We start from the raw sequence: 57671 nt of genomic DNA on the forward strand, positions 1-57671 counted from the left end.
AGTTCCAGGAGTTTGGCACATTTCATCCCACAAATCTTGACGTTCATGACAGGAATATTTTTGCACATCAATAGAAAATTGCAGAATATTTCTAATTTGCATTAAACTGAATATTAGATCAATATTCTTTTGACGTTTATTGTCTTTTGGATCTTTAGTGTATTCATCATACACTATGCAAGCAGTCTGAACTAATCCATTTACAATACCTGGAAGACGGCTGTTATATTCACGTAAAGCTTCAGATTGCAATAATTTGTTTTCCTTTTCCAGATCTTCTATGCGCTTTTCTATGCTAGATTTAAAAATCTTACACTCCTCTTGAAAAATTACGTTAATTGCACCCTCTTCTGTGTATAAGTAACATACTTCCTTGACTAAGGAGTAATCTTCTTGGCCTATTGAGTAGTGTGTTGCATTTTTCAGTATATTCTGTATGACCGGCCTAATCACTTGCTCATTATGTGATACGTTTTGATGGATTTCTTTAGTGTAAAAAAGCACCTCGACTATAACGTCTGTGTTTGTGTATTCAACATTAGACAATGCAATGAGGATTGATTCGTGTATGTTATCAAATTCGTTATTTTTAAATTTTTGATTGAGATAGCCGATAACATCATTGCTGCATTTAGCACATTTTTCACACAAGTGCTCGATAAATGCAATATTACCAGCATCCAATGCAGTTTTCAGAATTAAATCATAAATTTCTTTTCTGCCACGAGCTCCTATGTTTTTCAGGATTTGTTGCCCTAGTATTGTAATAACTTTATCATCCGCAAATGCTTGTTCATATACATCGTAAATGGCATGATCTGCACTATTAGTGTATCGTTTGCACAGGTATTCAATGACAGATGTGTGTTCCTGGCTTATCGCAGTTTCTAATAAAGTAACAAAACTCTTTTTTAATAACTCTTCTGTTGAGGCTTTTTTAGTTAGCTTATTAATATATCTTTCAAATGCACCCAGCACTATCGTGATGAATTCTTCATTTTTGATCAGAGACGCTGTTTCAAGCACACCATACAAAGAATCAGGATTACTTGTTTTTAACACCTGTCCAAAATCTCTTAAAACGTATTCGACAAAAACTGCATTTAATAATTCTTGCTCTTTTCTTAATGCTATAACTGAGAAAAAACCAATCTTATTAGGTTCGACAAGTTGTATAGTTTGATCTTTTAATCTTCCATAAACTCCATCGGTACCATGGAATTTTTCTATAAAAGCTTCAATATATTTTTGACCACCAACAAGGAGAGGTAAAAGACTTAAATTTCCTTCAGCAAAAAGAAAATCCTGATATTGCTCTACTAGCTTGTCATTAGCTGCAATTGCCAATAGTACCAATTCTTTTACTGAATAATCATACTTGAAACCCTCTTGATCAAATTTATATTGTGATAGTACATTTGAATATATATGTTGATGGTTGCTTCCGTTTTGTAACTCCAAATTAAGTTGATTTGAACAGAAATCTTTGAGATTTTCATTATCCAGCGTAATAGACCTGCCTTCATAATCTTCAATATTTTGTACAACCTTGTCTAATTCTTCACAATTATCTTCTTGTATAGCTTGATTTAAGATATTTATAATCTCAGCAAAAGTTAAGTTTTTAGGAATGATACCATATGAATCTTCATCTTTTAATTCTACAGTAAACGACCTATCACAACCATCAGGAAAGTTTGCAAGTATTGCATTCTCTAAACTTAGATCTTCAGGGGGTGTGCTACATGGAGTAGCTGGTATCTCTTGACTTTCGCTATCTAAAACTTCAAACTCTTCTTCAATACCTGAATCTTCAGAATCTGGTTTTTCAAAACCATGCCAACTTTTGATTAATCTTTCAGAATTTGATTGGCCCTGTGAAGTTGTATCTTGTGATACAAAGTCTCTAAAATTGGAACCAAACATGTTTTACCTCCTAACTAGCAGCTAAGCTAAGTATAGCATTAAACAGAAATCTTGCCAAGCAAATTATTCAGTCTCTTAGCAAAGCTGCTCGCGTCATCCATCTCTTCGCCTTCCACGACGCAAGCTTGGTAAAACAATAAGTGAACCATGTCCTCCAATGTTGGGTTTTCACCACTTTCAGCATAAGATTTCATTATACTCTTTATTACAGGATGCTTAGTGTTAATTTCAAGCACCTTTGGCGTGCGGTAATTTAGCTGCTTTTGTTCACGCAAAAAACGCTCCATGCGAAGATCCATAGCACCTTCATCAACCGCTAGGCATACGGGACTATCAGTCAATTTTTTGGAAATTTTTACGCTTTTTACTGAATCTCCAAGCACTGTGGTAAAATATTGCAATATAGTTTCCTCAGTTTTTTCTTCATTCGATTTGTTTTCTTCATTTTTCTTATCTTCTTCTGAAGAGAATTTTTCCAAATCAACATCAGCGCGAGTCACAGACTTAAACTTTTGATCTTTATATTCATGAATTACACTAGTCCAGAAATCATCCACTGGATCAACGAACAGAAGAACCTCCAGCCCTTTACTGACGAACCCCTCAAGTTGCGGACTGTTTTTCACTGAATCGAGGCTATTTCCGGTGAGATAATAGATATGTTCCTGCTCAGGCTTCATTCTGCTTATATAGTCATCAATGCTGACTAATTTCTCATCACCAGTACTATGAAATCTGCAAATTGAGAGTAGTGCTTCTCTCTCATCAGTTGGCATAGCTTCACAAAGACCTTCCTTTAAAACTGCACCAAAATTGGTCCAGAATTTTGTATATTCCTCTAAATTCTCTTTTGCTTTTTTACCGAGCTCTGATATCACACGCTTAGTGAGAGATTTTCTGATCTGCTCAACAACACGATTATTCTGCAGCGTTTCTCTGCTGATATTAAGAGGCAAGTCCGGTGAATCAACCACGCCTTTCAGAAAACGCAAGTATTGTGGTATAATCTGTACGTTATCTTCAGTGATAAATACTTTATTTACATATAACTTCACAGAGCAACGTCTATCTGGATGGAATAAATCAAAAGGTTTTATAGAAGGAACATAAAGCAAATTTGTATATTCTATTGCACCTTCATTTTTATTATGCAATATCATCCAGGGCTCCCCGCCAACGTGAGCAACACTGCGGAAAAAATCGTTGTGCTCCTCTTGAGTAACGTCATTTTTTGGCTTAGTCCAAATTGCAGCCTTACTGTTTAACTTTTCACTTTTTCCTTCTTCGTCTATAAATTCAACAGGAAAATTTATGTGATCAGAGTAAGTAGTGACAATACTTTCAACACGAAATTTATCTAAAAACTCGTTTTCTTCAGGATGCATAATGAGCGTAATTTTGGTTCCGCGAGGGACTTGATTATCTGACTTGCTGATTGAATATTCCCCATCTCCTTTGGATTGCCAGATCCAAGACTCCTCTTCTCCAGCTTTTCTCGATTCTACTATTACTTCTGATGCAACCATAAAGCTTGAGTAAAAACCAACACCAAACTTCCCAATCAGCTCCACAGTTTGGCTTGAATCCTTGCTATTCTTAATCGCATCCAAGAACTTTTGCGTACCAGAGCTTGCAATTGTACCAAGATTGTCTATTAAATCCTGTCTATTCATTCCAATGCCATTATCAGTGATATATAGCTCGTTCTTATCTTTATTGGAGCTGATAGTGATTTTTAATTCGTCACTCAAATCTAGCAAATTAGGGTTTAGTTGAGATTCATAGCGCAACTTATCACATGCATCTGATGCATTTGATATTAATTCACGCAGAAAAATGTCTTTATTGGTGTAAAGTGAATGAATCACTATATTCAGTACTTTCCCTACCTCAGCGTCAAATTTTAAATTTTCAGTTTCTTGTACATTATGCATTTTGAGCTCCATTATTTGCCTACTACCCTAATAATTTAAGTATTGAATCACGATCTTTCAAGGTCACGTACACCAAAATTAATGTGGGTGTAGTTATTATGACACCCAATTTATGGGATCTCTTGCATAACAAACTTTTGGCAGCGCATTGGATGAAACGAAAAACTTCCTTGACACCCTTCGCCAGCCCCCTTATCATGACGTCCAGTACAATGTTGCAAATTAAAAATCTCTCCATCCTGTGCTGGTTCTTCGATTCTAAACGCCACTTCTACCTGGTCATAACCAATCTGAATTCGTTCTACTAATGCTTTAATGATGCCACGCTTAGTTTGCCAATCTAGCTGTTCCAAATTAGATTTTACACTGGAATAAAGACTCTTTATACTGTTGATGATAAGGTTCATTCCCTTCTCTATTGCTTTTTGATCAACTACCTTTTTCTTCTCTTCTTCTATCCCTCTTAAGCGTTCCCTCATTCCTTTCATCGTCTGTTTAAATTCTTCCTCACTTATATATCCTTTATCTCCTACATTTTCTTGACTATAATAGTCTTCCATTAACTTTTCGATGCCTTGTTTTATTTGATTTTCCCTTCTTGCAAACTTCTTATCTGATGATTCATCATTTTTATTTTCTGCAATTCTACGGTGATACTCATTTTTTATTATCTCTGGGTTTTTTAGTAAATTTTTCACCTTTTCCCATATAGCTGTTTCTAACATATCTGTACGGACCAATTTATTAGTACACTTCTCCCTACCATCAGTAATACGTATAGTACTACCACAGCGATAATAGCTAAACTTTTTTCCTTCAACTCCACATTGTGCACCACTATACGCATATCCACAGTTTTGACACACAACTAGACCTTGTAATAGATATTTCTTTTTTCCTATTTGGCAGTAGATAGAACCAACTTTTTCTTCAACACATTCATCAGCAGAGAGACCTATTGTTTTTGCAACAATATCAACAGAAATTCCTTCTTTAACCAAACCCTTTGCAATTTTTATTCTCTCCGTTTTTTTACTACTTTTCTCACTAATTTGAACAAACTTGGTTAGTAAACAAAATATCTTACGTAACTCTTGATCATTAATCTTTTTATATTCTCTTACTAAATTTAATATTTCTTCCCCCTCATCTTCAAGACAGATTTTTTCATTTGATACAGGAATAAGATCCTTAATATTAATTGATAATATCTCTGCCATAGCGTATAACTTCTCAATCGAAATTTTACGTGTTCCTTTTTCATATTGTAGTACTATTTGATACGTTACGCCGATTTTCTCCGCTAAATCTTTTTGAGTATAACCTCGCTTTAACCTCCAGCTCCTTACTTTTTGCGCTATTTGGTACCTTATCGAGATATTTGCCATAAATATTATATAGGTTAATACTACAAAATAAAGATATACAAAATGTTTGCATTTTAGTTGAATATTTCTTCATAATTGTGTATAATTATCAATGCTTTTTAACTTACTTTCTCATGGCTCTTTCTAAGTTTCTTGATCCAAAATTCGACCTGTCCTTTAAACGAGTGTTTGGCACTGAGAAAAATAAGAATATCCTTATTCACTTCTTAAATGACATCTTAGGTTTTACTGGGGTTAACGCTATTCAAGATGTTGAGTTCCTTAGCACTATTATGGATCCTGAGATTGCTTCTGATAAACAAAGCATTGTTGATGTTCTTTGTAAGGATTCATATGGAAATAGGTATATTGCGGAAATGCAACTCGCTCGTGATAAAGGCTTTGAAAAACAGGCTCAATTATATGCTGCTAAGGCTTACTCAAGGCAGGCTGATAAAGGTGGTAAGTACATTGATTTAAAGAAGGTTTTCTTTATTGCTATTTCCAATTGTAATTTATTTCCTGATAAGCTTGATTATATATCTAGCCATACCATAAGAGATGAAAAAACTAACGAGCATGACTTAAAAGATTTTCAATTTATCTTTATTGAGCTGCCAAAGTTTCCTAAGAGTAAAGAAGAGCAGCTAGAAAATGTAGTAGATCGTTGGCTATTTTTCTTTAAATATGCAGAAGAAACAACTGATGAAGATTTAAGGAAAATAGCAGAAAAATCACCAATAATAAAGCTAGCATATGATGAGTTAGGTAAGTTCCATTGGAATGAGAAGGACCTATTAGCTTATGAAGAAAGGGTAATGGATCTACAGAAAGAAGCTGCTATCTTGGAACAAAAACTCGATGATGCTACTGAAAAAGGTAGAGAAGAAGGCATCCTTATCGGACATAAAAAAGGCAGAAAAGCAGAGAAAATTGAGGTCGCAAAGAATCTACTAAAAGCAGTTGTTTCCATTGATATTATAGCTCAAACTACTGGTCTTACAGTTAACGAAGTCAAAGACTTAATTTGATTTTATCTTTTGACACCTAGATGAACATCTTTGTACTAGATGAAAACCCAGTAATTGCAGCACGAATGTTATGCGATAAGCATATAGTGAAAATGCCATTAGAAACTGCTCAATTACTCAGTAATGTTTTTTCAACAGCGTTAAAAGCACCAAACCCTTTTGTCAGTATCACAAACCAAAATATAGAAGTTCCATATAAACTTACTCACAAAAACCATCCTTGCTCTTTATGGGCTAGACAGTCAAAAGGGAACTTTTTCTGGTTAATAAAATACGGAAGGGAGCTGTGCAAAGAGTATACTTGGCGATATAAAAGAAAACATAAATCAGAAGAAGTTATAGATTGGTGTGATAGTAATAAGAATTTGCTTGTTTTTCAATCAACCGATATAAAGCCTTTTGTACAGGCGTTACCAGATCAATATAAGTCTAGTCATTCAGTAAAAGCTTACAGAGAGTACTACCTAAAAGAAAAGATGAGGTTTGCTAAGTGGGAAAAGGGTAGAGAAGTACCGGATTGGTTGCTAAGAAGAATAGTACGGCTGAAAAGCCGCAAATAAAAAGAACGCCTTAATTAGTAGAGAGGAAGGTGCATAAAAACTAAAACATCTTCTCACTTTAACTCTTAATTAGATTTGAGGTATAGCACTTCTCGCAATAGTCCGAATAGGATAAGATATGTGCTTATGGCTATGGTAGAGCAGTAGCATATTATGATCTGTTCGGATTATTGTAAAAAGAGCTATAAATTATTAAAATCCCCACTCTTTCAACTAAGCTTGATCAAATTTAAAGATGGGAGTTTATTGAATACCTTACATGGCCAAGCCATTTAAAACTCTCCAATTTTACCCAATTGATAGTAATTTCAAGTTTATGTCTGCTGCTCAAATCTAGGCACATGCTGATTGCTCTTTTTTTATCCTAGTCCATAATTCTGGTTATCAGTACTGCGACCCAGAGGTACTCCAACATCACTAACTTCAGAAGAGCAAAGTACTCTGATAATCTGGAACTTCAAAGGAAGGTCTCGATATTACCTCTTTTATAACCTACCGAAAAGCTTAGTTCAGAACATAAACTAATCCCTTGATACGACTACTTTGCTGTTCTCTCACTATCATGCACAAAGAAATCTTGCTAATTTTTCTACTAAATTTGGTCTTTTCTTCATCTATATCTCCTTCTACACCTAGAATTTATTCACTAATCCCCTATTCTCTAGAGAAATAAGTAATGTTCTATATCACCGTCAGAGATTAATCTGCCGCACCGATAACTGATAGACCTTTTTATCTTCCCCCTTATCTCTTTTCTTGAGGTGAGTAAAACAATATATTTTTCCACATAGTTATAAGCTGGGAAACATAAAAACAGCTTCATGATCAGCCATTTTAAAAGTTTGATCAAGTTGAATATTCCTAAGCGTCGTACTTGCCTTATACGAACAATAACATCCCAATGTAAGGAGAGTCAATGCAGTAAAAGCAAGTGTAATAGATACTCCTAAATGAGACGTTGTTAAACTTATACCAACAGCAAATGCTCCAGATAATATAAAAGAAGAAGCAGCATAAATTATTTGCTTTCTACTCTGAGCTCTTGCTTCTGAGAATTGAGATTTTACTGCTGAACTTTGTTCAGAGACTCGAGATAGGTTACTAGTCCTTTTACTATAACCTTGTTTTACATTAACACCCACAGACTCAGTGACAACTTTTGAATCCATCTCATCCCGGATTAATATATCAGGATTTTCCTGCTGTTCATTAGTTAGAATAAGCTCATTATACAAATTTTCTCCAGAGCAAAAATGTGAGGGATCGATACTCAAGCATTCTTCAATGACTTCTAATCGTTCTATATTTCTTCGTAATATACTATTTGCTAATAGCAATCCCTTACATTGTGTCCCTTTTGCATCTATCTCTTGTTGCAGCTTTAATATTTTAATTTCATAGTCTTCACGTAACTCAGCTTTTCCTTCCGGTATATCTGCATTCTCCACTTGTATACACGAATCTTTGGTTTCTCCTTTTGTCTTTTCCGCTCTGAGCACATACTCATAATCATCTTCTAACCCATTTATTTTTTGCCTTAATCGTTGATTGTTCTCATTCAGACCATTTATAACTTCCTGCATCTTTTCTTTTTCATCAAATAGCAATTGCTTTTCTTCTTTCGCTGTAGCAAGTTTTTCCTTAAGTTTATCATTTTTGTCTAGAAAACCCTTATTCTCCTCTTCAAGCTCATCTACTTTTTTCTGTAACTCTTGAACCTTTTCATCTAAAGATTCATTCATCTGCTCCAATACCTTCAATCCTGATTCAATAGGCATGTTTTTAGGATAATTTTGTGCTGATCCGTTATTACAATCTCTGAAAACTCCTTCTACAACATCTATCAAAACTCGCATATTTATTTCAAGATCTATTGCTTCTTTACTTAGTGAAGTATTACTCTGCTGTTCTGCGATTTCTTTGATTTTTACCAAATTACTTACTACTACCTCCATAGGCGCAACAATTTTACTCATGCCACTTACGCCGAACTCATTACTCAGATCTGCATTACTAGTATAATCCTCACCAGTGGTAACTAGGTTAGATGGATTGGCAGGGGGTTTAATCGGGGTACTCGTATCAACAGAAGCTCCAAATGGCATGAACAGGCGACTTCGGCTGCTCTCAATCGATCTACCTAGTGAAGGTATATCACTATTATAAAGTGTTCTATCATCACTAGAGGCAACTTGCTCTTGTCTATAATTTGTAGAAGTTTCTGTTGAACTAGTACCATTTTTCTGATCTTTTCTACTGCTTTCATTCATAAAGCGATTCACCTCCATTACTGTTCTAACGTTCTTTCCAAGTTCTTCCCTTTCGGTTATAACATGAGATTCATTTTTTGCATAGTTCGTTTCGTCATATATTTGTTTATATCCTCCGTAAGATAATATCGGTTGTAGCACCTTATTCTCTACTGCCTCATCGTAGAAAATCCTCAGCTTATCACTTGATAGTATTGCCGTAGCTTCTTCTACCCCAGAATGCAATTGAGAACTTTTATTCTTGCATGAATTAACATGGTTCAGTAGAAAAATCTTAACAGAGTTTTGTTTGTATTCACTAAGCTCCTCTAATGTAATCCCCATAACTTCTTCTTTTGATTTTATGTACCCTAGAGCGTTTTCAAAGTCTTGCCTGTTAGAGGTGAGAGGTTGAGCTTTTTTTAACTTTTTAATCTTACTCCATTTTGGATTTATACCATTAACTTCAACAACTGGGGCAACACTTACAGAGTCAATCTCATTAAACACAATACCGTGATTATCTTGATCCTTCAGGAAAGCTTCTAGCTGTTTTTTAAATTCCAGTAAATTACTTAATTTACTTTCAGTAGTTTTAGACTTTGTGATTTGATCATTAACGTTCTTAGCTGCCTGGTTGTTCTTTTCATCAGTCATTATTTTCTTTTTTAATTTACCAAAGAGTTTGTCCCGTAGTTTTTTAAGTTCCTTATTATCATTACTAAATATATTGTTCATCTTGTCTTGAAAATCTCCTTTTCCTTTAAACCCCAAAACAGTATATAGATCTTCTTCACCACTCTGCTGATCGGATTTTGTATTTACAACCATAACCTTACCTAACATTAACGTAACAGAGCAGATACTGCTGAACAGAACTTAAGAGCGAGGTTAAAACCCACTTAGTTAAAGCCACCAGCACTTCTCCGGTTAATTGTATCAATATACTTCTGAAAACAACATATCTATTGACCTTATTCTTGGGAATATAAATAGCGCAATGTCAAAAAGTGCATCACCTATGGTCTCCAAAAAAAACTTAGTGGTAGCTGTTAAATCAAGATTTCCAGAAGATACCCAATAATTCCAGACATATCTCTCCAGGCCTATTTGTATATAAAATAGGTCTTTTTGGAGTAGTTAGGTATTGTAACTTAGTTACAAATTTAGTACCATAGCGTTGTTTTCATGATATAGGGAGGTTTAAATGCCAATAGAAACAGAGCGTCACGCTGCGGTACTTAAAAAACTACAAGATGTGATAAAACACGAAAATCCTGACATTGTGGCTGGAAGGAAGTTAGCTATTAAAAGGTGGGTCGAGACCTATGTAGATCACATAAAATGCTTGAAGGATGATAAGCTGGAGTTTTTGTGCCTCATATTCAAAGATGAAGGTTGCTGGGTAAAGTTAGATAAAGACAAGCCAGGTACAAGGTTAAATAATACTTTTTTGCGTGAAAGGGTTACTGAAGAAAAAATAGATGAAAGAGATAATTCGCTTCGCATAAGAATAGATAATCCACTCCGCAGATACGAGATGGCTTGTAGTTACTGTGTGGTAGATAAAATCCATCAGCTCTTTGAAGAAAGATTTAAAGCTTATAAAAAAAGGGTTCCTTCTGGTGCATTTAAAGGCAAAACTGAAACTGAAATTAACGAATACGTACGAAAATCCCTGTTAGGTAGTATGAAGAGAAATGGTGATGTATTTAACTTCTGGATCGATAAAGAATCTGGGGAATTAAAGCAACCTAGTAATGCAGAAGAGGGTTTTGACAGTGCTGTAAAACTTAAGTGGAGTGAAGGAGTAGAGTATTTTTATAATCTGTTGAAAGAAGAAGATAAAGAAAAGAAGCTCACAGAAGCTATTCTTGCTCTGTCCCGCGTTCAATCTGTTGAGAAAGATGCTCCTATTTTAGATTTTTGTGTAAATAACATAACTGATAAAGGCGTTCTTTTACAAAGATTGCTACGAAAAGATAAGGGAGTGTATGCTCTTCTTGCTGAATTAATAGACTCATGTTTTTTTGATACAGTTCATGATTTGATGCAGTGCTGGTGTTATAGAGGACTTTTAGAACAAGGAGATCATTCGGACAAGATATTCTCACAGCGAGAATATGAAGTTCTTCTTTCATCAATTTCAAATGTAATGTTGAAAAATCCTGAGTCAAGTGTTCAAGCAAGATCTCTTATTATGAAGATTTGGGAGTGTGATAGACTGAGTGAATACAAAAAGGCTGCTGTTAATACTTCTAATTATACAGTTCACATAAGTGGTATGCTTGCAGGATTAATAGTCAATTGGAAACGAGAAGATGTTTGTAAGCCTGATGGGAAAGAAGAAATAGAGAAAGAAGAAATAAAAAATATAATCTTATTTGCTCGAGATTCCTTTCCTGAAAAGTTTTCACTTTTTAAAGAAGTCATGATAGAAAATCTTAGATTATGTGGCAGAGAAGGAAAGAAGGAAGGTATGGACTACGTCAAGTTAGCAGAAGAGTTATTGTTTTCTAAGTTAGAGAGAGAACCCTTACCTGCTAGGAATGGTGGTTCCAGAGTAATAGTAGAAGCTGAAGATCCCAGTTTTTCTCGTTCTCCCATAAGACATGATGCTTCTGGTGATGGGCCAGGGTCCGAGCTTGAATCTCCTGATGTGAGTCCTTCTGGTTCTCCTGAGAGGAAAAAGCCCTTTACGCCTAGTGGTAATAAGTAGTCTTTCATCAATGTAAGTGGTTTTTCTGGTCCTAGTAAATAGAGAGGTGTTTTGCGTCTTTAGTGAGAAGTTTAGTAGATAGAGATCTTGAGGGTTTTAGACGAGAATTTGAGTCTTTTCTAGATCGTTGTCCATTTTTCTTGCATCATGTGGGTGTAGGTCGTTTCCTTCCTATATTCTTTTTTAGTATGTTTGCTACTGCACATGATGCTGGAATTTTAAGAACAGATGAAAAAGTATATTTTCGTTTTGATAATCATGGTGTTAATCCGCGTACAGGCAGAAATAGAAATACAGGAAACCTAAAAGTTGCTGTTTTGACTCGTAATCTTGACGGACAGCAGGTTGTAAGATGTTACAGCATTTCTGACGTCCCTAATAGTGATGGGTTAAGGTTCAGTACAAGGGAAAGAGATGCTCTAGTGCGAGAGATTAGACGGCAAAATCCAAATTTAATGGAAGAACACCTAAGCTTTGAGCAATACAAAGTATGCATGCATGGAAAGGGCAAGGGTCAGGGAGAGAGAATTTCAACAGTATTTGAAGTGATTCGTGAAGAAGATCATGAAGGTAGAAGTGAATTTGGCGAATATTCAGCATCTGAGGTTAATTATATTAGACGAGAAATTTTACATGATCATAGAGTGAACATTCGTCACTTAAGACGAGAAATAAGAAGACTTGATAGACATGACAGAGTTGCGGCAGGACTTAGACGCGCCAGAATAAGGCAAGGACTTGATAGAATCATTACTTTTGCACAAGTAGCACCAGGTCAACAACGAATTGACAATTTTATAGAGATGATAGCAGGAAACGAAAGGCAAGATGTAAGAGATAGAATGTACGAAGAAATTTTGCCATACATAACTCGAATCTATCGTCGTTACGCAGACAGACTAGAAAGTGATATTAGAAATCGCAATCAAGAATTTGAGGGTCACGGATTTTTATTAGGGTTTTTAGCAAATTTTAGTCATCTCCACACGATAGATATTGACCTTGACTTGTCTACTGAAAATTCATGTGTTGTTTTCCTTGTACATCGTCAAGAAGAGAGAGAAAACATTCCTATCGTTATTAATGTTATTGGATGGAGGACGCCTTCTGGTGCTGCATTAAATCGCGCTAGAGGTAATGCTAAGAGATTACATACTTCTTCATTTGTACCTGTTCATACTGAATCAGGATATGCTGTTTGTGTTGGATTAAATTTTAATCCATATATAGATCTAGATCCTTTTAGTGTTGATACAGTAGAACTTCAACAGGATAGATTTCCTTTAGTAGAAAAATTATTTGAGCGTGTACGAAATAGACAAGACAGACAAATTCAAGAGGAAACTAGAAATTTTTTACTACATCATCTTCCACGCGAAATACCAATAGATGAAGGTAATCGCGATAGGAGATTTGATTATATGACTGGTTTTGCTTTTGGGAGTAGTGCTTTTGATATACACCCTGTACGACTAGAAGAAGATGATGAAGCATATGTAACAAAATACATATTTAGATACAATAATCAGAATTTAAGAAGAAGCGTTTTAACTATGGTCTTGCATGCTCAAGATTCTGATGTAGTTATACTTCATATTAGAGCCAGCAATGATATACAACTAGAGGCAATCCGTTTACCACAAGATAATATTGCTGCTGTGGGTGTAGTGACATACACACTTAATGATCGATCTGGAATAAATTCTAATGCAGTTAGATTTAATACACCGGAAGATTACCTGCTGGGGAATAGAGGTGATTTGCTTGGTGATCAGCTTGTAGAAATTCCCAATGCTGAAAATGTACATGGTATTTTAGAGGGAGTTATGAATGATGACTGGCAAGATGGTGCTCAGCACGGAGAACTATTTACGGCTATTTCCAGAGTATTAATGCCAGAAGATATGAATGGTAATGCAATAATAGATGTAGATAGCGAGGACAAGTTTCGGTCTATATTGCATGGTGTATTTTATACTTGTGACAATCCTGATAAAGTGATTGCTGGGTACAAGGTAGGTCAAACATATAGTTCCGATATAAGAATGGTAGGAGGAATAGTGGAGCGAGCAAATACAAGAGTTGCAGAGCATAGATTAGATCTCCTATTATTAAGGCAACCTACAGAGAATGATTCAGATACTCACCCAATTGTATATGTATTAGGATTTGCTGATAATGAAGAAGAAGTAGAACAGGAGCAAAACGAGGCAAGGTACAGAATAACAGAATTGATGAGCAAACAAAGAGGATATTTGCCTATTACTTCTGAAGATGAGATAGTTTTCTGTCCTGTTGTACTTAATTTAGCTGCACAGAGAGCGGAAGAACTTATAACTATTCCAGAAAATCTTTATATACATAAAATTAATCGTCATTATGAACCAAGAAGAGCTGCTCGTAATCAAGAACAAGTATTACAACTAATAAATGCGTATATTCAAAATAATCCAAATGGTAATTTTGATCAGCTAGAAAATGTACATGATATACTTACATTAGATTTTGCAACAGATAATCTTAATTATCATTATTGGCTTCAACACCGTGATGTATTTGATGCTGCAAGAAGGTATGGCTTTAATGTTGAAAATGATCAATTGTTTGCAATAACTTCAGAAGCACAGATAACAGAGCCAGAGCGACGTGATGATGATGGGCAAGTAGTACGTCAAGAGTATCAATGGGTACGTGAAAATCTGCAAAGGCTTCGTGGTGGAGAAAATGGTGAAAGAAGGATATTAACTTTAATTGTTAATTTAGGTAACGTTCATTGGGTTACATTAACTATTGTTTACCAAAATGAGAATTATTATTGTTATTATGCTAACTCAGCTGGTGGCGGTATTCCAAATGATGTTAGACTAGCTTTAGAAGATAGTGGTATTAATAATGCTAATATCCATAACATTCTTGCTGATCAGCAAGGTAATTTGTTAGTACAACAAAGAGATAATCACAATTGTGGCTTGTGGGCTTTGGAAAATGCCAGAGATATCAATCAAGTTTTACAAGGAAATAATAACCTTGGAGAAAGGGGTCTAGGTATGTTGGATGAGATGCGTCGCCGTCTTACGTTAAATGTTCCAGGCTTGAATAATCAGGATGATCAAAATCCTCCTAGAAATGAACAGTACTTTCAAGATCTGAGAAGAGAAATCTCAAGAGAATTTCGAAACACTGGTACTAATGCTGGACAAAGTCGTGACAATGATCCATTGATTAGAGGCACTATACGACTTCAAAATCAAAATGGAATACGTGAACTACTATTAGAGTACTTAGAATTAACATTATCTCATGTACAGTCATTACATTTTGATAAAGAGCAACAGGCAGCGCTTTTGCAGTTTGTATCTAGCAGCTTTCCAAATGTATCTATTGAATTAGTGAAACAAGGCCTTTATTTGCCTTCTTTTGAAAAGCGAGGAGTTAATGTTAATGGTAAATGCGTAGCAACTACCCGTGGTTTATCTCAAGCTTTATCTTTACACGAAAACAAATCACTTTTAAATAATCTAAAAACTTCATCTGAAATTTATGAGCGTATAGCTCAAGGTAAGCAGATATCGAAAAGGGAAGAAAAAGAGGCTTTTACTTTTAGTAAGTTGCTTAGTAATTTTGAAGAGCAGGCAGATTGTGTTACAAGTACTTTGCCTTCAAGCTTAACTCATAGTAGGGGTTGTAAAGTGCTTAGTGATTTATCAAATTATATAGCTAAAATTAATGGTGATTTTGCTCTTCACTTAGTAACAAGTAATCATGTTGTAGCCATTTACAGAATGAGTGATAATTACGCGTATTTTGATAGCAATACAGCATTTGTTTCTGAACTAAAAAGCGTTGATCAGCTTATACAAGTTGTGGAAAAAGGAATGGGGTTTGCCAGCTATGAAATAGGAGAAAAAGGCTTTCTCCTTGAACACTTTGATATTAATCAAGCTAATGATCTATTAGATGATGAAGATAAGCAAACCCTAACAAGAGAAATTAAAACAGAACGAGAACTTCTTGCGGAACAGGATAAAGAGCTTGGTCTTATTAAAATTGATGGTCAAGAAGTATCCAGAGTGCAATTATATGACTTTGGGACTAAAATTAATGTAAAAGGTAGCGTGCCATTGCTCATTAATGCTGATATGAAGTTAAATAGCGAAAAATTTCTGGATTATTTAGATAAAAAAGAAGTAAGCATAACAGCTAGAGAATACCTTGATAACTTGCAAAATAGCAAAAATGTGAAAGAGGTAGTACAAGCAACCAAAGCAATTCCTTTTGAAGGTTCAAATCGAGAAGTTAAGGAAGCAGAACACCAACGTAGCCAAGAACTTAAGTTTTCTATGAAGCAATTAATAAAATATCTTTTGACTGCTGTCATTAGGCAGAAAAGCCAACTGTCAGAGGATAATAGCAAAGCAGATGATAATCCTAATCATTATTTGAGTAGTGTAACAATAAGTAGTCAACCGAAGGAGTCACAAAGATATTAATCTGTTTATCTCTGAAGTTGTGAAATTTTATCTACAGAAAGATGGCGTCTTGTAATTCAACAAGAAGATTATAAAAATTGAATCTTAAGTTGTGTTGTGAAATAAAAAATATTTTCTATTCGCGACCTGTGTAGAGGTGTACAAATTATAGTAAGTGTGTATGTTGATAAGTATAGCCTTTCTTATAATAGTCCGAATGCGATAAGATATGTGTTTATGGCTATAGCAGGCCAGTAGCATATTACCATACGCGTCAAGTTAAGAGATTGTGAGCAAATTTAGAGAGGTTAAAGTGGATACTCTAGCCCTTCTACGTTTGTCTTTTAATGAAAATCGCGACCAAGTTATAGTGAGTTTTTTAAGAAATGCTTTTAAACTATTAATTTTGGTTAATACTAAAAATAACTCTCTAACCCGCCTTTTTAGCTCAATAAATGCCTTTGTTAAGCTAAGTTCTGTATTCTTTTTCACTTCTGTGCAACCAACTATGCCGTGAAATATAAGAATTGCGCACAATTTAGCATATAGTTCACATAATACTCTGCATGGCTTTCCTTTTAGCTTATCAAGCCTGATATGGCTTTTATACAATTTAAATAATAACTCAATTTGCCACCTTACTCTGTAAATCGTTAATACTTGCTCAGCACTAATTTTATTTTCTGGAACATTAGTTATAAATATTGACCAGTTCAACAATTTTTGATTTCTTTTAGAGGATGTATATCCCTGCGATCTTGCTAATCTATTAGCTTTCCTTCTTCTGGCCATAGACTGTTCTTCAGTTAGTTTCTGACATATAATTCTTACTCTAATTTTTGCTTCTTTTCCTAACAATACCTCGTTTTCTAAAAATAACTTATCCTCTAAACATTCTAATAACTCCATTTTTTGATTTGTTTCTACATCATATATGTTGGTATCGGATTTATAACGACTTATGAAATAAGCTCCTATTTCATTGATTTGTTTAAAAGAACTTGGCACAAAATAACCGAGATCAGATATTAGCAAATCATTGCTTAATATATTACTTAAATGTTTCCTATATCCCTGGTCTGATCTTACCCCCTCCGTTAAATTAAGTTGGTCTATTATCTGATTCATGTAGTCGAAAACTAATTGTAACTTTATTCCAGACTTAGTATTGCTTTCATAGCCACTGTAGCTAGTACCATAACCTTTATACATCTCTTCCATACTGTTAGGTAGAGTAATATAGCTACTGTCCAATAATTTAACACTATTAAATTGCTGTAAGATTTTGCAATCAACTTGCAAGATATTTTTAAAGAGAATCACAGATTCATTATACATCCTTTTCATAAATTCCACTGCTTCTTCAGTAAATCTAAAATCCAAACCTTGTTTTGTTATATCTATCGAGTCCTCGTTTAGTAATTGACACATTGTTTCTACGCTACAATTATCAACTCCTATATTACCCAAGACCATGGCTTTTACGAATGATGAACCTTTTAGCTTTCTCTTTCTTTTTATAAACCTTGTTGTAATTGAGATTTTCTCTGCTTTTTCATTAAAAAATTCTTTGAGCTTTTTTGATAAGCAAGTTATTTTATTCATTGGTTCTCTCACTAAAAGTATATCTGGGAGAACTTATACCTTATTATTCTATCTCTTTCATACCTTTATTTCCTTAACTTGACGCGTATGGTAGCATATTACGGTCTGTTCGGATTATTGTAAAAAGAGCTATAAACTGGTTTTATACATACTTAGAAATTTACTTATCAATATATATATTACATTCAATAAATTTATATAAAATACTATTTTACATAAGATCGGATGGTAGAATTTTTTGATTTTAAATTACTAAAACCTTCACTCAGTCTCCTAGTCCTGTAATTTTTAATGTGGTCAGGATTAAAAGCAATCTTGAATCTAAGAACATGTCTGCAAAGGAAGTAGAAAGAAATCAAGAAATAATCTTAGCCAGAAAAAGTGGTAGAGAAGTTAAGAATATTTTTCACAAAAAGGACGATACCAATAAAAAGGATTTCATTCTATTGGGGATAAAAACTGTTATGAATTTTCCTGTTATTTCCGAGTTAGATAATATTAATTTAGCAATATTTTATTAAGATCTTAAGCAATATAACCATGTTTAGCAACCCAAAACAGGTAAGTGTGTTATCTAAGTGGAGAAAGTCACCTCTCCCCACTCGACTTCAAAACCTTACTATTACCCATAAATCTATAAATGATGAAAAGCTGCTATTTTACTAATTTAACTTTCTACTATAAATAGATCTATGGTCTAAAAATGGAATATATTATGAAAGGAAATATAAGTACCTCAACTGGTGAATGGGCAGAAAGTGAATTGGGAATTGTTGATTTTGGTGATATAAGATTAAGTAGGAGGCTTTTAAAAATAGTTAATAGTCTTGCTGAATCGCCTGAACGTTCAATAAATCAAGCTTGTGAAGATTGGCATCAAAGTAAAGCAGCTTATAGATTTTTCCAAAATGATGCCGTTTCTGAAAGAAAGATATTATACAGTCATATAATTAAAACTGTTGAAAGAGATAAAGAATATTCAACTATTTTAGCTATCCAAGATACGAGTTATATTTCATATAAAAATCATAAAAAGACTAAAGGATTAGGGATTATAGCAGCAAGGTTAAAATCTGAAACAACTAATTTTAAAACCCATGGATTAGTGACGCATACAACATTTGCAGTTACAACAGAAGGACTACCTATAGGGTTATTGGGTCAAAAAATTAGTACTAGACCTCCCTTAGCTGAAGATCTAAAAGAGTTGAAAAAAAGATGCCATAATACCGCTCTTCCCATAGAAGAGAAAGAAAGCATACGGTGGATAGAATCACTTAAAGACTCTACTCACTATCCTGGATTAAAGAATGTTAAGGTAGTTACCGTTTGTGATAGAGAAGCAGATATTTATGATTTATTTGAAGTTGCTTCCACTAATCAATCTCTTTTTGTAGTAAGAGGAAATCAAAACAGAACAGTAAACAAGAAATCGACTTATTCTGAAAAAGGTGGTGAAAGATTGTGGGATTTGATGAATCGCCTGTCTTGTCAAGGAGAAATTCAAGTGAATATTCCTGCTCGCAATGATAAACCTCAAAGAACAGCAGTTTTAGAAGTAAAGTTTAGTAACTTTGTGATGAATGCATCAAAAAATAACGCTAGACGTAAAATCCAAAAACTTCCTAATTTAAATTTACATGCTGTCTATGTTATAGAAAAATACCCACCATTTGGTGAAGAGCCTATGAACTGGGTTTTGTTGACAAATATAAATATTAATAATTTTGAAGAAGCAGTAGAAAAAATACAATGGTATTGCTTAAGATGGAGAATAGAGGTTTTTCATAAAATTTTGAAATCTGGTCTTAAAGTTGAAGAATGCAGGCTCCAAACAGCAGATAGATTGATCCGCTTTCTTACAATTATGAGTATAATTGCATGGAGGATATTTTTTATCACATTGGTAGCTAGAACAAATCCAAATCTTCCTTGCACTACCATACTAACTGATGATGAATGGAAGGTTTTGTATACCAAAATGCTTAAGACAAAAAACTATCCTGAGACCCACCACCTATAGGAGAAATCGTGAGGTGGGTAGCAAAATTAGGAGGGTTTTTAGTTCGCAAAAATGACTTAGAACCAGGCCCTATAGCTTTATGGAAGGGATGGAAACGTCTCTTTGATTTAGCAGAAGGATGGAGACTTGCTCACGAACTTTATATTTGTGGGTAATAGTAAGCTTCAAAACCGGACTTGATAGTTTCCCATCATCCGGCTTCTCTCTAATTTGGTGCTTGTCATGCACACTTCCATGTAATTGATCATGGCAATGCTTGTGCAATAGGAGCAGATTTTTGCTATTATAGCTCTTTCCATAAAAGTCCGGATGTGATAGGATAAGGGTAGATGATGATAAGGAGGTTGAATGCCAGCAGCATATAGTTATGATTTAAGAAAAAAAGCAATGGAAGCGCTAGACGAAGGAGAAAGCAGAGAAACAGTGGCAGCAAGATTTAAGATTGGAAGAACTACTTTATGGGAGTGGCAGCAAAGAAGAAAAGAAACAGGAGACTTTCAATCAAAAAAACTTGGAAATGGGGGTTACAATCACAAAATTACCGACTGGGATACCTTTGCCAAATTTGCCAGAGAACACGGAGGAAAGACTCTATCGGAAATGGCTAAACTTTGGAACAACGTTAGTATCCAAACGATCTATCGAGCCCTTAAAAAAATTGGATTTACGCGCAAAAAAAGACATATGGATACAAGGAAAGAAACGAAGAAAAACGTGCTGAATTTTTGAAAATTATAGCGACAAAAGAACCTAAAAACTTAGTGTATATAGATGAGTCTGGCATTGATAACACCGAAGACTACCCCTACGGATATTGCCAGAAAGGACAGCGGTTTTATGCCTTAAAATCTGGAAAGAAAACTCAACGAATCAGTATGGTTGCAGCCTTAAGTGGAAGAAAGATAGTTGTTCCGTTAACCTTTGAAGGCCACTGTAATATGGATGTTTTTAATGGATGGTTTGAGCAATTTTTGACACCGATCTTGGAACCTGGACAGACTGTCATTCTTGACAATGCTACTTTTCATAAGTCTGATAAGATTATCGAGCTTGCTAAAGGGGTTGGTGCAGAAATTTTGTATCTGCCGCCTTATTCTCCAGATTTCAACAAAATTGAGCATCATTGGTTTGCTATAAAAAACAGAGCCAGGAAAAACATTCCTCTATTCGAATCCTTTCGTCGTGCTGTTGATTCTGCCTTCCTATGACCTGTTCGGACTATTATGAGAAATGCTATATTACCTCTATTTCGATCCTGATGATGTATATGTACAAAATCATCAAACCTAAACCAGAGGTTACAATAGCCACATCTGCCTTGTTGCCTCTTCATCATTCTTATTACTTGAGATGATTTTCCAGGTACTTTACTTATACGACTTCCCCAATATACCCAATCCCCATCATATGGAGATTTGCTTCCTTTCACTTTGGTATGCCGTTTGATGGCATTATCACTGTATCTCGTAAGAATGACGTTATTATTTGTCATAAATCGCCAATTATCGTTATCGTACTTTTTGAAGTACTATAGTGCACCCATTTGTCTAGACCATTTTTTTCAAAGTAATCCGATTTTTAAAATGAATATGTTGATAAATACGTCGACACACATTTAAAGTATTTATCAATATATTCATTATATTCATTTACTGTTTATGATAATAAAGATCAGCAGGAACTTTATAATGTAGAGTCTGATGTCGCCTTCTATAGTTATACCGACCAACAAAATCATTTATTATAAGATTCAAATCTCTGATACTATTTGGTTTATAATAATATATAGCTTCTTGCTTTAAAGTTCTCCATAAGCGTTCAACAAATATATTGTCGAAGCAACGTCCTTTATGGTCCATACTGATTTTAACATTAGCACGCTCTAATTCCATAATAAAGTTATAGCTAGTAAACTGCACTCCTTGATCGCTATTAAAAATCTCAGGTTTACCTTGTTTTAGAGCTTCTTTGAGAGTATAAAGGCAAAATCCAGCATCAAAATATGGTGATAATGAATGAGCAATAATATAGCGACTATACAAGTCCATTATTGCCACAAAATAGACAAACTTACCTTCTACCATAATATATGTTATATCAGTAGCCCATACCTGATTAACTCTACAAATAATCAAATCTTTGAGTAAATAAGGATATATTTTATGCTTTTTTTCTTTAATACTTGTATTACATTTTTTTCTACAATATAGCCCACTGATCTTCATTTTTTTCATAATTCTTAAGATTTTCTTGTGATTGACTACTACTCCACTCGCTATGATTTCAGCAGTAATTTTGCGATATCCATAACGGCAATCAGAAGCCAAATATACTTTTTGAATCAAATTTGCTACTTCACTTTCGTTATTAATTATAGGCCTATAATATAGGCTAGACCTGCAAATCCCAAGTAAATCAGCCTGTTTCCTAATTGATAGATCAGAATCTTTTTCTATAAACCTTACTCTATCTTTTTTGCTTATTTCAGTAATTTTTTTTCAAATAACTATTTTCCACTGTCAGTTCTCCTATTACTTTATGTAAGCTTTCTATTTCTTGCGCTAAGATTCTTTGTTTTCTCGCACTTTCACTTTCTTCAGCAAATAGGTCTTTTAACCTTGCCAATACTCTATCACGCCAATCATATAGATTTGTTGATGGTATTTTATATTCACTACATATCTCAGCTGTGCTTTTTTGATTTTTTATTGCTTCTAAAGCTATCTTTGCTTTTAACTCTGGTTCATATTTTTTTGTTGCCATACTTTTACCCCTTTACCTTCCTACTCGGATCAACCAATTTTTTTGGTCTAGTTTAGGGGGTGCATTATAGCTCTTTCTATATCTTCGGAAACTCTGTTTGCAAATAGCGGTTTTTTCTTGCTGATTTCATGTAACGCCTCTTCTCCTCCATTTTCGTATAACTCCTTGAATCTATAAAACGTATCTCTTGAATATACCATTACCTTGCACGCTTGAGATACCATACGCGTCAAGTTAAGGAAATATCGTGAAATATAGCAACATTTGAGATGGGCATTTTATTTGTTACATTTATTTTTTTAGGGAGTTCTTATCTAGAAGAAGATAATTTTTTCAGAAGAATCTATAAATTAATAACTTTATTACTTAATATATAAAATAGTTTTTTCGTTTCCTTTCTTCCTTATACCACTTTTCCTTAACTTGACGCGTATGGCTTGAGATACATTCCCGAGCTGTTTTGCTAGCTCTAATAAACCTAGTTTTGGTTTTAATATTTTTGTTTGTATTGTATTCATTTCTAACACTCCTTTCTTTTATTATTTTATAACTTACTTTTTTAAAGTGTCAGATTAAATCTTGTTTAATACATCTTAGCAGCGTGTGGTAGTTTATGCTTGTTTTGTCTACTAAGTCTTTCAGAGTATATTTTCTCTTTAACCTCCAGCTCCTTACTTTTTGTGCTATTTTGTACCTTATCGAGATATTTGCCATAAATATTATACAGGTTAATATAGCACTTCTCGCAATAGTCCGAATAGGATAAGATATGTGCTTATGGCTATGGTAGAGCAGTAGCATATTATGATCTGTTCGGATTATTGTAAAAAGAGCTATACTACCAAATAAAGATATACAAGAGGGATGCTTCTTTCTATGTTTGAATTTTAGTTGAATATTTCTTCATAATTGTGTATAATTATTAATGCTTTTTAGTTTTTTTTCTCATGGCTCTTTCGAAATTTCTTGATGCACGCAATGATTATGCTTTTAAAAGAATATTTGGCACTGAAAAGAATAAAGATATCCTCATTCATTTCTTGAACGATATTTTAGGCTTTACTGGTTTAGCTGCTATTCACGATGTTGAATTCTTAGCTACCATTTTGGACCCTGAAATTGCCGCTAAAAAGCAGAGTATTGTTGATGTTCTTTGTAAAGACTCTCAAGGTTCCAGATATATTATAGAAATGCAGTTCACTAGGACCAAAGGCTTCGAAAAACGTGCTCAATATTATGCTGCTAAAGCCTACTCAAGTCAAGCTGATCAAGGTGATAATTATCATAATCTCAAGGAAATTATCTTCATAGCTGTTGCTGATTGTATTATTTTTCCAGATAAGACTGAGTACAAATCTAATCATGTCATTTTAGATCAAAATAGCTTTGAACATGACTTAAAGGATTTTTACTTCGTATTCATAGAACTACCTAAATTTATAAAGACAAAAGAAGACCAACTAGAAAATATAGTAGAAAAATGGTGTTATTTTTTCCGATATGCAGCAGAAACAAGGGAAGAGGATCTAGATAAGATAGTTGGTAGTGACGTAATAATAAAACGAGCTTATGAAGAAATGAATAAGTTTAATTGGTCAGAAGAAGAGTTACTAGCATATGAACAAATGAAAAAACGTATAATGGATGAGGTAGCTGCTTTAGCTCAAAAATTTGATGAGGGTCTTAGGTTAGGTCAAGAAAAAGGTAGACAAGAAGAAAAAATCGAAGTTGCAAAAAACTCACTCAAGGCCGGTGTCTCTATTGATGTTATCGCTGAAATCACTGGCCTCTCTTTAGATGAGATCCGAAAATTAAAGGATTAATACGAAAATGTTCAAAAAAGCATATACATCAAGTTAAGGGAAAGTGGCATAAAGAAAAAAAGGGGATGGAAAAAACCACTTTAGATAGTAATTAATAAGGTTAGTGGTTTATACGATTACTCTAGATAAAAATGCTCTAAAAAATAAATGTAACAAATAAAACACCTACTTTAAATTTTGCTATACTAGACAATCTTTCCTTAACTTAACGCCATTGCTTGAACGGATACCTTTTGATTGAATAAGATAATACGATAGTAAATAAAAGGTTGTATTAGAGCTGAATTTTACATCAAAAAATATTTTTCATGATATAAAAAATTATTATTGACTTTTATGCAATTAGAGAACTTATATACAATTACACTTTCATAGAAGATATAAACCTAAATAAAATTTTTATCCTTATTTTAGTCAAATAATTTTTGACAATAAAAGCATAGTTGATATCGTAGTCTTATAAGTAAGTGGCTTGCAGTATTGTAGGCAATTAATTAATCGTGGTGTTGATTGTATGATAGTGATTTCGTTGTTGTATTGGTTGAAGTAAGTTTTTGTATGTTTATTTGTGAGGGTGTTTATGCAAGAAAATGAGCCAGTTTTGCCTCCCATACGCGTCAAGTTAAGAGATTGTGAGCAAATTTAGAGAGGTTAAAGTGGATACTCTAGCCCTTCTACGTTTGTCTTTTAATGAAAATCGCGACCAAGTTATAGTGAGTTTTTTAAGAAATGCTTTTAAACTATTAATTTTGGTTAATACTAAAAATAACTCTCTAACCCGCCTTTTTAGCTCAATAAATGCCTTTGTTAAGCTAAGTTCTGTATTCTTTTTCACTTCTGTGCAACCAACTATGCCGTGAAATATAAGAATTGCGCACAATTTAGCATATAGTTCACATAATACTCTGCATGGCTTTCCTTTTAGCTTATCAAGCCTGATATGGCTTTTATACAATTTAAATAATAACTCAATTTGCCACCTTACTCTGTAAATCGTTAATACTTGCTCAGCACTAATTTTATTTTCTGGAACATTAGTTATAAATATTGACCAGTTCAACAATTTTTGATTTCTTTTAGAGGATGTATATCCCTGCGATCTTGCTAATCTATTAGCTTTCCTTCTTCTGGCCATAGACTGTTCTTCAGTTAGTTTCTGACATATAATTCTTACTCTAATTTTTGCTTCTTTTCCTAACAATACCTCGTTTTCTAAAAATAACTTATCCTCTAAACATTCTAATAACTCCATTTTTTGATTTGTTTCTACATCATATATGTTGGTATCGGATTTATAACGACTTATGAAATAAGCTCCTATTTCATTGATTTGTTTAAAAGAACTTGGCACAAAATAACCGAGATCAGATATTAGCAAATCATTGCTTAATATATTACTTAAATGTTTCCTATATCCCTGGTCTGATCTTACCCCCTCCGTTAAATTAAGTTGGTCTATTATCTGATTCATGTAGTCGAAAACTAATTGTAACTTTATTCCAGACTTAGTATTGCTTTCATAGCCACTGTAGCTAGTACCATAACCTTTATACATCTCTTCCATACTGTTAGGTAGAGTAATATAGCTACTGTCCAATAATTTAACACTATTAAATTGCTGTAAGATTTTGCAATCAACTTGCAAGATATTTTTAAAGAGAATCACAGATTCATTATACATCCTTTTCATAAATTCCACTGCTTCTTCAGTAAATCTAAAATCCAAACCTTGTTTTGTTATATCTATCGAGTCCTCGTTTAGTAATTGACACATTGTTTCTACGCTACAATTATCAACTCCTATATTACCCAAGACCATGGCTTTTACGAATGATGAACCTTTTAGCTTTCTCTTTCTTTTTATAAACCTTGTTGTAATTGAGATTTTCTCTGCTTTTTCATTAAAAAATTCTTTGAGCTTTTTTGATAAGCAAGTTATTTTATTCATTGGTTCTCTCACTAAAAGTATATCTGGGAGAACTTATACCTTATTATTCTATCTCTTTCATACCTTTATTTCCTTAACTTGACGCGTATGAATATAGCTACTGTCCAATAATTTAACACTATTAAATTGCTGTAAGATTTTGCAATCAACTTGCAAGATATTTTTAAAGAGAATCACAGATTCATTATACATCCTTTTCATAAATTCCACTGCTTCTTCAGTAAATCTAAAATCCAAACCTTGTTTTGTTATATCTATCGAGTCCTCGTTTAGTAATTGACACATTGTTTCTACGCTACAATTATCAACTCCTATATTACCCAAGACCATGGCTTTTACGAATGATGAACCTTTTAGCTTTCTCTTTCTTTTTATAAACCTTGTTGTAATTGAGATTTTCTCTGCTTTTTCATTAAAAAATTCTTTGAGCTTTTTTGATAAGCAAGTTATTTTATTCATTGGTTCTCTCACTAAAAGTATATCTGGGAGAACTTATACCTTATTATTCTATCTCTTTCATACCTTTATTTCCTTAACTTGACGCGTATGGTCAAGAATGACAGTCTGTCCAGGTTCCAAGATCGGTGTCAAAAATTGCTCAAACCATCCATTAAAAACATCCATATTACAGTGGCCTTCAAAGGTTAACGGAACAACTATCTTTCTTCCACTTAAGGCTGCAACCATACTGATTCGTTGAGTTTTCTTTCCAGATTTTAAGGCATAAAACCGCTGTCCTTTCTGGCAATATCCGTAGGGGTAGTCTTCGGTGTTATCAATGCCAGACTCATCTATATACACTAAGTTTTTAGGTTCTTTTGTCGCTATAATTTTCAAAAATTCAGCACGTTTTTCTTCGTTTCTTTCCTTGTATCCATATGTCTTTTTTTGCGCGTAAATCCAATTTTTTTAAGGGCTCGATAGATCGTTTGGATACTAACGTTGTTCCAAAGTTTAGCCATTTCCGATAGAGTCTTTCCTCCGTGTTCTCTGGCAAATTTGGCAAAGGTATCCCAGTCGGTAATTTTGTGATTGTAACCCCCATTTCCAAGTTTTTTTGATTGAAAGTCTCCTGTTTCTTTTCTTCTTTGCTGCCACTCCCATAAAGTAGTTCTTCCAATCTTAAATCTTGCTGCCACTGTTTCTCTGCTTTCTCCTTCGTCTAGCGCTTCCATTGCTTTTTTTCTTAAATCATAACTATATGCTGCTGGCATTCAACCTCCTTATCATCATCTACCCTTATCCTATCACATCCGGACTTTTATGGAAAGAGCTATACCTATTCCAGGAACTGTTTTAAGAATTTTTTGGCGTTGTTGTAATTCGCGGCTTTCATCAATAATCTTTTGTATAGTATCATTGAGTTCGTTTATTTGACTATCGAAAAACTCAATGGTCTTTTGACAGCTTTCTTTTATATGATCATTTTCCGGTGCTTCAAGTCTGCATTTTTCTTGAGTTCTCATTTGCGTAATATCATCACGACGTTGACAAAGTGCAGCCAAAGTTGATTGTTCTGTAGAGGTAGGTACAAATAGAGAGATAGTTCTATGGCGTTCAAATCCATATTGAGCAAGAGCTCTTGCATCTGATCTATCAGACTTTGCTAAAGTTCCGTGAGATAAAATAAAGCTTTTTACTTTACGAGTATTAGCTCGATGCACGGCAATATTTTTGTCGGTAAGAAAATGTGATAAGCCAAGCTCATATTTCCCTGTATTTTCTAAAGTCACTAAAGCATTAGGTAGAATATCTGAAAACTCTTGAAATAATTGTTGCCAACCAGAAGCATTATTATCAAATTCGACAGCATTCTTCTGTTTGTGAATTGCAACGACATTTTTAAATTTTCCGATGTCAATGCCAATAAAATTTTGATAAGATGTAACCATAATAAACCTCGATAGTTTTAGTTAATTTAAGATTGTAAACGGGTGCATATATATGTCCCAAGCAACTATTCAAACGTATCGAGAGATAGGGCTAGCGTACCTTGATACCAACGGTTGTAATACCAATTTCCTTTCGGTCGCGCACGCCCGCTATTCCTAGTGAGCAGGGTTATCTTTCTCTCTTATCTCTTTTATATCACGTTTTTAACTTACAATTTCTTCTAATGTACCAATAGCAGTAGGTTTTCTTGCTCCCTTGTTAGCAGGATCTATTTTGAGTCTAGCTGTTAAGAGCATTTATACTAGAAATGGGAAAGAGTTTAATCATCAGACTAATATTTTATTATTGTTTAACTTTGACCAAGAATGCGAAAATTTTTCAAAGAGTGATAGGACTAAATTAAAGTGGCTAAAAAATTCAGTTATTTTGAGCAACACAATCTGTACATCTTTAATGTTTTTCGGTGTGGGATTAGATTTAGTTGCCAACGGCTTTGGTATAACTAACTCTATGATGTTATCCGGCTTATTACTTTCATTACCATTCACGCTTTTAATTGTTACTTCACCTATTTTAAATGCTGCAAGTAATTATATTCTCAAAAAGACAGCTATAAATTCAATTGAGGAGCAATTTAAAGGTGATGATCAGTTTATAGAAGTCGATAACGAAAAGCCAAGCAGTACTATGAGCAATCAAAGTTATTTCCCCATCGGTCAGTTAATATCATCAAAGTTAGCTATTCTCCATAGCGAAGTCTCTAGCTAGGAACAATGAGCCACAGATTAGTATGGTTTTGACGTTTTGGGTAGAGGCTTTTAATATGTGATTTGATATTGCATCGCCAATTGATTCACATTCAACTGCTTTTATTCCTATGTTATTGGCTTTTTCCCTAATCAAATTTGTATTTGTTGCTTTAGGTTCAGACTTAACACAAACCGCACATAGTAGCTTGATATATGGCTTTAAGTGCTCTAAGAACTCTTCCACATTTCTGTTACTAGTAACACCAAAAACCATATAAATACCTTCAGCAAAATTATCTTTTACCCACTGAGATAGTACTCTAGCACCATCATTATTGTGTGCACCATCTAAAAATAATTGCCAATCTTTCGGTAGTAGGAAAATTAAATTACCTTCTTTTATAGACTCTAGCCGTGCAGGCCAATAAGTGCACTGTAAACCTGAAGTGATATCCTCTTCTCCAATATCAAATTCATACTTTCCACTTAAAATACTACATGCTGCAATAGCATTGCCTGCATTAATCACCTGATGATCACCCTTTAAAGATGGCAAAGGAAATTCTATTGATTGAATAGCTGATTGAAAAACCATTTTGTTGTTCTTTTTTTTGCAATTCCATTCAAGACCTCCTCTATACAAGGGAGATTTCTTATTTATTGCGTGGTGTTCTAGCGTGTTCACTATAGATTTTTCTTGCGGTGCTATTACGCAAGGAACATTAGGTTTCATTATTCCAGCCTTTTCACCTGCTATAATTTCTACAGTAGGGCCAAGATATTCCGTATGATCAAGTGCAATGGAAGTAATTATTGTTAAAATCGGATTATCTATAACATTTGTTGCATCAAGCCTTCCACCCATACCCACTTCAACTAAAGTTATATCGGCTTTATGACGAGAAAAAGCTAAAAAAGCTGCAATAGTTGCAGCTTCAAACAGAGTGATAGGTTGTTCTGCAATTACTGCACGACATTCTTCTAATAAGCTATATAATTCATTATCGTCGATATAGCTGCCGGCTATCACTATCCTCTCATTAAAACTCACTAAATGTGGAGAAGTGTATGCGTGTACCTTATACCCTGCTGCTTGCATTATATATCTTATAAATGCTAGTGTTGAGCCTTTCCCATTAGTTCCAGCTATATGAATTACGGGAGGCACTTTTTTCTCGGGGTTATCTAGTTTGCTAAGAAAGCCTTTTATGCGATCAAGAGAAAAATCATTCGGCCTGCTACCAAGTGGCTTAGGCCAATGAGGCATATATATCATGGATTGTTATTGCATTTTAATTCAGCTATAACGCTTGCTATGCCATGCGTGTCGATTTTTTCACTAAATTGATAACGTTGATTAATAGCAATACTTATTCCACTCATTACAACATCACTTATCAAGAAAGAACTGTTATTTTTAGTAACTTTAAAATCAATATTTGTAAATTCTTCATCACCGTAAGAAAATCTTGTACCAATTAAGCAAGTTTCATCGTCAACTGCTTTTGTACTCATTATGATCATTTCACTATCATGCATGTATTTATATAAAATTTTAACGCACAAACGCGTAAGATACACTTCATACTCTCTTAAAAAATCTTCTTTTTCTTTTTGTTTAACTAAAGCCCAATGTTTTCCTATGACGAATTGCGATATTCCTTTGAGGTTAACATTGTTTTGAATGACCTCCTGAAGCTTTTTTTGCACACATTCCCGGTTTTTTTTATTCTCCTTTGTAGATATACCATCCACTTGTTGCTTCATAGTATGCACAAAAATTTTGTGATCTGTACAATTAGTGTAAGCACTTGAAGAAATTACAATAAAAACAATGATAGTTAAAACTTTAGTAATGTTCATAAGATATATTTATTAGCTATGATACTTAGAATGCAAAGTTTAATAAAGATTAAATAATAATCGCTAGCTTTAATATATCTATAGACACACCTTGTATAAATCATCTACAATTAATTAAGGGTCTGTTCTATGCGTTATGAGTTAAGTTAAATTTCCCGAGCGATAATTTCTAGTCAAGGGAATTGCCTCTGTTAATTTCGTTGAAATTGATACGCGATGCCCACCTTAACTTTAGTCTCAGGAATCTACTAAGGCTGACGGTAGATACGGATCCTATTTTGATTGGTTTAACATTTATGCTTCATCAATACAAAGAACAGGGTGTTTTCCTATGTTTGCCTAATGAAGTATTCCAAATTGTAATTGATGTTGAAAGGTATCCTGATTTTGTTCCTTGGTGCAAAGCCGTTTATATAAAAGAAAAAATTAACAACCAAATGGTTGTGGATCTCCTCGCAGCTTTTCATGGAATTAAAGGTAGATATACATCAGAAGTTACTTCTCTTTCTCCAAGTGGAACAAATGAAGGTTGGATAAAAGCTGTATCATCAAATGGAATATTTAAACATCTATACAATGAATGGCAATTCATTCCCATAGATGAAAATAAAACTATGGTAAAGTTTTATATAGAGTTTAAGTTTAAGTCCAACTCATTTTCCACTTTATTAAACTCAGTATATAAGTATACACAAAGTAAAATAATTGCTGCATTTAAAGATAGGGCTGAAAGCCTTGCTAAACAAAAGTTATCTTGACATTATTAATATAAATGTATAATTTTTTTTAGTAAGTTAAGTGTTTATATTGTAATGATTTTTAGACTATTGTTTTTATTAATTTTCATAAGTGTTAATTCTTATGCAGTTGTTAAGCAAGATTTATCCGATAACCAATACATTCAAAAAAAACCCAATGAAATAACATCAAATGAGCTATTATCGCCATTACCTAATGATAAATTATTAGGAGATCCAAAAGCACCAATTCTAATGATAGAATATGCTTCATTAACTTGTTATCACTGCTCTCTTTTTCATAGGAATGTTTTTCCTAAAATTAAAGAGAAATATATAGACACAGGTAAGATGTTATATATATTTCGTCATTTTCCTTTGGATTACAGAGGGCTAAAGGCTGCAATGCTAAGTCATTGCTACGAAAAACAAGAAGACTACTTTAATTTTAACAAAGCTGTTTTTAACTCAATAGATTCGTGGAATTACTACAATTTAAGTGATTTGACTTTACTACAAAGAATTGCTGCACTAAGCAACTTAAAGCAAGATGCATTTAACCAATGCATTAATGATAAGAAAATAATGGATAAAATCGTAAATGATAAATCACTGGCAATTAATAAACTTGGTATCACAGCCACTCCAATATTTTTCATCAAGCTTAACGATGATAAATCATATATAAAGCATAATAAAGTTAAACATGGAGGGTATAAAGAGCTGAAATATTTCACTAATGTGATAGATAAATTATATGGAAAAGCTATAGTGAAGTAATACCACTGTAGCTTACCATATAAAAGACTCTATGCTGAGTCATTGTTTTTCACTACTGTTTGTTGTTTTTTACGCTCAAACTCTCTTTTTTTACTGTGCCAAGTGTAGTAATACATAGTGATTTTATTCTCTATTAATACTATTGTCCCATCATAAAACTGAACCATATCCATAACTTTTCTCTGAGCTTCATCAAAACGTTCTTTATACTTTTCACGATAAGCTGGATTATGTAGTAACATAACCCCTTCATTCTTGTTAGATTTTTTGTTTAACGTTTCAACTTCACCAGCAATAGTATAAGACATATAACCCCTCTAATTGATTATAAAAATTATATTTTAAAAAGAGAAATGCGCATAAACAATCCCTTTAATTCTAGCATAATAATCGACTGTTTATTATACTAGTTAACTATAGTACGATATATAATAATTTTTGTCACTTAAAATTTTATACTATGAAATAATAACTTAAAATAAATGTTTTTATTATTTTAAACTATATTATTATATTTATAAATTGTGTATGAATTAAGTCTCCCTAATTTATAATATATGCGTAATAATTTTAGTATAAAATTGTCATACATAAGAAATCTATTTGCAAAAGAATATAAAAAAATAGAAGAATATTGTATTCTTGAAAAAAAGCAACATATTCAAATTGGCCCTGAAGAAGGAAAGCTATTAAGTTTATTTATAAAAATCCATAAAATCAAAAGTATTGTTGAGATTGGCACGTTATACGGTTATTCGTCGATTTGCATGGCAAAAGCTCTACTGGAAGATGGTCACATATATACAATAGAAAATAACCCTCAATACTCAAGAATAGCAAAAAAAAATTTTAGTGCTTTTAATCTGAGTGATAAAATTACTCTAATAGAAGGCAATGCATTGGAAAAACTTAATGAATTATCAGCAAAAGCACCATTTGACATGATATTTATCGATGCTGATAAAGGTGGTTATCCTAAATATTTAGATTGGGCAGAGTCATACATTAAACAAGATGGGCTAATCGTTGCAGATAACACTCTATTGTTTAACACAGTATTTTTAGAATCGCCTCCAAAAGAAGTATCAGAAAAATCATGGCATGCTATGAGGGAGTTTAATAATAGATTATCAGATGAAAAAAAATATTTCTCTATATTGATTCCAACTGATGAAGGAATGACTGTAGCTTTAAAGCTAACATAAGTTAAAAATCAAGGTCAGCATAATGTTTAGGAGGGATTAAACCGGAAACTCTCTCTAATAATATCTCACGAAAACAAGGCTTTGATTTAACAATGGAGTACCATTCTTTTAAAATTTTACTTTTTTCCCATGGAAAACTACTTACATAATCCATTACGGAAATATGCGATGCTAAAGCAATATCAGCTAAAGTGAACTTATCAGTTGCAAGCCAAACGTTCTTGTTAATTAAGTGTTCGATGTATTCCATATGGCAAGGCAGGTTATGCTGAGCTGCATGAAGAAATCTAGAGTCAGGGCTGCGGTTAGTAATTACTTTTTCATTCATAATATACTTAGTAACTTCATTGTAAAATTTGTTATCGAACCAATTGATTAGAGCGCGTATTTTAGACTTAATAATAGTGGATGAACCAAATAATTTGACGTCGCTATTGTAAGTTTCTTCTATATATTCACAAATGGCATTACTATCCGCTATTACAAAGTTATTATCTATTAATACTGGTACTTGCCCGGTTGGATTGATCTCCATAAATTCATTCCGTTTTTCCCACGGATTTTCATGCACTAGATCACAGCTCAACTTTTTTTCTTTGAGAAGAGCTCTAACTTTTCGTGAAAATGGACAAAGAGGAAAATGATATAAAATCATAATATTCCTCTTTTGTTATCCCAATATCCTTTTTTTGTTACTCTATGGCTTGACCTACAACTGTACGAACTTTCTTTGTAGTCCACAGAAGTTTGCGTAGCAGGTGGTGTCATGCAAGTAGCTGACACTGGAATCCAGTTCTTATTATACAACAGCCTGATGTATTCATTTAAAATTAAGTTTTCTGGATCCAAGTAGTCAAGCACTGGGATGACAGAAGAAGAGTATTTTAGGTAACAGTTGTTTACTCCAAAGTAATGTTGCAAGAGATCTAACATATAAATTATTAAGGTTAATATAGGATATACCTTGCTAAATAAAAAAAAAAGTATAATATTTTATAAGGTATGCAGGCAAAAACTCTGTAATTTGGTCAGATCAGAAATGAGGCAGCCATATCGGAACCTTTTTGGGTTGCATACCTACTTCATTATTTGTTTTATCCGAAGCTGTGAATATAGCATTAAAACATCGTCCTAGTAGCTTTAAAGATCTAGTAGGTCAAGATATATTAGTGCGTGTATTAGAAAATGCTTTTACTTTAAACAAAATTCCACAATCTATACTGCTCTCTGGTAGTAGTGGAGTTGGTAAAACCACCACTGCAAGGATAATAGCTTTATGTTTGAATTGTTCCCTGGGGCCAATTTTTGAACCTTGCGGATTGTGTGAAAATTGTCTAGCAATAAAAAATTCAAGCCATCCAGATGTGATTGAAATCGATGCAGCAAGTCACACTAGCATTGACGATATTAAAGTAATCCTGGGAGATATTTGCTATTCACCTATAAGCTCTAAATTCAAAGTCTACATTATAGATGAAGTACATATGTTATCCAGCAGCGCATTTAACGCATTACTTAAAACCCTAGAAGAGCCACCATCTAGTGTAAAGTTCATTTTAGCAACTACGGAAATAAAAAAGATACCGATAACTATTATTGCACGTTGTCAAAGATTTGATTTACACAACATTCCTGTAGCTAAAATAGTGGAACGTTTAAATGATGTTGCACAAAAAGAGAGTTATTCCATTGAAAAGGGAGCATTGGAATTAATTGCACGACATTCTGGAAATTCAATGCGTAACGCCTTGTTTTTGATGAATCAAGCAGTGCTATATAGCAGAGATGGTGCAATATCCACTAAAAATGTGACAGACATACTTGGCCTAGTGGATAAAGATATTATATTTGATCTATTAGGGGCAATATTAGAAGGTGATTTACAGAAAGCTCTATCAGTGTTTGACAAGGCGATAAAAACAGCAAACCCACTTAGTATTTTTGAAGGTCTATTGCAAACAATTCAGTTAGTATGCCGTTTTTTAATTACGAAAGAGATTGATAGTGCAGTTACAGAGCATGAAAAGAATAGGATAAAAGATTTAAGTATAAAGAGATCTTTAATATTTTTTTCGAGATTGTGGAAGGTGTTGCTTAAAGGTATTCAAGATATAAAAACTTCAACATGCAACGATGTTGCTGCTGAAATGATGTTAATTAGTCTTTGCTATCTCTCTGATCTACCTTCTCCAGAACAGGTGATCAAAAAAATTCTTTCACAGAATGTAGAGCAAGGAAATAGACAGGGCAGACCTGTTGCACCTTCCCCCTCTGTCATCCAAGTAGCTGACTACTCGGATCCAAAAAAATATGTGGAAAGTAAACAACAACCCCACTCTGTCATCCCAGTGCGTGACACTGGGATACATGTGGAAAATAAACAACAAAATTACGATTTTGATAAGATTTTGCAACTATTAAGGCGAAGTAACCAAATTTATCTTTACAAACAACTGTGTAATAATCTACAATTAATAGATTGTAAACCTGGATATTTAAAATTAAAAGCTGTATCTAAGTTGGATAGTGATTTTTGCAATGATTTAAAAAATTACTTAAACCAGGTGACTCAGCAAGAGTGGGTTATTGCAGTTGATACAGGTTATATAAACAGGGAAGTGAGTAATTTAAATTATGCACCTGCAGTTAAGGATATCCTTGACACGTTTAAAGGTGCAAAAGTAGTTAATATAGAAAATAAGGAGTAAGTTGTGGATTTTAGTCAAATAATGAAACAAGCGCAAGAGATGCAAAAAAAGCTTGCAGAAGCTCAAGAAAAATATGTTGGAAAAGAGTTTCAAGGTATTTCTGGTGGTGGCAAAGTTTCTGTATTAGTGGAAGTCATAAAAATAGGTAGCTATAAAGCTAAAAAGGTGAACATAGACTTAGAACTTATGAGAAATGAGGAAAAAGATATAGTAGAGGATTTAGTAACAGCAGCGTTTAATGATGCCGTTAAAAAAGCAGAAGAAGATATGGCGAATGCAACTTCTGATCTTGCAGGTATGATGGGTTTACCATCCGGGTTTAAACTTCCTTTTTGAATTTACTACTGAAGTTTCTTTTAGTGTAAGTATTTTTTTTCTAATATTCCCAACGCTAGTACTTCTTCATATAATGTACCTATACTAGCATAGCCCTACGTCATACCGTGATTCATTCCACAACTGTACAAACATTGCAATATGGCACATAGTAAACGATGTCATTCCAGTCTGGAATGGCTTTGTTGCATAGCAACTGAAAAAATCTGGTGGCTACTGACAAAATTCATTATAAAATAGCCATTTAACCTTGAAAGAAAAAATATGCCACAAAAAATGAGGGTCAGTAACCATAGCGAATATAACAAATTTCTAGAAAAAAGAGGAAATATTTTTCATTATATCAACGAAGCCATAGAAAAGTGGTACGAGAATGGTCCAAAAATACCAGGTGGCAACAATATTTATAGCGATAAAGTTGTAATTTTGGTGCACATAATAACTTGTTTATTTAGAATAGGCCTGAGGCAAACAGTTGGGTTTATAGCAGGATACCTTGAGCAAATTGGGAAAAATTTGCAAGTTATCAGCTATTCACAATCATCAAGAAGGTTTAAGAAACTCAATATTAAGATCAATGATTGCAGAAAATAATATGGAAGATATCGAAATTGCTATAGACAGTACAGGAATTAGTATATACAACAACACTCCTGGTCATAGCAAAGAAAATAGCGAAGATAGAAAGTATCGCAGCTATGAACAGACAAGAAAATTGCATGTAATGTTGAATACAAACAGCAAAAAAGCCATAGCTGTAAAATACAGTAACGGCTGATCACTATGGAGCTTGTGATTTGCTAAAAGAAGTCGATTTTCAGTATGTCATAAAAGTACTATATGCAGATAGGGCATATGACAGAGAAAAGCTCTATAAGCTGTGTAATCAATATGGTATAAAAACGAAAATTCCTCCGAAAAACAACGCAGCAGAGCATCCAAAGTTAGACTATATGGCTGAGAGAAATTCTGCAGTCAAGCTCATAAAGTCATATGATGAAGATGGTATAAAGAAGTGGAAAAAAGAGATGAGTTATGGAAAAAGATCTTATATAGAAAGTTTTTTCTCGCGACTGAAACAAACATTCGGGTTTAGTTTTAGGAATAAATCTGAGACAAATAGAGAGAAGGAACTACTTGTTAAATGCTATTTGCTCAATAAGTTCACTGATATTGGTATGGCTAAATTTGAGATAGCTTCATAAATTTATTGTGCGTTACCTACTATCCGAAGAGCGATGCAACAAAGCCATCCCAGTGTCAAGCACTGGGATGACACCCTCCTTGGCAAACAATGTTCGTACAGCTATGTGCGTGACGCTGGCGCTGGAATCTAGAAAAAAATAGATCCAAGTAGTCAAGCTACTTGGATGATACTGACTGCTAATTTTTTATGCAAGAGGTCCAATCATTCACCGTTCTTGCAAGTGATAGCACTCTCACTTCTTTTGCACCGGAGTTTAAAATTTCCTGAGAGCAAGATCTTACAGTTGCTCCGGTTGTTACCACATCATCAACTAATATCACGATTTTATTTTCGATAATTTTCTTGTTGCTTGTTTTAAAAGCCTTCTTTAAATTTTTTTCACGCTGTTTAAGTGAAAGACCAGCTTGAGGCGCAGTATGGCGAAGGCGTTTTATTGCAAATGGCGTATAGGATAAATTGGACAACTTACTCAATTCTTTTGCAAGCAGTGCTGCTTGATTATATTTACGTTTAAACAAGCGCATTTTATGTAACGGTATAGGAATTATGATCTCTGCGTTCTGAAATGTATCCTGATTAGCTTGGTGTATCCACTTTGCATAGATTTTTACGTAATTCAAATTATCAAAAAATTTGAAATTTATAATCATGTTTCTACTATGTTGATCATAAGCAAAAACTGATCTTAATACTTTAAACGGTGGAGGATTGATGATGCACTTACCACACGTATAAATATTGTCTGAGATTACTACGCCACAAACATTGCAGTAATGCTTAGTTAGAAAATTGATTTTTTTGTTGCATTCACTACACAGATTAAGATTTTCATCAATGATACATTCGCAACTTACGCATACGCTTGGAAATATGAGATTTGTAGCTTTTTTTAGTAAGAGAAGGTTCACAACTCATTAAATATATTATAAAATAATTTATATAGTATAGCTAAAGTAACTTAAGCTTACACTCTTTCACTTTTTATTCCATTTCAATATAGTTCATGCTGCTGAAAAGCAGAACTTATAACTCAGTTTGTGGTATACCATTGACTGAAGTAGTCTTTGAATTATCCTTAGATAAAAATTGATGTTTTTCTGGCTTCTGTACTTCACTCAACTTACTTTGCACTTTGTCACAAGCCCACACAAGTGGCGTTATGATTGACGCGGCAGCCCAAATGATAGCAGCGCAAGCATAACTTACAATCTTGTTAAATACTCTAGCTACTGCATTAGCACAATCTTGCCCCATTTCTAAAAATATGTTTGAATAATTAACGAATGATTTTGTATCTGTTTTAAAACAATAGTCCCCTGTTATTTTTGACAATAACTTGACTGGAAAGTGTGACAAACATGCCACTATCAAAAATAAAGGTTGCAATATTATGTTGGCTGCTAAAACAGCACCCAGTGTACACAATGAATACACTCCCTCTGCTCTGTGGCCCACGTATTCACATTTATCATTATCTTGATAATACTTGTTATAATTGTCTTTACTCTCAACTCCACAAATTACATCTTTCACAGGTCCTAGCACATTATCAACGTAACGTACAGATTTATAGAAACTATTTTCTGGAACTAGTGTGTTATCTTCTGCTTTCTTAGCAGGTACAACTCCATATTCAACGTACCTTCTAAAGTATCGATATACTGACATTCTTATCTCCAAATCATAAATATGCAACCTAGCCTAATATAATTAAGAAATAGTTTATAATAAATACGTTTTAAGATACCTGCCTGTAACACTTTCTGGAATTTTTACCACTTCTTCTGGAGTTCCAGTAGCAATCACTTCTCCGCCTTTTATTCCGCCCTCTGGTCCGATGTCTATTATATAATCTGCAGTTTTTATAACGTGCAAATTGTGCTCGATAACTATAACAGTGTTTCCCAGATCGACTAATCTATGGAGTATTTTTAGTAAGTTATTTATATCTTCAAAGTGTAATCCAGTTGTTGGCTCATCAAGAATATACAATGTTCTTCCGGTAAATCGTTTTGATAGCTCCTTGGACAGCTTTATTCGTTGTGCTTCACCCCCAGACAACGTTGTTGACGACTGTCCGAGTTTTATATAGCCAAGCCCCACTTCCTGCAAAGAAATCAACTTTTCTTTTACCATTGGAAGGTTTTCAAAAAAATCACAAGCTTGATCTATCGTCATATCAAGGACATCAGAGATTGATTTTTCTTTATAAGTAACTTCCAATGTTTCCCGATTATACCTTCGCCCTTTACATTGCTCACACTTCACATAAACGTCCGGTAGAAAATGCATCTCTATCTTTAAGTGCCCATCACCCTTACAAGCCTCACACCTTCCCCCTCTGGTATTAAATGAAAACCGGCCTATATTATATCCCCTTGCTTTTGACTCCGAAAGACCTGCAAACCAATTTCTTATATGAGTGAACATACCAACATATGTTGCTGGATTTGACGCAGGAGTTCTACCAATTGGCGACTGATCAACTTCTATAACTTTATCTATATATTCAAGGCCTTCTATTCTATCACACTGACCATACCTTGCAGACGAATGATGTATCTTATGTGCTGAATATTTATATAACGTTTCTATGACTAAACTTGATTTTCCCCCTCCTGATATTCCAGTAACACAAATAAGATTCCCTATAGGAAATTTAACGTTCACATTTTTTAAGTTATTTTCACATGCATTTATTACTTTTATGAACTGAGTTGCTTGCTTTCTTCTCCTTGGAATTAAAATTTTTTTCTCTCCACTCAAATATTGCCCTGTTATGCTCCCCGAATTTCTTTGCACCTGGTCTGGTGTTCCTTCTGCAACAACTTTTCCACCATTTACGCCAGCTCCAGGACCAATATCAATCGCATAATCAGCAGCCATTATTGTATCTTCATCATGCTCAACAACGATTACAGTGTTACCCATGTCTCTTAAGTTTTTTAGTGTGGCAATTAACCGATCATTATCACATTGATGAAGGCCTATCGAGGGTTCATCAAGCACGTACAGCACTCCTGTTAAACCAGAGCCAATTTGTGAAGCAAGTCTGATCCTCTGACTCTCACCGCCAGAGAGAGTGCTAGATTCTCGATCAAGCGTTAGGTAATTCAACCCTACATTCTTTAAAAATGCTAGCCTCTTGATTATTTCATTTAATATTTTACTTGAGATTTGCTTCTGTTGTTCTGTGAGCTTGTCTGGCAAATTTTCAAACCATTTAAGGGATTCATCGATGCTGAGCCCTGATATTTCACCTATATGTTTGCTATCAATTTTTACTGTAAGCGCTTCTTTTCTCAATCTATAGCCAGTGCATTCTCTGCAGTGAGTAACAGAGCAATATCGCTCAACAAGCGTTTCATCATAATCCATCTGGTTTTCTAAGATACTGACCAAACCTTGAAATTTACCGAAGCCAAAGAGTATCATATCTTTTACTTCTTGATCTATGTTCTTCCACGGAACATCAAGGCTAAATTTACAATTTTCAGCCAGTGATAGAATTGCACTTTTTAAAAATCCATAACCTGTGTGCACTTGACGGAACATTGATCCCACTGGCTTTAAAGCGCCTTCAGATATTGAAAGAGTTTCATCTGGCACTATCAGCTTCACATCAATAGCCAGCTTTTTACCAAGCCCATTACACGAACCACATGCACCGTAAGGGCTGTTAAAAGAAAATAATCTTGGTTCTATTTCCTCAAGAGTGAAACCAGACTCGGGGCATGCAAAATTCTCTGAAAAAGTCAGAATTTGACCATTTTTATACTCGGAATTATGGTTGTCAGGTAGGTTTACTATTTCTACATACATTAGACCATTACCAAGTTTTAGTGCGGATTCTATACTACTTGGCAGTCGATTTCCTATATCGCCCAATATTGATATTCTATCTGCAACCACAAAAATGTCGTGTTTCTTGTTCTTATCGAGTTTAGGCAAGTCATCTACATTGTACACTTCACCATCTATTTTGAACCTTACGTAACCTTGTCTTTTAATTTCCAATATCTCTTTAAGATGTTCTCCCTTTCTACCACGCACAACAGGGGCAAGTATATATATCTTAGTTTCTAAAGGTAACGCAATTATAGTATCTACAATTTGAGACACCGTTTGTTTTGTTATTGGTAATCCAGTTGCAGGTGAATAAGGAACTCCTATTCGTGCATATACTAAGCGCAAGTAATCGTAAATTTCGGTAACAGTTCCAACTGTTGACCTTGGATTTTTTGAGATCGATTTCTGGTTGATAGATATTGCAGGAGAGAGACCTGTAATCGACTCAACATCTGGTTTATCCTGAATGTTGAGAAATTGACGCGCGTAAGCTGACAGGCTTTCAACGTACCGGCGTTGGCCCTCTGCATAAATCGTATCAAATGCAAGGCTAGACTTGCCAGAACCACTTAGCCCAGTTATAACAACTAGCTTATTTTTCGGTATATTGACGTCTACACCTTGCAGATTATGTTCCCTTGCGCCCTTAACTCTGATAAAATCGTCCATATTATACCATATAGCGTATTAACCATTATAGCCTCAAAATACGTGAATTTATAGTGATATATTGATTTTCTATTGATTTTTTCAACTGTTACGGAAAATTAAGCAGCGTTTGATAAATCGTCATTCCGCTACTTGTTAGCGGCTGAGATACCGCGACGGTATGACGGTTAAGTAGGCCAGTGCCCCTATGATGTCATCCCAGTGTCAAGCACATAGCTGTACGAACGTTGTAGTTTAGGAGCAATTCCCACCAGTGGACCAGTGCCCAGACACTGGTTCTATGCAACTTAATTAAAAACGTTTGTTTTAGCGTAAGACAACTACCTTTAGCTCATCAGCTCAGTTATAAGCAAAATTTCTGGATTCCAGACTGGAATGACACCATTTGCTGTGCAATTTACCTTCAAAAATGAATGTTCGTACAGCTATGTGTCAAGCACTGGGATGACACCATTCTTTTTTCTGGATTCCAGTGTCTGGGCACTGGAATGACACCCCCCTGATAGGCTCAAATCATAGTGTTTGTACAGTTGTGGGTTTAGGCTACCTATAAATTCTAAACTGTTGTTACGTATTAGGACCACCAAATACACCCCCAGGACCCAAAGTCAGTTTAGCTATATCAGAAAACAGGTTATGTGGAAATCTTAAAATACTTCTTGTTCGCCAAGCAAAATAAATACATTCCTACAAACAAGCAGATGCTCAATACTGACACATAAGAAAACTTAAAAATTAAATCTCTAATGTATATTGATAAGCATTTACCTGCAGAAAATTTGTATAGTAATCCAACACATACAACGGCACTATCAACCACTGATGCTATAATTAAAGTAATGAAATTTGCCATATGAAAATTCAACTTGGACTTCAATTTTTCAAAAATAATTATGCTTGAGAGAAGAGATACTAAAATTGCAGTATATGAAATCAATATCATCAAATTAAAACTTTGCCATTTAAAAACACAACATAGCGCTGTACACACTATTAAGTTGTACGTAGCTTTGCTTCTGCCATAAAATTCAACCATTGAATTTACAACTAAAGCAGCTCCCACAAATAAGGCAGCACATATCATCAATTTATTTGAAGTGTTGAGTAAAGAAAGACTGATAAACAGGAGTATCGATAAAATAGACATAATTACCTACCCAAAATTAATAACATACATTCATTCTAAATAAACATTACATATAGTAAAAGAGTTATTTAGCATAATAAGAAAAATATTTTATATTAGCATGCCACATCTTTCAGATCTACTTTTAAAACATCCTTTATGTTTAGCACCTTTTTCTCTGTTACTTTGCCAATACATGAATAAACTGCACCTTCAAACAATTCTTCAAACCTCTTCTGATTGTGTGGTGCAATAGTAACCAAAATTCTACTTTGCGATTCAGAAAACATTATTATCTTGTTTATTATGTCTGTATTTTGTATTTTTCCTATTGGCACTAGTGAAAGATCGATTTCAGCACCGAGATCTCCTGCAATTAGCGATTTTGCCAGAGCAATAACTAATCCGCCTAAGTTTGGTGCAATTGCAGAGGCAATTATGCCATCTTTTATTGCCTGGTTGTAACGCTCATACAACTTCCTAGCGCTCTTTGCATCAACTTTTGGTACGTTGTTATTACCTATTCCACTATATAACTGATATTCAGATCTACCAAGTTCATCAAGTGTTTCTCCAAGCACGTATATTAAGTCTCCTGGCATTTTTACATCAAGCGATACCGCATTTTCAATATCTTCTATAATTCCAATTGCTGAGATGAGTAATGAAGGTGGTGCAGATATCATCACTTTCTCGCCATTTTCATCATATCCCTTAAAGTCGTTAAACATACTATCTTTTCCGGATATGAATGGTGTTTTAAATGCAGTTGCAAAGTCGTAACAAGCCTCTGCAGCTCTCTTTAGTTGCCACAACCTTTCTGGATTATAAGCATCACACCAACAAAAATTGTCGAGCAACGCTAGATGATTTATATTTCCTCCTGCGGCTACATAGTTGCGTATCGCGGTGTCAATTGCACATGCTGCCATGTGGTAGGTGTCAATTTCTCCATAACTTGAGCCAAATCCTTGCGATTTTACAACACCTTTATTTGAAGAAAGGATTGGTCTTGAAACAATAGCTTCACTGCACACTCTTCCCTTGCCCTGCAGTGGTTTCAGCACTGACGACCCTTGAACCTCATGATCATATTGCACCACTATGAACTCTTTACTGCAAATGTTTGGTCTGCTTAACATTTCTTTTAATTCAATTTCTAAAGAAGGCGAACTTGTTGTCATTCCAGCGCGTGGCGCTGGAAGCCCCTTAGACCACGGCTTTGTCTGTAAATGCATTTTAGGATTACCATCATGCAGAAATTCAGTTCCGATATCCATTATTACTGTCCCTTTAGGACATTTAACAACGGCTTTACCACTCTCATTAAACTCTCCAATCACACAAACCTCCACATCATGTTTTTTCATGATTTGCTTAAACATAGGGAGATTTTCTTCTGGCACTGCTAAGGTCATTCTCTCTTGTGATTCTGATATCCATATTTCCCACGGAGCCATACCATCGTTTTTAAGGAGAACCTTGCTCAAATCAACTTCAAATCCGTCTTTTCCCATTTCACCAATAGACGACGACAGCCCACCTGCTCCATTGTCCGTTATTGCATTATAAAGACCAAGATCTCTTGCTTTTATGACGGCATTGGATAGTTTTTTTTGTGTTATAGGGTCACCAATTTGCACAATCGTTGAAGGGCTGTTTCCCGACAAAGCCTCTGAAGAAAACGTTGCACCGTGAGTTCCTTCTCTTCCAACTCTTCCGCCAATAATTACGATTTTATCGCTGTTTTTAGGCCCTTTGATGTGTGAAGGTGCGTTATTTATGTTGCGCGGAATAATTCCGACACTGCCAACAAAAACTAACGGCTTGCCACAAAATCTATCGTCAAAATATACCGATCCAAGTTGCGTTGGAATACCAGAGCAATTACCAGCAACATTAACACCGTGGATCACTTCTTTCATTATATATTTTGGCGGTAAGATCTCATCAGTGCGCTCTTTGTCCCTATAAAACTTGCCTTTTGCTTCTTTGGCAAAGCAAAAGTAATAGGTATTCATTATAGGCTCCGCGCCTTTCCCGAAACCCACTATATCGCGATTAACTCCAAGCACTCCGGTCATTGCTCCACCAAACGGATCAAGCGCCGAAGGGCTATTGTGAGTTTCAACTTTATCTACGATTAAGTAATCGTCATTAAAAATTATTCCTCCGGCATTGTCGGAGAAAACTGACACACATATGTCAGAATTTATCTCACGCGTTGCACGCTTAATATAATGTGCGTATAGGCCATCTTTTATTTCATCAATAGGAGAGCAAAAGATATTGTGCTTACAATGTTCAGACCAAGTTTGTGCTAGGGACTCAAGTTCAATATCATATGGATTTCTATTAAGTTTTTTAAAGTAATCCTTTATAGCTTTCATTGCTGCCAGAGAGAGCCCTAAAGTGCCGTTACCATTGATTCCATCTCTGCTGATCTTTTCAAGCTCTTGGTCACTTACATTTAGGTTAACAGGCTTAGCATCCTTTTTCACGGACTGATACTGAGTAAACTTTTTATATTTACCGTAATGCCTCCAATAGCAATTGCCGTTTTTTTTATAAACAAGCGTGCAATACTCAGTGATAGGGTTGAATTCTTGCTTTATATAATCTTCGGTTGGCATGCTTCCTTTACCCAAAATAAGTTTTGAACTTCTTGCTTTGATATGAACGCCTTCATCAATGTGGCCCTTGCTAATTAAATACTCTCTAACAATTTGTTTTGCTGTGTTGCCTACATTATCGGTCATGCCAGGTAAGAAGCTTATCTCCAAGCCCCACTCAGCTTGTGGTTCTATGAAGTCATATTGAACTTCTTCAAGGTTTTCGTTGTAGGAATAATAACGGCAGTCTTGTATGACTTTATTATAAAATAGCCCACAAATTTCTTCATATAATTTTGGTGGTAATTCTTTGTGTATATAAATCGAGTAAACGTTGACTAACCATCTGCGGCCAACTTGCTCACATTTATTTAAAATTTCTATTCTGATGTTTGTCATGTAATGTTATAAAAGATTTTAATATATAATAGCATACAAGCACGTTTATATTTTGAATAATTTCTATACAATAAAAGTATTGTATTAATTGTTACTGTTAGTGGGAAGAGTTTTTACCGTTAATGTGGATGAATCTCTTTTTGATGTGCTGGTTCAGCATATATTTTCTGAATATGAAAGAGAAAAAATCCCTGAAGTAAAGATCATACTTCCTTGCAAGAGGGATGTGATAGCGCTGCTGAGTGCATTCAAGAATTATAACGCTAAAAAATGCATAATTTTGCCAGAGATAGTTTCGCTAGAGAACATCGATGAGGAGGATTTAATATTAAATCTTGATAGAGTCAAAGTTATCAAGCCAACAAAAAGGACGCTGCTACTCATTCAATTCATATTGGAGTGGAATAGAAAAAATAATGATAATTTTCCAATTGATTTAGCTTATAGCCTGCCATCATTGCTTGATAAAATTCAGTATACCCAAATGGCAGAGTTCGATGAACATTCAAAAAAAATAGAAAGTTTCATAAATTTACTTATTGAAACATGGAATAAAATTTTAAAAGATTTAGGAGTAGTAGATATATTAGAACATAAGAGTGATTACATAAACAGTATGATAACCTCTTTACAAAAAGACCAATATATAATCTTTGTTGGAATTGGAAAGGATAAGTCGTTAATTAAGGCTATATATGATCTGCCATTTGGAAAAATAATTTTGCCTAACCTGAATTTGAAAATTAAAGAGAAAGACTGGAAATTGCTTGATAAAAAACACTATCAATATTGTCTGAAAGATCTGCTAGGTTATTTAAGTATAGGCAGAGAGGATGTAAGTTTTCTGCCAGAAGCGTGTTCTCCAGTGCCCAGACACTGGGATCCAGAAAACTTAACTTTAAATGAGCGCACCAGGTGGCTGTATAATGAAAACTGGATCCCAGTGTCAAGCACTGGGATGACAGAAGAAAGGGCTGGGATAACAGGAAGTCCTGAGGAATATCTAGATTACGTCTTTGATACAACTGCCGATCTAAGCAAAGTTAGTAGTGGACATGTTGGCAATATTGAAGTCATCACTTGTGATTCCAGAGAGGAAGAAGCACAAGTGACATCATTAATTATAGAAAATGAAGGTTATGAAAACATTTCTTTGGTCGTCTTTGATAAATTACTTGCAGCTCGTATAGCATGTTTATCAAGGCAACACAGTGCCATACCGGAAAATTACCCTTATATAACGCTTCTGCTTTATAGTATCGAAGTTTTGACCTCAAATTGGAGCAGTGTGTCATTACTTTCGCTCCTTAAACATAGGCTAGTGACTTTTGGTTACACTCAAGAAGAGTACACTCGGATTTTATCTGAATTTGAAATAGAGATATTACGCAACTTTAGTACAAATGGCCTGAGCGATATTATAAATGCTATCAATGCCCATAAAAAGCTAAAATACAAAGAAGATATATTACTTATTATCAGTAAGTTAGAGGTTATATTTAATCCTTTACTTCGTTCTATAAATTGCTCTATTTTTGATGTGGTAGCAACTCATTTGCAGTGTATTAATATATTATCTGGTATAAATTTTTCAGAGCTAAATAGTGAAATAGGTAATTTTACCTGTAATTTCTCAAATGCATGTGAGGGTGTAGGAATTAAATGCTCCTTAGAGTTATATAGCCAAATTCTGACCTTATTTTTAGAGGAAGAGTTTTTCTCTGTAGCAAGTGACTTGAATAAATTCAGCTTATATCACAACAAAGTTGTAATACTTGCTGGATTTAATGAAGCGCCAAGCTTTCAAAATCCGCTTTTGAATGCATTTACGAGAGAAAAATTTAATCTTCCTTCCGTGCAAGAAGAGCAGGGGTATTTTTTTTATACTTTACACAATTTGTTTTGTGCAAGTAAGGTTTATATTACAAGATCGCTAAGCCATAGAAAACCAATTCTATTGCAGCGTTTGGAAATTCTACTCAAGGAGGGGAAGCAGCCGTATCGTGATTGGCTAAGGATATTAAATACGCCTGAATGTACTGTTCCATGTACTCAGCCTATGCCAAAACCTCAAACCGAAGTTAGAAAAGAAAAAATGCAGGTGATGTCTTGCAGTGCAATAGAAAAGCTAATTCGTAATCCTTATTCATTTTACGTTGAATATATACTGGGCCTTAAACAATTAAGAGACTTGAATTTTAAGCCATCGATATTGGAATTTGGCACTATGGTACACAACATTCTTGCAAGATATTTACGCAACAAAAAATCTCCAATGAGCATTGCACGAGAAGCATTCTCGACTAGTCAGTTTAATTTTTCAAATATGTGGTGGGTAAGACTACAAAAGATAATTCAATCTTTTGTCGAATTTGATGAAACTCGAAGCAATTATGTTGAGTTGGAAAAGAACTTTTCCTGTCCGATATTTCATATTCCAGCGCGTGACACTGGTTCTTGTGATCAGTATGAAACTGCTTGGATGACAAATAAGCCACAAGAAATTTCACTGATAGCAAGATGTGATAGAGTTGAGTATCTACCAAGTGGGCAAGTGGCAATTATAGACTATAAGCTTGGTACACCACCTTCCAATGAAGAAGTAATGTCGGGATTTTTTCCGCAATTAATTTTACAAGCCTTAGCGGTAGAACATATAACAAAAAGAGAAGTCTCAGAACTTGCTTATTGGAAACTTGATTATGATAAAATAAAAGTTATTTCTATACAAAATTATAGATACAAAATGCAAGAATTAAAAAATGATCTGCCTGGTTTTTTATCTAACTATTTAAGTAATTCCACACCCTTTATTGCCTCTCCATATTTTGATAAATTCCTGAGATTTAACAGCTATAAACAGCTAGAAAGGGTAGGAGAGTGGTTGTAAATGGTGTCATCCGAGTACCTGACACTGGTTTCCATCCAAAAGGGTGTCATCCCAGTGCCCAGACACTGGGATGGCTTTGTTGCATCACACTTTATGAGATGGTGATTTATGGTAAATTCATGTATAGCATTTCTCATAATAGTCCGAACAGGTCATAGGAAGGCAGAATCAACAGCACGACGAAAGGATTCGAATAGAGGAATGTTTTTCCTGGCTCTGTTTTTTATAGCAAACCAATGATGCTCAATTTTGTTGAAATCTGGAGAATAAGGCGGCAGATACAAAATTTCTGCACCAACCCCTTTAGCAAGCTCGATAATCTTATCAGACTTATGAAAAGTAGCATTGTCAAGAATGACCATACGCGTCAAGTTAAGAGATTGTGAGCAAATTTAGAGAGGTTAAAGTGGATACTCTAGCCCTTCTACGTTTGTCTTTTAATGAAAATCGCGACCAAGTTATAGTGAGTTTTTTAAGAAATGCTTTTAAACTATTAGTTTTGGTTAATACTAAAAATAACTCTCTAACCCGCCTTTTTAGCTCAATAAATGCCTTTGTTAAGCTAAGTTCTGTATTCTTTTTCACTTCTGTGCAACCAACTATGCCGTGAAATATAAGAATTGCGCACAATTTAGCATATAGTTCACATAATACTCTGCATGGCTTTCCTTTTAGCTTATCAAGCCTGATATGGCTTTTATACAATTTAAATAATAACTCAATTTGCCACCTTACTCTGTAAATCGTTAATACTTGCTCAGCACTAATTTTATTTTCTGGAACATTAGTTATAAATATTGACCAGTTCAACAATTTTTGATTTCTTTTAGAGGATGTATATCCCTGCGATCTTGCTAATCTATTAGCTTTCCTTCTTCTGGCCATAGACTGTTCTTCAGTTAGTTTCTGACATATAATTCTTACTCTAATTTTTGCTTCTTTTCCTAACAATACCTCGTTTTCTAAAAATAACTTATCCTCTAAACATTCTAATAACTCCATTTTTTGATTTGTTTCTACATCATATATGTTGGTATCGGATTTATAACGACTTATGAAATAAGCTCCTATTTCATTGATTTGTTTAAAAGAACTTGGCACAAAATAACCGAGATCAGATATTAGCAAATCATTGCTTAATATATTACTTAAATGTTTCCTATATCCCTGGTCTGATCTTACCCCCTCCGTTAAATTAAGTTGGTCTATTATCTGATTCATGTAGTCGAAAACTAATTGTAACTTTATTCCAGACTTAGTATTGCTTTCATAGCCACTGTAGCTAGTACCATAACCTTTATACATCTCTTCCATACTGTTAGGTAGAGTAATATAGCTACTGTCCAATAATTTAACACTATTAAATTGCTGTAAGATTTTGCAATCAACTTGCAAGATATTTTTAAAGAGAATCACAGATTCATTATACATCCTTTTCATAAATTCCACTGCTTCTTCAGTAAATCTAAAATCCAAACCTTGTTTTGTTATATCTATCGAGTCCTCGTTTAGTAATTGACACATTGTTTCTACGCTACAATTATCAACTCCTATATTACCCAAGACCATGGCTTTTACGAATGATGAACCTTTTAGCTTTCTCTTTCTTTTTATAAACCTTGTTGTAATTGAGATTTTCTCTGCTTTTTCATTAAAAAATTCTTTGAGCTTTTTTGATAAGCAAGTTATTTTATTCATTGGTTCTCTCACTAAAAGTATATCTGGGAGAACTTATACCTTATTATTCTATCTCTTTCATACCTTTATTTCCTTAACTTGACGCGTATGGTCAAGAATGACAGTCTGTCCAGGTTCCAAGATCGGTGTCAAAAATTGCTCAAACCATCCATTAAAAACATCCATATTACAGTGGCCTTCAAAGGTTAACGGAACAACTATCTTTCTTCCACTTAAGGCTGCAACCATACTGATTCGTTGAGTTTTCTTTCCAGATTTTAAGGCATAAAACCGCTGTCCTTTCTGGCAATATCCGTAGGGGTAGTCTTCGGTGTTATCAATGCCAGACTCATCTATATACACTAAGTTTTTAGGTTCTTTTGTCGCTATAATTTTCAAAAATTCAGCACGTTTTTCTTCGTTTCTTTCCTTGTATCCATATGTCTTTTTTTGCGCGTAAATCCAATTTTTTTAAGGGCTCGATAGATCGTTTGGATACTAACGTTGTTCCAAAGTTTAGCCATTTCCGATAGAGTCTTTCCTCCGTGTTCTCTGGCAAATTTGGCAAAGGTATCCCAGTCGGTAATTTTGTGATTGTAACCCCCATTTCCAAGTTTTTTTGATTGAAAGTCTCCTGTTTCTTTTCTTCTTTGCTGCCACTCCCATAAAGTAGTTCTTCCAATCTTAAATCTTGCTGCCACTGTTTCTCTGCTTTCTCCTTCGTCTAGCGCTTCCATTGCTTTTTTTCTTAAATCATAACTATATGCTGCTGGCATTCAACCTCCTTATCATCATCTACCCTTATCCTATCACATCCGGACTTTTATGGAAAGAGCTATAACTATCTCAAATTTAGCCATACCAATATCAGTGAATTTATTAAGCAAATAGCATTTAGTTCTTTTTCTCGATTTATCTCAGATTTATTCCTAAAACTAAATCCGAATATTTGCTTTAATCTTGAGAAAAACCCTTCAATATAAGATCTTTTCCCATAATTTACTTCTTTTTTCCATTCTTTCATGCCATCTTCACCGTATAATTTTATTAACCTAATAGCAGCATTCCTGTCAGACATATAATCTATTTCTGGATGTTCTGCCGCATTGTTTATTGGTGGAATTTTTGTCTTTATATCATATTCGTTACACAACTTATAAAACTTGTGCCTATCACATGCTCCATACGCGTCAAGTTAAGAGATTGTGAGCAAATTTAGAGAGGTTAAAGTGGATACTCTAGCCCTTCTACGTTTGTCTTTTAATGAAAATCGCGACCAAGTTATAGTGAGTTTTTTAAGAAATGCTTTTAAACTATTAATTTTGGTTAATACTAAAAATAACTCTCTAACCCGCCTTTTTAGCTCAATAAATGCCTTTGTTAAGCTAAGTTCTGTATTCTTTTTCACTTCTGTGCAACCAACTATGCCGTGAAATATAAGAATTGCGCACAATTTAGCATATAGTTCACATAATACTCTGCATGGCTTTCCTTTTAGCTTATCAAGCCTGATATGGCTTTTATACAATTTAAATAATAACTCAATTTGCCACCTTACTCTGTAAATCGTTAATACTTGCTCAGCACTAATTTTATTTTCTGGAACATTAGTTATAAATATTGACCAGTTCAACAATTTTTGATTTCTTTTAGAGGATGTATATCCCTGCGATCTTGCTAATCTATTAGCTTTCCTTCTTCTGGCCATAGACTGTTCTTCAGTTAGTTTCTGACATATAATTCTTACTCTAATTTTTGCTTCTTTTCCTAACAATACCTCGTTTTCTAAAAATAACTTATCCTCTAAACATTCTAATAACTCCATTTTTTGATTTGTTTCTACATCATATATGTTGGTATCGGATTTATAACGACTTATGAAATAAGCTCCTATTTCATTGATTTGTTTAAAAGAACTTGGCACAAAATAACCGAGATCAGATATTAGCAAATCATTGCTTAATATATTACTTAAATGTTTCCTATATCCCTGGTCTGATCTTACCCCCTCCGTTAAATTAAGTTGGTCTATTATCTGATTCATGTAGTCGAAAACTAATTGTAACTTTATTCCAGACTTAGTATTGCTTTCATAGCCACTGTAGCTAGTACCATAACCTTTATACATCTCTTCCATACTGTTAGGTAGAGTAATATAGCTACCATACGCGTCAAGTTAAGGAAAAGTGTAAGTAAAGTTGATAGAGTGAAGGAAAATAATAAGGTATAAATTCTCTTGGATATATGAATGAGAGAACTTACAATGGACAGAATAGCTTGCTTATCAAAAGACCTCAATGAATTCTTTAATGAAAAAGCAGACGAAATATCAATTGCAGTAGGTTTTATAAAAAGAAAGAGAAAACTTAATGGCTCATCATTCATAAAAGCTATGGTTTTTGGTAACATAGGAGTTGATGATTGCAGCATAGAAACAATGTGCCAATTGCTAAATGAAGACTCGATAGAAATTACAAAACAGGGTTTAGATTTTAGGTTTAGTGAAGAAGCAGTTGAGTTCATGAAAAAAATGTATAACGAAGCTTTGTGTTTATTTAAAAAAAGTCTACAGATTGATTGCAAAATTTTACAGCAATTTGGAAGCGTTAAATTATTGGATAGCAGCTACATTAGCCTGCCCAGTAGCATGGAAGATATGTACAAAGGATATGGCAGTAGCTATAGAGATTGTGAGAATAATACCAAATCAGGAATAAAGCTACAGTTAGTCTTTGATTACCTGAATCAAGCGCTAGATAAGTTAAATTTTATGGAAGGAATAAGGTCGGATCAAGGTTATAGGGATTATCTGAACGGTTTATCAGCCAATGATTTGCTAATATTTGACTTGGGCTACTTTGTGCCTAGTTCTTTTAAACAGATTGATGAAGCAGGTGCATATTTTGTTAGTCGTTATAAGTCTGATACCAATATATATGATATAGAAACAAATCAAAAAATAGAGCTATTGGAGTATTTAGAAGGTCAATTATCTTCAGAAAAAGAAGTATTATTAGGAAAGGAAGTAAAAATTAAGGTAAGAATTATATGTCAAAAGCTAACTGAAGAACAGTCTATGGCTAGAAGAAGAAAGGCTAATAAATTAGCAAAGTCACATGGATATACATCTTCTCAAAAGAATCAAAAGTTATTAGATTGGTCAATATTTATAACTAATGTTCCAGAGAGTAAAATTAATGCTGAACAAATATTGACGGTTTATAGAGTAAGATGGCAAATCGAATTACTATTTAAACTATATAAAAGTCATATCAATCTTGATAAACTAAAAGGAAAGACAAATCCATTTAGAGTATTGTGCGAGCTATACGCAAAATTATGTGCTATTCTCGTATTTCACGAAATGGTTGGCTGTGTAAAACTAAAAAAGAACACGGAGCTCAGTTTAACAAAGGCATTTATTGAATTGAAAAGGCGGGTTAGAGAGCTCTTTTTGATATTAAACAATATTGTCAATAATTTAAAAATTTTTCTAAAAAAGCTTACTATAATCTGGTCAAAGTTTTCTTTGAAAGACAGATATAGGAAGACCAGGGTATCTACTTTAAGCTCTCTACATTCCTTAACTTGACGCGTATGATCACATGCTCTATCTGCATATAGTGCTTTTATGGAATGCTGAAAATCAACTTCTTTTAGCAAATCACAAGCTCCATAGTGATCAGAGTAGACACCGTTACTGTATTTTACAGCTATGGCTTTTTTGTTGTTTATATTCAACATTACGTGCAATTTTCTCGTTTGCTCATAGCCACGATATTTTCTGTCAGTGCTATTTTCCTTGCTGTGTGTTGTTGTATATACTAATTCCTGTACTGTCTATAGCAATTTCGATATCTTCCATATTATTTTCTGCAATCATTTATCTTAATATTAAGTTTCTTAAACCTTCTTGATGCTTGTGAATAGCTGATAACTGCCAAATCTCTTCCTATTTGTTACAAATACCCTTTTATAAACCCGACTGTTTGTCTTAAACCAATTCTAAAGAAACTGACGATTATATGCACCAAAATCACAACTTTATCACTATAAATATAGTTGCCGCCCTGCATTTTTGGACAATTCTCGTACCAATTTTCTATGGCGTCATTGATATAACAAAAAATGCGTCCTCTTTCTTGGAGAAATTTGTTATATTCATGGCAGTTACTGACTCTCATTTTTTGTGGCATATTTTTTCTTCAACAGTTAAATGGCTATTTATAATGAATTTTGTCAGTAACTGCCAGTTCTTTTCACTTGAGCGATGCAACAAAGCCCACTGGGATCCAGCTTTTGATCGAAAATGTTGTATAGTGCACAATCAATTTTTCTGGATTCCAGTGGGCTTTGTTGCATCGCTCTTCGGATAGTAGGTAACGCACAATAAATTTATGAAGCTATCTCAAATTTAGCCATACCAATATCAGTGAACTTATTGAGCAAATAGCATTTAACAAGTAGTTCCTTCTCTCTATTTGTCTCAGATTTATTCCTAAAACTAAACCCGAATGTTTGTTTCAGTCGCGAGAAAAAACTTTCTATATAAGATCTTTTTCCGTAGTTTGTTTGCCTTTTCCACCTCTTCATTCCATCTTCGCTGCATGATTTTATTAGTCTAATTGCAGCATTTCTCTCAGCCATATAGTCTAACTTTGGATGCTCTGCTGCGTTGTTTTTCGGAGGAATTTTCGTTTTTATACCATATTGATTACACAGCTTATAGAGCTTTTCTCTGTCATATGCCCTATCTGCATATAGTACTTTTATGACATACTGAAAATCGACTTCTTTTAGCAAATCACAAGCTCCATAGTGATCAGCCGTTACTGTATTTTACAGCTATGGCTTTTTTGCTGTTTGTATTCAACATTACATGCAATTTTCTTGTCTGTTCATAGCTGCGATACTTTCTATCTTCGCTATTTTCTTTGCTATGACCAGGAGTGTTGTTGTATATACTAATTCCTGTACTGTCTATAGCAATTTCGATATCTTCCATATTATTTTCTGCAACCATTGATCTTAATATTGAGTTTCTTAAACCTTCTTGATGATTGTGAATAGCTGATAACTTGCAAATTTTTCCCAATTTGCTCAAGGTATCCTGCTATAAACCCAACTGTTTGCCTCAGGCCTATTCTAAATAAACAAGTTATTATGTGCACCAAAATTACAACTTTATCGCTATAAATATTGTTGCCACCTGGTATTTTTGGACCATTCTCGTACCACTTTTCTATGGCTTCGTTGATATAATGAAAAATATTTCCTCTTTTTTCTAGAAATTTGTTATATTCGCTATGGTTACTGACCCTCATTTTTTGTGGCATATTTTTTCTTTCAAGGTTAAATGGCTATTTTATAATGAATTTTGTCAGTAGCCACCAGATTTTTTCAGTTGCTATGCAACAAAGCCATTCCAGTGTCAAGAACTGGGATCTGGTAGACAATGTTCATACAGCAGCTACTCGGATGACACCTTGTGCTTGCTGGCTATAATTGCTAAGGATTTTTATTTAATTTAACTGCATCTTTTGCCTTATCCAATAACCCATTAATAAAACCTATTTCGCTTGGTTTATCAAGTAAATCAGATGCAATGTTAGTATATTCATTAATGACAACTGGAACTGGCGTATCACAATTAGCTAACTCACATATTGCAACACGCAAAATAGATAAGCTTATAAGATTTAACCGTGAAAGGGACCAACTTGGGTGTAAATAAGACTCTATTATTTTATCATATTCTTCACTGCTTTTTATAACCTTATATAACAAGTTTTCTAAGAACTGATGTTCAAATTCTTCACATTCAAATATATCTTTCAACTTATTTATGTAGTCCTTAAGCTCACAATTTTCCAGTTTAAAAGTGCTTTTGTTGTAACCTACGAAAATATTTGAATAAGCAATTTGTACAGCAAGAAATCTTGCCGTGCTTCTTTTTATGCGCCACTTTTTATCTACTGGTTTTTCCTCCATTATTTTAATTTATTGTGTAAATCTATCATACGCAAAACAGTTGAGGCTGCATGGCCACCAACGTTCTTTTTGTTTTTATCAGCTCTAACTAGTGCTTTATCTTTGCTGTCAGCGGTAATTACACCCATACCAAGGGGTATTGCATAATGCATAACAACCTCATTTAAGCCTTCAATTACTCCTTTACAAACATATTGATAATGATCGGTTTCACCGCGAATTACGCACCCAAGAGCTAAATAACCATCATAATTAGTATGCCCACTCTTGACTGCAAAAAGAATTGTAGCTGGTATCTCAAATGTACCAGGAACCTCAACTACATCGTAACTGGCATTACTGCCTTTTAATTTATCAATTGCACCTTCAAGCAAAAGGTTCGCTATTTCAGTATAATAAATCGAATTAACTATTAGTATTCTCGACATTTACTACCACTTTTTTTGTTAAAAACAACTTTATTAATGACTGTTGAATTAGAGTTATAATATTACTAAATATCCAATATATTACCAGGCCGGCAGGAAAAGAAGAAAAAATAAAGACAGAAATGTAAGGTAAAA

The 57671-nt window shown here is 34.1% G+C and carries 34 protein-coding genes, 2 other RNA genes and 15 pseudogenes (2 of these 51 running past the window's edge); 19 read left to right on the top strand and 32 right to left on the bottom strand.

The genetic code is table 11. From position 1 onward, the window contains the following. The 4 genes and pseudogenes from ACQH2Q_RS02925 to ACQH2Q_RS02940 form a co-directional block, all read right to left on the bottom strand. Nucleotides 1-1926, bottom strand: partial view of a host RNA manipulator TomO gene (locus tag ACQH2Q_RS02925; protein WP_425383589.1) — the 5' portion only. Its footprint begins 1821 nt before the window's first position; 1926 of the gene's 3747 nt are visible here — the first part of the coding sequence; it begins with the start codon at nucleotides 1924-1926; its stop codon lies beyond the left edge, outside the window. A gap of 38 nt (nucleotides 1927-1964) precedes the next feature. Next, the gene (gene htpG / locus ACQH2Q_RS02930; protein WP_425383590.1) at nucleotides 1965-3860 is read right to left on the bottom strand and encodes a molecular chaperone HtpG; all 1896 of its coding nucleotides are present in this window, start codon (nucleotides 3858-3860) and stop codon (nucleotides 1965-1967) included. Between the two features lie 110 nt (nucleotides 3861-3970). Next, the gene (locus tag ACQH2Q_RS02935) at nucleotides 3971-4726 is read right to left on the bottom strand and encodes a zinc ribbon domain-containing protein (RefSeq protein WP_425383614.1); all 756 of its coding nucleotides are present in this window, start codon (nucleotides 4724-4726) and stop codon (nucleotides 3971-3973) included. 24 nt (nucleotides 4727-4750) lie between these two features. Next, nucleotides 4751-5248: pseudogene (locus tag ACQH2Q_RS02940) on the bottom strand (helix-turn-helix domain-containing protein); the annotation flags it as partial. A 113-nt stretch (nucleotides 5249-5361) separates the two neighbouring features. Here ACQH2Q_RS02940 and ACQH2Q_RS02945 point away from each other — a divergent pair. Beyond that, nucleotides 5362-6258 carry an Rpn family recombination-promoting nuclease/putative transposase gene (locus ACQH2Q_RS02945; protein WP_265024244.1) on the top strand — a complete coding sequence of 299 codons (897 nt, stop codon included), beginning with the start codon at nucleotides 5362-5364 and terminating at the stop codon, nucleotides 6256-6258. Between the two features lie 20 nt (nucleotides 6259-6278). Beyond that, the gene (locus tag ACQH2Q_RS02950) at nucleotides 6279-6818 is read left to right on the top strand and encodes a pyrimidine dimer DNA glycosylase/endonuclease V (protein ID WP_182309724.1); all 540 of its coding nucleotides are present in this window, start codon (nucleotides 6279-6281) and stop codon (nucleotides 6816-6818) included. A gap of 791 nt (nucleotides 6819-7609) precedes the next feature. Here ACQH2Q_RS02950 and ACQH2Q_RS02955 read toward each other — a convergent pair. Beyond that, complete coding sequence (locus tag ACQH2Q_RS02955; protein ID WP_425383591.1) at nucleotides 7610-9898, bottom strand: TomO hydrophobic C-terminal domain-containing protein; 2289 nt, start codon at nucleotides 9896-9898, stop codon at nucleotides 7610-7612. A gap of 376 nt (nucleotides 9899-10274) precedes the next feature. Here ACQH2Q_RS02955 and ACQH2Q_RS02960 point away from each other — a divergent pair, with 376 nt between their 5' ends. Together ACQH2Q_RS02960 and ACQH2Q_RS02965 are read left to right on the top strand one after the other, a co-directional pair. Next, nucleotides 10275-11786 (top strand): cytoplasmic incompatibility factor CifA, encoded by a 1512-nt coding sequence (locus ACQH2Q_RS02960; protein WP_425383592.1) that lies wholly within the window; start codon nucleotides 10275-10277, stop codon nucleotides 11784-11786. A gap of 62 nt (nucleotides 11787-11848) precedes the next feature. Beyond that, complete coding sequence (locus ACQH2Q_RS02965; RefSeq protein WP_425383593.1) at nucleotides 11849-16276, top strand: hypothetical protein; 4428 nt, start codon at nucleotides 11849-11851, stop codon at nucleotides 16274-16276. A 258-nt stretch (nucleotides 16277-16534) separates the two neighbouring features. Here ACQH2Q_RS02965 and ACQH2Q_RS02970 read toward each other — a convergent pair whose 3' ends face one another. Further along, nucleotides 16535-17860, bottom strand: a complete 1326-nt coding sequence (locus tag ACQH2Q_RS02970) for an IS4 family transposase (protein ID WP_264339118.1) — start codon at nucleotides 17858-17860, stop codon at nucleotides 16535-16537. 329 nt (nucleotides 17861-18189) lie between these two features. On the opposite strand from ACQH2Q_RS02970, the gene ACQH2Q_RS02975 reads away from it, so the two are divergent. From ACQH2Q_RS02975 to ACQH2Q_RS02985, 3 genes and pseudogenes are all read left to right on the top strand, one after another. Continuing rightward, nucleotides 18190-18381 (top strand): hypothetical protein, encoded by a 192-nt coding sequence (locus tag ACQH2Q_RS02975; protein WP_220468148.1) that lies wholly within the window; start codon nucleotides 18190-18192, stop codon nucleotides 18379-18381. A 191-nt stretch (nucleotides 18382-18572) separates the two neighbouring features. Next, nucleotides 18573-20038 (top strand): annotated as a pseudogene (locus ACQH2Q_RS02980) (IS4 family transposase). 193 nt (nucleotides 20039-20231) lie between these two features. Beyond that, nucleotides 20232-21091 (top strand): IS630 family transposase gene (locus ACQH2Q_RS02985; RefSeq protein WP_264705388.1). Its coding sequence is split into 2 segments (ribosomal slippage): nucleotides 20232-20556 and nucleotides 20556-21091, totalling 861 coding nucleotides; the frame shifts between segments, so codons are not numbered across the junction. Nucleotides 21092-21532: 441 nt separating this feature from the next. Here the strand turns inward: ACQH2Q_RS02985 and ACQH2Q_RS02990 are convergent. The 3 genes and pseudogenes from ACQH2Q_RS02990 to ACQH2Q_RS03000 form a co-directional block, all read right to left on the bottom strand. Further along, nucleotides 21533-22646 (bottom strand): IS3 family transposase gene (locus ACQH2Q_RS02990; protein WP_425383594.1). Its coding sequence is split into 2 segments (ribosomal slippage): nucleotides 21533-22382 and nucleotides 22381-22646, totalling 1116 coding nucleotides; the frame shifts between segments, so codons are not numbered across the junction. A gap of 62 nt (nucleotides 22647-22708) precedes the next feature. Beyond that, nucleotides 22709-22867, bottom strand: a pseudogene (locus ACQH2Q_RS02995) (helix-turn-helix domain-containing protein); the annotation flags it as partial. A gap of 370 nt (nucleotides 22868-23237) precedes the next feature. Further along, nucleotides 23238-23360: pseudogene (locus ACQH2Q_RS03000) on the bottom strand (XRE family transcriptional regulator); the annotation flags it as partial. Between the two features lie 233 nt (nucleotides 23361-23593). Here ACQH2Q_RS03000 and ACQH2Q_RS03005 point away from each other — a divergent pair. Next, the gene (locus tag ACQH2Q_RS03005; RefSeq protein ID WP_425383420.1) at nucleotides 23594-24469 is read left to right on the top strand and encodes an Rpn family recombination-promoting nuclease/putative transposase; all 876 of its coding nucleotides are present in this window, start codon (nucleotides 23594-23596) and stop codon (nucleotides 24467-24469) included. A gap of 622 nt (nucleotides 24470-25091) precedes the next feature. Here ACQH2Q_RS03005 and ACQH2Q_RS03010 read toward each other — a convergent pair. From ACQH2Q_RS03010 to ACQH2Q_RS03025, 4 genes and pseudogenes are all read right to left on the bottom strand, one after another. Further along, nucleotides 25092-26417 carry an IS4 family transposase gene (locus tag ACQH2Q_RS03010; protein ID WP_264339118.1) on the bottom strand — a complete coding sequence of 442 codons (1326 nt, stop codon included), beginning with the start codon at nucleotides 26415-26417 and terminating at the stop codon, nucleotides 25092-25094. Between the two features lie 90 nt (nucleotides 26418-26507). After that, nucleotides 26508-26876 (bottom strand): annotated as a pseudogene (locus ACQH2Q_RS03015) (IS4 family transposase); the annotation flags it as partial. Nucleotides 26877-26936: 60 nt separating this feature from the next. After that, nucleotides 26937-27631: pseudogene (locus tag ACQH2Q_RS03020) on the bottom strand (IS630 family transposase); the annotation flags it as partial. A gap of 51 nt (nucleotides 27632-27682) precedes the next feature. Further along, nucleotides 27683-28309 (bottom strand): annotated as a pseudogene (locus tag ACQH2Q_RS03025) (IS110 family transposase); the annotation flags it as partial. Between the two features lie 256 nt (nucleotides 28310-28565). Here ACQH2Q_RS03025 and ACQH2Q_RS03030 point away from each other — a divergent pair. Next, nucleotides 28566-29078, top strand: coding sequence for a hypothetical protein (locus ACQH2Q_RS03030; RefSeq protein ID WP_246484378.1), 513 nt, complete (start codon nucleotides 28566-28568; stop codon nucleotides 29076-29078). Here the strand turns inward: ACQH2Q_RS03030 and ACQH2Q_RS03035 are convergent. Both ACQH2Q_RS03035 and ACQH2Q_RS03040 read right to left on the bottom strand, forming a co-directional pair. Further along, entirely contained in the window at nucleotides 29046-30335 is a 1290-nt protein-coding gene (locus tag ACQH2Q_RS03035; RefSeq protein WP_022626401.1) for a bifunctional folylpolyglutamate synthase/dihydrofolate synthase, read from the bottom strand. The two genes, ACQH2Q_RS03030 and ACQH2Q_RS03035, sit on opposite strands and share 33 nt — an antisense overlap. Then, nucleotides 30332-30922, bottom strand: coding sequence for an MlaC/ttg2D family ABC transporter substrate-binding protein (locus ACQH2Q_RS03040; protein WP_010963011.1), 591 nt, complete (start codon nucleotides 30920-30922; stop codon nucleotides 30332-30334). The genes ACQH2Q_RS03035 and ACQH2Q_RS03040 overlap by 4 nt, the downstream gene beginning before the upstream one ends. Nucleotides 30923-31038: 116 nt before the next feature. On the opposite strand from ACQH2Q_RS03040, the gene ssrS reads away from it, so the two are divergent. The 3 genes from ssrS to ACQH2Q_RS03055 all read left to right on the top strand — a co-directional run bounded on the left by ssrS (nucleotide 31039) and on the right by ACQH2Q_RS03055 (nucleotide 32439). Further along, nucleotides 31039-31199: non-coding RNA, 6S RNA (gene ssrS, locus ACQH2Q_RS03045), on the top strand. Between the two features lie 19 nt (nucleotides 31200-31218). Continuing rightward, nucleotides 31219-31680, top strand: coding sequence for a type II toxin-antitoxin system RatA family toxin (locus ACQH2Q_RS03050; RefSeq protein ID WP_010963012.1), 462 nt, complete (start codon nucleotides 31219-31221; stop codon nucleotides 31678-31680). A gap of 54 nt (nucleotides 31681-31734) precedes the next feature. Beyond that, complete coding sequence (locus ACQH2Q_RS03055) at nucleotides 31735-32439, top strand: DsbA family protein (protein ID WP_425383595.1); 705 nt, start codon at nucleotides 31735-31737, stop codon at nucleotides 32437-32439. A 29-nt stretch (nucleotides 32440-32468) separates the two neighbouring features. Here ACQH2Q_RS03055 and ACQH2Q_RS03060 read toward each other — a convergent pair whose 3' ends face one another. Then, nucleotides 32469-32747 carry a DUF2671 domain-containing protein gene (locus ACQH2Q_RS03060; protein WP_265029972.1) on the bottom strand — a complete coding sequence of 93 codons (279 nt, stop codon included), beginning with the start codon at nucleotides 32745-32747 and terminating at the stop codon, nucleotides 32469-32471. Between the two features lie 249 nt (nucleotides 32748-32996). Here ACQH2Q_RS03060 and ACQH2Q_RS03065 point away from each other — a divergent pair, with 249 nt between their 5' ends. Beyond that, nucleotides 32997-33644, top strand: a complete 648-nt coding sequence (locus ACQH2Q_RS03065) for an O-methyltransferase (protein ID WP_264339524.1) — start codon at nucleotides 32997-32999, stop codon at nucleotides 33642-33644. Between the two features lies 1 nt (nucleotide 33645). Here ACQH2Q_RS03065 and ACQH2Q_RS03070 read toward each other — a convergent pair whose 3' ends face one another. Next, nucleotides 33646-34299, bottom strand: coding sequence for a glutathione S-transferase family protein (locus ACQH2Q_RS03070; RefSeq protein ID WP_425383596.1), 654 nt, complete (start codon nucleotides 34297-34299; stop codon nucleotides 33646-33648). Nucleotides 34300-34391: 92 nt separating this feature from the next. Then, nucleotides 34392-34511: pseudogene (locus ACQH2Q_RS03075) on the bottom strand (WPE palindromic element domain-containing protein); the annotation flags it as partial. A gap of 124 nt (nucleotides 34512-34635) precedes the next feature. Between ACQH2Q_RS03075 and ffs the strand changes: the two are divergent. The 4 genes and pseudogenes from ffs (at nucleotide 34636) to ACQH2Q_RS03095 (ending at nucleotide 37893) form a co-directional block, all read left to right on the top strand. Beyond that, an RNA gene (ffs, locus tag ACQH2Q_RS03080) (signal recognition particle sRNA small type) lies at nucleotides 34636-34735 on the top strand. A 15-nt stretch (nucleotides 34736-34750) separates the two neighbouring features. Next, nucleotides 34751-36352 (top strand): DNA polymerase III subunit gamma/tau, encoded by a 1602-nt coding sequence (dnaX, locus tag ACQH2Q_RS03085; RefSeq protein ID WP_425383597.1) that lies wholly within the window; start codon nucleotides 34751-34753, stop codon nucleotides 36350-36352. 3 nt (nucleotides 36353-36355) lie between these two features. After that, on the top strand, nucleotides 36356-36688 hold the full coding sequence (locus ACQH2Q_RS03090; RefSeq protein ID WP_010963017.1) for a YbaB/EbfC family nucleoid-associated protein: 333 nt from the start codon (nucleotides 36356-36358) through the stop codon (nucleotides 36686-36688). A gap of 264 nt (nucleotides 36689-36952) precedes the next feature. Then, nucleotides 36953-37893: pseudogene (locus ACQH2Q_RS03095) on the top strand (IS5 family transposase). Between the two features lie 178 nt (nucleotides 37894-38071). Here ACQH2Q_RS03095 and ACQH2Q_RS03100 read toward each other — a convergent pair. The 4 genes from ACQH2Q_RS03100 to ACQH2Q_RS03115 all read right to left on the bottom strand — a co-directional run bounded on the left by ACQH2Q_RS03100 (nucleotide 38072) and on the right by ACQH2Q_RS03115 (nucleotide 46550). Next, the gene (locus tag ACQH2Q_RS03100) at nucleotides 38072-38803 is read right to left on the bottom strand and encodes a ComF family protein (protein WP_155969427.1); all 732 of its coding nucleotides are present in this window, start codon (nucleotides 38801-38803) and stop codon (nucleotides 38072-38074) included. 115 nt (nucleotides 38804-38918) lie between these two features. Continuing rightward, the gene (locus ACQH2Q_RS03105) at nucleotides 38919-39563 is read right to left on the bottom strand and encodes a hypothetical protein (RefSeq protein WP_425383598.1); all 645 of its coding nucleotides are present in this window, start codon (nucleotides 39561-39563) and stop codon (nucleotides 38919-38921) included. A gap of 54 nt (nucleotides 39564-39617) precedes the next feature. Then, nucleotides 39618-42413: an excinuclease ABC subunit UvrA gene (gene uvrA, locus ACQH2Q_RS03110; RefSeq protein WP_155969437.1), complete on the bottom strand. Its 2796-nt coding sequence runs from the start codon at nucleotides 42411-42413 to the stop codon at nucleotides 39618-39620. A gap of 1242 nt (nucleotides 42414-43655) precedes the next feature. Further along, nucleotides 43656-46550, bottom strand: coding sequence for a phosphoribosylformylglycinamidine synthase subunit PurL (locus ACQH2Q_RS03115; protein ID WP_425383599.1), 2895 nt, complete (start codon nucleotides 46548-46550; stop codon nucleotides 43656-43658). A 100-nt stretch (nucleotides 46551-46650) separates the two neighbouring features. Between ACQH2Q_RS03115 and ACQH2Q_RS03120 the strand changes: the two genes are divergently transcribed. Continuing rightward, nucleotides 46651-49440, top strand: a complete 2790-nt coding sequence (locus ACQH2Q_RS03120; protein WP_425383600.1) for a WPE palindromic element domain-containing protein — start codon at nucleotides 46651-46653, stop codon at nucleotides 49438-49440. 152 nt (nucleotides 49441-49592) lie between these two features. Here ACQH2Q_RS03120 and ACQH2Q_RS03125 read toward each other — a convergent pair. From ACQH2Q_RS03125 to ACQH2Q_RS03145, 5 genes and pseudogenes are all read right to left on the bottom strand, one after another. Then, nucleotides 49593-49799: pseudogene (locus tag ACQH2Q_RS03125) on the bottom strand (transposase); the annotation flags it as partial. Between the two features lie 13 nt (nucleotides 49800-49812). Further along, nucleotides 49813-51138: an IS4 family transposase gene (locus ACQH2Q_RS03130; RefSeq protein WP_425383601.1), complete on the bottom strand. Its 1326-nt coding sequence runs from the start codon at nucleotides 51136-51138 to the stop codon at nucleotides 49813-49815. Nucleotides 51139-51198: 60 nt separating this feature from the next. After that, a pseudogene (locus ACQH2Q_RS03135) lies at nucleotides 51199-51893 on the bottom strand (IS630 family transposase); the annotation flags it as partial. Nucleotides 51894-51926: 33 nt separating this feature from the next. Continuing rightward, nucleotides 51927-52309 (bottom strand): annotated as a pseudogene (locus ACQH2Q_RS03140) (IS5 family transposase); the annotation flags it as partial. A gap of 3 nt (nucleotides 52310-52312) precedes the next feature. Continuing rightward, nucleotides 52313-53278 (bottom strand): annotated as a pseudogene (locus ACQH2Q_RS03145) (IS4 family transposase); the annotation flags it as partial. A 102-nt stretch (nucleotides 53279-53380) separates the two neighbouring features. Here ACQH2Q_RS03145 and ACQH2Q_RS03150 point away from each other — a divergent pair. After that, the gene (locus ACQH2Q_RS03150) at nucleotides 53381-54709 is read left to right on the top strand and encodes an IS4-like element ISWosp9 family transposase (protein ID WP_155969615.1); all 1329 of its coding nucleotides are present in this window, start codon (nucleotides 53381-53383) and stop codon (nucleotides 54707-54709) included. On the opposite strand, the pseudogene ACQH2Q_RS03155 reads toward ACQH2Q_RS03150, so the two are convergent. The 5 genes and pseudogenes from ACQH2Q_RS03155 to yidC form a co-directional block, all read right to left on the bottom strand. Next, nucleotides 54667-55313, bottom strand: a pseudogene (locus tag ACQH2Q_RS03155) (transposase); the annotation flags it as partial. The gene ACQH2Q_RS03150 and the pseudogene ACQH2Q_RS03155 sit on opposite strands and share 43 nt — an antisense overlap. A 199-nt stretch (nucleotides 55314-55512) precedes the next feature. Continuing rightward, nucleotides 55513-56453: pseudogene (locus tag ACQH2Q_RS03160) on the bottom strand (IS5 family transposase). Nucleotides 56454-56625: 172 nt separating this feature from the next. After that, a complete protein-coding gene (nusB, locus tag ACQH2Q_RS03165) occupies nucleotides 56626-57108 on the bottom strand; it encodes a transcription antitermination factor NusB (RefSeq protein WP_007549265.1) in 483 nt (160 codons plus the stop codon). Then, nucleotides 57108-57536: a 6,7-dimethyl-8-ribityllumazine synthase gene (locus tag ACQH2Q_RS03170; RefSeq protein ID WP_006279647.1), complete on the bottom strand. Its 429-nt coding sequence runs from the start codon at nucleotides 57534-57536 to the stop codon at nucleotides 57108-57110. Before ACQH2Q_RS03170 ends, nusB begins: the two co-directional genes overlap by 1 nt. Beyond that, on the bottom strand, nucleotides 57514-57671 hold the final stretch of the coding sequence (yidC, locus tag ACQH2Q_RS03175) for a membrane protein insertase YidC (RefSeq protein WP_264723739.1). It continues 1552 nt past the right edge of the window; only the last 158 of its 1710 coding nucleotides appear in the window; the start codon falls outside the window, past its right edge; its stop codon occupies nucleotides 57514-57516. Before yidC ends, ACQH2Q_RS03170 begins: the two co-directional genes overlap by 23 nt.

It is taken from the genome of Wolbachia endosymbiont (group A) of Melieria omissa, assembly GCF_964031125.1.
GTDB classification, from domain to species: Bacteria; Pseudomonadota; Alphaproteobacteria; order Rickettsiales; family Anaplasmataceae; genus Wolbachia; species Wolbachia pipientis.

Excerpts from the sequence above, each read along its gene's own strand:
- ACQH2Q_RS02950 (WP_182309724.1), top strand. The coding sequence starts at position 6,279 with ATGAACATCTTTGTACTAGATGAAAACCCAGTAATTGCAGCACGAATG.
- ACQH2Q_RS03115 (WP_425383599.1), bottom strand. The coding sequence starts at position 46,550 with ATGACAAACATCAGAATAGAAATTTTAAATAAATGTGAGCAAGTTGGC.
- ACQH2Q_RS02955 (WP_425383591.1), bottom strand. The coding sequence starts at position 9,898 with ATGGTTGTAAATACAAAATCCGATCAGCAGAGTGGTGAAGAAGATCTA.
- htpG (WP_425383590.1), bottom strand. The coding sequence starts at position 3,860 with ATGCATAATGTACAAGAAACTGAAAATTTAAAATTTGACGCTGAGGTA.
- ACQH2Q_RS03055 (WP_425383595.1), top strand. The coding sequence starts at position 31,735 with ATGATTTTTAGACTATTGTTTTTATTAATTTTCATAAGTGTTAATTCT.
- ACQH2Q_RS03065 (WP_264339524.1), top strand. The coding sequence starts at position 32,997 with ATGCGTAATAATTTTAGTATAAAATTGTCATACATAAGAAATCTATTT.
- ACQH2Q_RS03040 (WP_010963011.1), bottom strand. The coding sequence starts at position 30,922 with ATGAACATTACTAAAGTTTTAACTATCATTGTTTTTATTGTAATTTCT.
- ACQH2Q_RS03105 (WP_425383598.1), bottom strand. The coding sequence starts at position 39,563 with ATGTCAGTATATCGATACTTTAGAAGGTACGTTGAATATGGAGTTGTA.
- ACQH2Q_RS02960 (WP_425383592.1), top strand. The coding sequence starts at position 10,275 with ATGCCAATAGAAACAGAGCGTCACGCTGCGGTACTTAAAAAACTACAA.
- ACQH2Q_RS03005 (WP_425383420.1), top strand. The coding sequence starts at position 23,594 with ATGGCTCTTTCGAAATTTCTTGATGCACGCAATGATTATGCTTTTAAA.
- ACQH2Q_RS03050 (WP_010963012.1), top strand. The coding sequence starts at position 31,219 with ATGCTTCATCAATACAAAGAACAGGGTGTTTTCCTATGTTTGCCTAAT.
- ACQH2Q_RS03150 (WP_155969615.1), top strand. The coding sequence starts at position 53,381 with ATGGACAGAATAGCTTGCTTATCAAAAGACCTCAATGAATTCTTTAAT.
- ACQH2Q_RS02945 (WP_265024244.1), top strand. The coding sequence starts at position 5,362 with ATGGCTCTTTCTAAGTTTCTTGATCCAAAATTCGACCTGTCCTTTAAA.
- ACQH2Q_RS02970 (WP_264339118.1), bottom strand. The coding sequence starts at position 17,860 with ATGAATAAAATAACTTGCTTATCAAAAAAGCTCAAAGAATTTTTTAAT.
- ACQH2Q_RS03170 (WP_006279647.1), bottom strand. The coding sequence starts at position 57,536 with ATGTCGAGAATACTAATAGTTAATTCGATTTATTATACTGAAATAGCG.
- ACQH2Q_RS03070 (WP_425383596.1), bottom strand. The coding sequence starts at position 34,299 with ATGATTTTATATCATTTTCCTCTTTGTCCATTTTCACGAAAAGTTAGA.
- ACQH2Q_RS03010 (WP_264339118.1), bottom strand. The coding sequence starts at position 26,417 with ATGAATAAAATAACTTGCTTATCAAAAAAGCTCAAAGAATTTTTTAAT.
- uvrA (WP_155969437.1), bottom strand. The coding sequence starts at position 42,413 with ATGGACGATTTTATCAGAGTTAAGGGCGCAAGGGAACATAATCTGCAA.
- nusB (WP_007549265.1), bottom strand. The coding sequence starts at position 57,108 with ATGGAGGAAAAACCAGTAGATAAAAAGTGGCGCATAAAAAGAAGCACG.
- ACQH2Q_RS03060 (WP_265029972.1), bottom strand. The coding sequence starts at position 32,747 with ATGTCTTATACTATTGCTGGTGAAGTTGAAACGTTAAACAAAAAATCT.
- ACQH2Q_RS03130 (WP_425383601.1), bottom strand. The coding sequence starts at position 51,138 with ATGAATAAAATAACTTGCTTATCAAAAAAGCTCAAAGAATTTTTTAAT.
- ACQH2Q_RS03035 (WP_022626401.1), bottom strand. The coding sequence starts at position 30,335 with ATGATATATATGCCTCATTGGCCTAAGCCACTTGGTAGCAGGCCGAAT.
- ACQH2Q_RS02975 (WP_220468148.1), top strand. The coding sequence starts at position 18,190 with ATGTCTGCAAAGGAAGTAGAAAGAAATCAAGAAATAATCTTAGCCAGA.